Origin of the sequence: Nocardioides daeguensis, assembly GCF_019192965.1 — a bacterium.
Taxonomy (GTDB): domain Bacteria; phylum Actinomycetota; class Actinomycetes; order Propionibacteriales; family Nocardioidaceae; genus Nocardioides; species Nocardioides daeguensis.
The window spans coordinates 1-56,090 of sequence record NZ_JAHTKU010000012.1 but is presented as its reverse complement, the minus strand read 5'-3'; the positions used below and the strand labels follow the sequence as shown (position 1 = coordinate 56,090).

At 73.0% G+C, this 56,090-nt stretch carries 55 protein-coding genes (1 of these 55 running past the window's edge); 15 read left to right on the top strand and 40 right to left on the bottom strand.

Annotated features, from left to right (window positions below; genetic code table 11):
- Positions 1–69 carry the 5' end (the start) of a holo-ACP synthase gene (locus tag KU893_RS11140; protein WP_218234433.1) on the bottom strand. It extends 288 nt beyond the left edge of the window, so the window shows 69 of its 357 coding nt (coding positions 1–69); its start codon is at positions 67–69; the stop codon falls past the left edge of the window.
- 12 nt (positions 70–81) lie between these two features.
- Positions 82–1,926 carry a glutamine--fructose-6-phosphate transaminase (isomerizing) gene (gene glmS, locus KU893_RS11135; RefSeq protein ID WP_218234432.1) on the bottom strand — a complete coding sequence of 615 codons (1,845 nt, stop codon included), beginning with the start codon at positions 1,924–1,926 and terminating at the stop codon, positions 82–84.
- Positions 1,927–2,008: 82 nt separating this feature from the next.
- Here glmS and coaA point away from each other — a divergent pair, with 82 nt between their 5' ends.
- Entirely contained in the window at positions 2,009–3,004 is a 996-nt protein-coding gene (coaA, locus tag KU893_RS11130; RefSeq protein WP_218234431.1) for a type I pantothenate kinase, read from the top strand.
- Between the two features lie 34 nt (positions 3,005–3,038).
- Here coaA and KU893_RS11125 read toward each other — a convergent pair whose 3' ends face one another.
- The 5 genes from KU893_RS11125 to rplM form a co-directional block, all read right to left on the bottom strand.
- Entirely contained in the window at positions 3,039–3,830 is a 792-nt protein-coding gene (locus KU893_RS11125; protein ID WP_218234430.1) for an ABC transporter permease, read from the bottom strand.
- Positions 3,827–4,726 (bottom strand): ABC transporter ATP-binding protein, encoded by a 900-nt coding sequence (locus tag KU893_RS11120; RefSeq protein ID WP_218234429.1) that lies wholly within the window; start codon positions 4,724–4,726, stop codon positions 3,827–3,829. The genes KU893_RS11125 and KU893_RS11120 overlap by 4 nt, the downstream gene beginning before the upstream one ends.
- 269 nt (positions 4,727–4,995) lie before the next feature.
- On the bottom strand, positions 4,996–6,351 hold the full coding sequence (gene glmM / locus KU893_RS11115) for a phosphoglucosamine mutase (RefSeq protein WP_218234428.1): 1,356 nt from the start codon (positions 6,349–6,351) through the stop codon (positions 4,996–4,998).
- A gap of 136 nt (positions 6,352–6,487) precedes the next feature.
- Entirely contained in the window at positions 6,488–7,003 is a 516-nt protein-coding gene (rpsI, locus tag KU893_RS11110) for a 30S ribosomal protein S9 (protein ID WP_246592499.1), read from the bottom strand.
- Between the two features lie 22 nt (positions 7,004–7,025).
- Positions 7,026–7,469 (bottom strand): 50S ribosomal protein L13, encoded by a 444-nt coding sequence (gene rplM, locus KU893_RS11105; RefSeq protein WP_218234426.1) that lies wholly within the window; start codon positions 7,467–7,469, stop codon positions 7,026–7,028.
- Between the two features lie 311 nt (positions 7,470–7,780).
- Between rplM and KU893_RS11100 the strand changes: the two genes are divergently transcribed.
- The gene (locus KU893_RS11100) at positions 7,781–9,070 is read left to right on the top strand and encodes a citrate synthase (RefSeq protein ID WP_218234425.1); all 1,290 of its coding nucleotides are present in this window, start codon (positions 7,781–7,783) and stop codon (positions 9,068–9,070) included.
- Positions 9,071–9,144: 74 nt separating this feature from the next.
- On the opposite strand, the gene KU893_RS11095 is transcribed toward KU893_RS11100, so the two are convergent.
- Entirely contained in the window at positions 9,145–10,446 is a 1,302-nt protein-coding gene (locus KU893_RS11095) for a M1 family metallopeptidase (RefSeq protein WP_218234424.1), read from the bottom strand.
- 9 nt (positions 10,447–10,455) lie between these two features.
- Positions 10,456–14,313 carry a Pls/PosA family non-ribosomal peptide synthetase gene (locus KU893_RS11090; protein ID WP_257441590.1) on the bottom strand — a complete coding sequence of 1,286 codons (3,858 nt, stop codon included), beginning with the start codon at positions 14,311–14,313 and terminating at the stop codon, positions 10,456–10,458.
- Positions 14,314–14,406: 93 nt separating this feature from the next.
- Here KU893_RS11090 and KU893_RS11085 point away from each other — a divergent pair, with 93 nt between their 5' ends.
- Positions 14,407–16,041, top strand: coding sequence for a long-chain-fatty-acid--CoA ligase (locus tag KU893_RS11085; RefSeq protein WP_218234423.1), 1,635 nt, complete (start codon positions 14,407–14,409; stop codon positions 16,039–16,041).
- Between the two features lie 163 nt (positions 16,042–16,204).
- On the opposite strand, the gene KU893_RS11080 is transcribed toward KU893_RS11085, so the two are convergent.
- The gene (locus KU893_RS11080; protein ID WP_218234422.1) at positions 16,205–17,257 is read right to left on the bottom strand and encodes a type IV toxin-antitoxin system AbiEi family antitoxin domain-containing protein; all 1,053 of its coding nucleotides are present in this window, start codon (positions 17,255–17,257) and stop codon (positions 16,205–16,207) included.
- A 379-nt stretch (positions 17,258–17,636) separates the two neighbouring features.
- Between KU893_RS11080 and KU893_RS11075 the strand changes: the two genes are divergently transcribed.
- Positions 17,637–18,821: a S1C family serine protease gene (locus tag KU893_RS11075; protein ID WP_218234421.1), complete on the top strand. Its 1,185-nt coding sequence runs from the start codon at positions 17,637–17,639 to the stop codon at positions 18,819–18,821.
- A 15-nt stretch (positions 18,822–18,836) separates the two neighbouring features.
- Here KU893_RS11075 and KU893_RS11070 read toward each other — a convergent pair whose 3' ends face one another.
- The 8 genes from KU893_RS11070 to KU893_RS11035 all read right to left on the bottom strand — a co-directional run bounded on the left by KU893_RS11070 (position 18,837) and on the right by KU893_RS11035 (position 27,700).
- Positions 18,837–19,019 (bottom strand): DUF5302 domain-containing protein, encoded by a 183-nt coding sequence (locus KU893_RS11070; RefSeq protein ID WP_218234420.1) that lies wholly within the window; start codon positions 19,017–19,019, stop codon positions 18,837–18,839.
- A 68-nt stretch (positions 19,020–19,087) separates the two neighbouring features.
- On the bottom strand, positions 19,088–20,125 hold the full coding sequence (locus tag KU893_RS11065) for a GNAT family N-acetyltransferase (RefSeq protein WP_218234419.1): 1,038 nt from the start codon (positions 20,123–20,125) through the stop codon (positions 19,088–19,090).
- Positions 20,122–21,822 (bottom strand): ABC-F family ATP-binding cassette domain-containing protein, encoded by a 1,701-nt coding sequence (locus tag KU893_RS11060; protein ID WP_218234418.1) that lies wholly within the window; start codon positions 21,820–21,822, stop codon positions 20,122–20,124. The genes KU893_RS11065 and KU893_RS11060 overlap by 4 nt, the downstream gene beginning before the upstream one ends.
- A 54-nt stretch (positions 21,823–21,876) precedes the next feature.
- Positions 21,877–24,594 (bottom strand): FtsX-like permease family protein, encoded by a 2,718-nt coding sequence (locus KU893_RS11055; RefSeq protein ID WP_218234417.1) that lies wholly within the window; start codon positions 24,592–24,594, stop codon positions 21,877–21,879.
- Positions 24,591–25,316: an ABC transporter ATP-binding protein gene (locus KU893_RS11050; protein ID WP_218234416.1), complete on the bottom strand. Its 726-nt coding sequence runs from the start codon at positions 25,314–25,316 to the stop codon at positions 24,591–24,593. The genes KU893_RS11055 and KU893_RS11050 overlap by 4 nt, the downstream gene beginning before the upstream one ends.
- Positions 25,313–25,861 (bottom strand): PadR family transcriptional regulator, encoded by a 549-nt coding sequence (locus tag KU893_RS11045; RefSeq protein WP_218234415.1) that lies wholly within the window; start codon positions 25,859–25,861, stop codon positions 25,313–25,315. Before KU893_RS11045 ends, KU893_RS11050 begins: the two co-directional genes overlap by 4 nt.
- A 176-nt stretch (positions 25,862–26,037) precedes the next feature.
- A complete protein-coding gene (locus tag KU893_RS11040; RefSeq protein WP_218234414.1) occupies positions 26,038–27,165 on the bottom strand; it encodes a hypothetical protein in 1,128 nt (375 codons plus the stop codon).
- The gene (locus KU893_RS11035; RefSeq protein ID WP_218234413.1) at positions 27,158–27,700 is read right to left on the bottom strand and encodes a SigE family RNA polymerase sigma factor; all 543 of its coding nucleotides are present in this window, start codon (positions 27,698–27,700) and stop codon (positions 27,158–27,160) included. Before KU893_RS11035 ends, KU893_RS11040 begins: the two co-directional genes overlap by 8 nt.
- Before the next feature lie 69 nt (positions 27,701–27,769).
- Here KU893_RS11035 and KU893_RS11030 point away from each other — a divergent pair, with 69 nt between their 5' ends.
- Positions 27,770–28,444, top strand: coding sequence for a maleylpyruvate isomerase family mycothiol-dependent enzyme (locus KU893_RS11030; RefSeq protein ID WP_218234412.1), 675 nt, complete (start codon positions 27,770–27,772; stop codon positions 28,442–28,444).
- On the opposite strand, the gene KU893_RS11025 is transcribed toward KU893_RS11030, so the two are convergent.
- Genes KU893_RS11025 through KU893_RS11005 form a run of 5 tightly spaced genes read right to left on the bottom strand, consistent with a single transcriptional unit; the run spans position 28,434 to position 31,792 of the window.
- Positions 28,434–28,688 carry a hypothetical protein gene (locus KU893_RS11025; protein WP_218234411.1) on the bottom strand — a complete coding sequence of 85 codons (255 nt, stop codon included), beginning with the start codon at positions 28,686–28,688 and terminating at the stop codon, positions 28,434–28,436. The two genes, KU893_RS11030 and KU893_RS11025, sit on opposite strands and share 11 nt — an antisense overlap.
- 1 nt (position 28,689) lies before the next feature.
- Complete coding sequence (locus KU893_RS11020; RefSeq protein ID WP_218234410.1) at positions 28,690–29,367, bottom strand: SIMPL domain-containing protein; 678 nt, start codon at positions 29,365–29,367, stop codon at positions 28,690–28,692.
- Between the two features lie 23 nt (positions 29,368–29,390).
- Positions 29,391–29,990 carry a class I SAM-dependent methyltransferase gene (locus KU893_RS11015; RefSeq protein WP_218234409.1) on the bottom strand — a complete coding sequence of 200 codons (600 nt, stop codon included), beginning with the start codon at positions 29,988–29,990 and terminating at the stop codon, positions 29,391–29,393.
- The gene (truA, locus tag KU893_RS11010; protein ID WP_218234408.1) at positions 29,987–30,847 is read right to left on the bottom strand and encodes a tRNA pseudouridine(38-40) synthase TruA; all 861 of its coding nucleotides are present in this window, start codon (positions 30,845–30,847) and stop codon (positions 29,987–29,989) included. The genes KU893_RS11015 and truA overlap by 4 nt, the downstream gene beginning before the upstream one ends.
- Positions 30,848–30,856: 9 nt before the next feature.
- Entirely contained in the window at positions 30,857–31,792 is a 936-nt protein-coding gene (locus KU893_RS11005; protein ID WP_218234407.1) for a PfkB family carbohydrate kinase, read from the bottom strand.
- A gap of 28 nt (positions 31,793–31,820) precedes the next feature.
- On the opposite strand from KU893_RS11005, the gene xseA reads away from it, so the two are divergent.
- Positions 31,821–33,047, top strand: coding sequence for an exodeoxyribonuclease VII large subunit (gene xseA, locus KU893_RS11000; protein WP_218234406.1), 1,227 nt, complete (start codon positions 31,821–31,823; stop codon positions 33,045–33,047).
- Positions 33,040–33,276, top strand: coding sequence for an exodeoxyribonuclease VII small subunit (locus tag KU893_RS10995; RefSeq protein WP_218234405.1), 237 nt, complete (start codon positions 33,040–33,042; stop codon positions 33,274–33,276). The genes xseA and KU893_RS10995 overlap by 8 nt, the downstream gene beginning before the upstream one ends.
- Positions 33,277–33,279: 3 nt before the next feature.
- Here KU893_RS10995 and KU893_RS10990 read toward each other — a convergent pair whose 3' ends face one another.
- On the bottom strand, positions 33,280–33,861 hold the full coding sequence (locus tag KU893_RS10990; protein WP_218234404.1) for a DUF4245 family protein: 582 nt from the start codon (positions 33,859–33,861) through the stop codon (positions 33,280–33,282).
- 110 nt (positions 33,862–33,971) lie between these two features.
- Between KU893_RS10990 and KU893_RS10985 the strand changes: the two genes are divergently transcribed.
- The 5 genes from KU893_RS10985 to glpX are packed head-to-tail and all read left to right on the top strand — an operon-like array spanning position 33,972 to position 38,035.
- Entirely contained in the window at positions 33,972–34,382 is a 411-nt protein-coding gene (locus tag KU893_RS10985) for a TOBE domain-containing protein (RefSeq protein ID WP_218234403.1), read from the top strand.
- Between the two features lie 9 nt (positions 34,383–34,391).
- Positions 34,392–35,177 (top strand): molybdate ABC transporter substrate-binding protein, encoded by a 786-nt coding sequence (modA, locus tag KU893_RS10980; protein ID WP_218234402.1) that lies wholly within the window; start codon positions 34,392–34,394, stop codon positions 35,175–35,177.
- Entirely contained in the window at positions 35,174–35,959 is a 786-nt protein-coding gene (locus KU893_RS10975; RefSeq protein WP_257441589.1) for an ABC transporter permease, read from the top strand. Before modA ends, KU893_RS10975 begins: the two co-directional genes overlap by 4 nt.
- A complete protein-coding gene (locus KU893_RS23590; RefSeq protein WP_218234401.1) occupies positions 35,956–37,011 on the top strand; it encodes a sulfate/molybdate ABC transporter ATP-binding protein in 1,056 nt (351 codons plus the stop codon). Before KU893_RS10975 ends, KU893_RS23590 begins: the two co-directional genes overlap by 4 nt.
- Before the next feature lie 10 nt (positions 37,012–37,021).
- Entirely contained in the window at positions 37,022–38,035 is a 1,014-nt protein-coding gene (glpX, locus tag KU893_RS10965) for a class II fructose-bisphosphatase (protein WP_218234400.1), read from the top strand.
- A gap of 32 nt (positions 38,036–38,067) precedes the next feature.
- Here glpX and KU893_RS22765 read toward each other — a convergent pair whose 3' ends face one another.
- Positions 38,068–38,898 (bottom strand): esterase/lipase family protein, encoded by an 831-nt coding sequence (locus KU893_RS22765; protein WP_218234399.1) that lies wholly within the window; start codon positions 38,896–38,898, stop codon positions 38,068–38,070.
- Positions 38,899–38,955: 57 nt separating this feature from the next.
- On the opposite strand from KU893_RS22765, the gene KU893_RS10955 reads away from it, so the two are divergent.
- Positions 38,956–39,891 (top strand): alpha/beta fold hydrolase, encoded by a 936-nt coding sequence (locus tag KU893_RS10955; RefSeq protein ID WP_246592482.1) that lies wholly within the window; start codon positions 38,956–38,958, stop codon positions 39,889–39,891.
- Here the strand turns inward: KU893_RS10955 and KU893_RS10950 are convergent.
- Genes KU893_RS10950 through KU893_RS10935 form a run of 4 tightly spaced genes read right to left on the bottom strand, consistent with a single transcriptional unit; the run spans position 39,888 to position 44,193 of the window.
- Positions 39,888–41,090 carry an ABC transporter ATP-binding protein gene (locus KU893_RS10950; RefSeq protein ID WP_218234398.1) on the bottom strand — a complete coding sequence of 401 codons (1,203 nt, stop codon included), beginning with the start codon at positions 41,088–41,090 and terminating at the stop codon, positions 39,888–39,890. The two genes, KU893_RS10955 and KU893_RS10950, sit on opposite strands and share 4 nt — an antisense overlap.
- A 7-nt stretch (positions 41,091–41,097) precedes the next feature.
- On the bottom strand, positions 41,098–41,931 hold the full coding sequence (locus KU893_RS10945; protein ID WP_218234397.1) for a carbohydrate ABC transporter permease: 834 nt from the start codon (positions 41,929–41,931) through the stop codon (positions 41,098–41,100).
- A gap of 1 nt (position 41,932) precedes the next feature.
- Positions 41,933–42,850 carry a carbohydrate ABC transporter permease gene (locus KU893_RS10940; protein WP_257441588.1) on the bottom strand — a complete coding sequence of 306 codons (918 nt, stop codon included), beginning with the start codon at positions 42,848–42,850 and terminating at the stop codon, positions 41,933–41,935.
- A gap of 5 nt (positions 42,851–42,855) precedes the next feature.
- Positions 42,856–44,193, bottom strand: coding sequence for an extracellular solute-binding protein (locus KU893_RS10935; RefSeq protein ID WP_218234395.1), 1,338 nt, complete (start codon positions 44,191–44,193; stop codon positions 42,856–42,858).
- A 163-nt stretch (positions 44,194–44,356) separates the two neighbouring features.
- Between KU893_RS10935 and KU893_RS10930 the strand changes: the two genes are divergently transcribed.
- The gene (locus KU893_RS10930) at positions 44,357–45,559 is read left to right on the top strand and encodes a DUF4032 domain-containing protein (protein ID WP_218234394.1); all 1,203 of its coding nucleotides are present in this window, start codon (positions 44,357–44,359) and stop codon (positions 45,557–45,559) included.
- A gap of 27 nt (positions 45,560–45,586) precedes the next feature.
- On the opposite strand, the gene KU893_RS10925 is transcribed toward KU893_RS10930, so the two are convergent.
- Positions 45,587–46,594 carry an asparaginase gene (locus KU893_RS10925; RefSeq protein ID WP_218234393.1) on the bottom strand — a complete coding sequence of 336 codons (1,008 nt, stop codon included), beginning with the start codon at positions 46,592–46,594 and terminating at the stop codon, positions 45,587–45,589.
- 57 nt (positions 46,595–46,651) lie between these two features.
- On the opposite strand from KU893_RS10925, the gene KU893_RS10920 reads away from it, so the two are divergent.
- Positions 46,652–47,320: a YdeI/OmpD-associated family protein gene (locus tag KU893_RS10920; protein ID WP_218234392.1), complete on the top strand. Its 669-nt coding sequence runs from the start codon at positions 46,652–46,654 to the stop codon at positions 47,318–47,320.
- Positions 47,321–47,405: 85 nt separating this feature from the next.
- On the opposite strand, the gene KU893_RS10915 is transcribed toward KU893_RS10920, so the two are convergent.
- The 10 genes from KU893_RS10915 to KU893_RS10870 all read right to left on the bottom strand — a co-directional run bounded on the left by KU893_RS10915 (position 47,406) and on the right by KU893_RS10870 (position 55,931).
- Positions 47,406–48,350, bottom strand: a complete 945-nt coding sequence (locus KU893_RS10915; RefSeq protein ID WP_218234391.1) for an HNH endonuclease signature motif containing protein — start codon at positions 48,348–48,350, stop codon at positions 47,406–47,408.
- A gap of 48 nt (positions 48,351–48,398) precedes the next feature.
- The gene (locus KU893_RS10910) at positions 48,399–48,764 is read right to left on the bottom strand and encodes a hypothetical protein (RefSeq protein WP_218234390.1); all 366 of its coding nucleotides are present in this window, start codon (positions 48,762–48,764) and stop codon (positions 48,399–48,401) included.
- Positions 48,765–49,218: 454 nt separating this feature from the next.
- Complete coding sequence (thiC, locus tag KU893_RS10905) at positions 49,219–50,916, bottom strand: phosphomethylpyrimidine synthase ThiC (RefSeq protein ID WP_218234389.1); 1,698 nt, start codon at positions 50,914–50,916, stop codon at positions 49,219–49,221.
- Positions 50,913–51,599, bottom strand: coding sequence for a bifunctional hydroxymethylpyrimidine kinase/phosphomethylpyrimidine kinase (locus KU893_RS10900; RefSeq protein ID WP_218234388.1), 687 nt, complete (start codon positions 51,597–51,599; stop codon positions 50,913–50,915). Before KU893_RS10900 ends, thiC begins: the two co-directional genes overlap by 4 nt.
- Positions 51,596–52,156, bottom strand: coding sequence for a thiamine phosphate synthase (locus KU893_RS23585; RefSeq protein WP_218234387.1), 561 nt, complete (start codon positions 52,154–52,156; stop codon positions 51,596–51,598). The genes KU893_RS10900 and KU893_RS23585 overlap by 4 nt, the downstream gene beginning before the upstream one ends.
- Positions 52,153–52,941, bottom strand: coding sequence for a thiazole synthase (locus KU893_RS10890; RefSeq protein WP_218234386.1), 789 nt, complete (start codon positions 52,939–52,941; stop codon positions 52,153–52,155). The genes KU893_RS23585 and KU893_RS10890 overlap by 4 nt, the downstream gene beginning before the upstream one ends.
- Positions 52,938–53,141 (bottom strand): sulfur carrier protein ThiS, encoded by a 204-nt coding sequence (gene thiS, locus KU893_RS10885; protein ID WP_218234385.1) that lies wholly within the window; start codon positions 53,139–53,141, stop codon positions 52,938–52,940. Before thiS ends, KU893_RS10890 begins: the two co-directional genes overlap by 4 nt.
- Positions 53,138–54,163, bottom strand: a complete 1,026-nt coding sequence (locus tag KU893_RS10880; RefSeq protein ID WP_218234384.1) for an FAD-dependent oxidoreductase — start codon at positions 54,161–54,163, stop codon at positions 53,138–53,140. The genes thiS and KU893_RS10880 overlap by 4 nt, the downstream gene beginning before the upstream one ends.
- 1 nt (position 54,164) lies before the next feature.
- Positions 54,165–54,755 carry a thiamine phosphate synthase gene (thiE, locus tag KU893_RS10875; protein ID WP_218234383.1) on the bottom strand — a complete coding sequence of 197 codons (591 nt, stop codon included), beginning with the start codon at positions 54,753–54,755 and terminating at the stop codon, positions 54,165–54,167.
- 66 nt (positions 54,756–54,821) lie between these two features.
- On the bottom strand, positions 54,822–55,931 hold the full coding sequence (locus KU893_RS10870) for an NAD(P)-binding domain-containing protein (protein ID WP_218234382.1): 1,110 nt from the start codon (positions 55,929–55,931) through the stop codon (positions 54,822–54,824).
- Positions 55,932–56,090 lie beyond the last annotated feature (159 nt).

Here is a 56,090-nt window from a genome sequence, read left to right as displayed (position 1 = left end):
GGTACGACGGCAGGACTCCGCGAAGCGAGCGATCTCGCACACGTCGATGCCGACGCCGACGACAGGCACCCCTCGCCCCCGTCACTCCACCGTGACGGACTTGGCGAGGTTGCGCGGCTGGTCGACGTCGTGGCCGAGCACGGTCGCCAGCTCGCACGCGAACAGCTGCAGCGGCACGATCGAGACGAGCGGCTGCAGCAGCACGGGCACCTTGGGCAGCCGGATCAGCGCGTCGGCGTACGGCTCGATGGAGTCGTCGCCCTCCTCGGCCAGGCAGATGGTGCGAGCACCGCGCGCGCGGACCTCCTGGATGCCGCTGAGCATCTTGCCGTGGAGCTGGTCGCGGCCCTTGGGCGGCACGACGCACAGGACGGGCAGGCCGTCCTCGACCAGCGCGATCGGGCCGTGCTTGAGCTCGCCCGCGGCGAAGCCCTCGGCGTGGAGGTAGGCCAGCTCCTTGAGCTTGAGCGCGCCCTCGAGCGCGACCGGGTAGCCGGCGTGACGGCCGAGGAACAGCACCGAGCGGGTCGAGGCGTGCTCGGCGGCGAGGCCGTAGACCTGCTCGGCCGTGCCGAGGACGGTCTCGATGTGGTCGGGCATCGCCTCGAGGTGGCGCATGATCTCGTCGATCTCGTCGCCGAACCGGGTGCCCTTGACCTGCGCGATGTAGAGCGCCAGCAGGTAGCAGGCGACCAGCTGGGTCAAGAACCCCTTGGTGGACGCCACGCCGATCTCCGGGCCGGCGTGGGTGTAGATCACCGCGTCGGACTCGCGCGGGATCGAGGAGCCATTGGTGTTGCAGATCGCCAGCACCTTCGCGCGCTGGCTGCGCGCGTGACGGATCGCCTGCAGGGTGTCGGCGGTCTCGCCGGACTGGCTGATCGCGACGATCAGGGTGGTCGCGTCGATGATCGGGTCGCGGTAGCGGAACTCGGAGGCCAGCTCGACCTCGACCGGCGTCCGGGTCCAGTGCTCGATGGCGTACTTCGCGACCATGCCGGCGTAGAACGAGGTCCCGCAGGCGATGATGATGATCTTGTCGACGTCGCGCAGCTCCTCGTCGGCCAGGCGCATCTCGTCGAGCTGCAGTTGCCCCGACGGCGTACGACGCCCGATCAGCGAGTCGGCCACGGCCCGCGGCTGCTCGAGGATCTCCTTGCGCATGAACCAGTCGTGGCCGTCCTTCTCGGCCGCCGACAGGTCCCAGTCGACGTGGAAGCGGCGCGCCTGGACCGGGCGGCCCCAGAAGTCGGTGACCTCGACCGCGTCGCGGGTCATCACGACGATCTGGTCCTGGCCCAGCTCGAGCGCGTCCCGGGTGTGCTCGATGAAGGCGGCGACGTCGGAGCCGAGGAAGTTCTCGCCGTCCCCCAGCCCGACGACCAGGGGCGAGTTGCGCCGGGCGGCGACGACCTTGCCCGGCTCGGCGGCGTCGATCGCGACCAGCGTGAACGCACCGTCGAGGGTCTGGCACACGCGCTGCATCGCGGTGGCGAGGTCCTCGCCCGACTGGACCTGGAGCTCGAGGAGCTGCGCGACGATCTCGGTGTCGGTGTCGGACAGCAGCTCGTGGTCGTCGGCCTCGAGCCGGGCCCGCAGCTCGAGGAAGTTCTCGATGATGCCGTTGTGCACGAGCGCCACCCGACGCTCGGCGCCGGTGTGCGGGTGGGCGTTGACGTCGTTGGGCGGACCGTGGGTCGCCCAGCGGGTGTGCCCGATGCCGACCTCCGCGAGCGGGATCGGCGTCTCGCCGAGCACCTTCTCGAGGTTGGCCAGCTTGCCGGCCCGCTTCTCGACGGTCAGGACGCCGTCGTGGACGACCGCGATGCCCGCCGAGTCGTAGCCGCGGTACTCCAGTCGTCGCAGGCCGTCGATGACCGCGTCCTCGGCCGACCGTGGCCCGACGTACCCGACGATCCCGCACATGATCGGCCAGTCTAGGCGCTGCCGGGTCCGGATCGGGGACGCGCCTGATCCGGCCCCGCACCCGGCTGGAACAATCGGCGCCATGACGACGGGCATCCCCGCGGACACCCACCACGGCGAGGACTCGCCGCGGGAGGCCTCGCCGTACGTCGAGCTGGACCGCGCGACCTGGGCCGACCTGGCCCACGAGTGGCAACAGCAGGGCACCCCGCTCAGCAGCGACGAGGTCGTCCGGCTGCGCGGCATGGGCGACTCGCTGGACCTCGACGAGATCCGCGACGTCTACCTGCCCCTCTCGCGACTGCTGTCGCTGCGGGTCAACGCCGCGACCCGGCTGCACCACGAGCAGGAGCAGTTCCTGCACCGTCGCACTCCCCCGCGCACGCCGTTCGTGATCGGCCTCGCCGGCTCGGTGGCGGTCGGGAAGTCGACCGCCGCGCGGGTGCTGCAGCAGATGCTCGCCCGCTGGCCCGAGCACCCCAACGTCGCACTGGTGACGACCGACGGCTTCCTCTACCCGAACGCCGAGCTCGAGGCGCGCGGCCTGCTCCAGCGCAAGGGCTTCCCGGAGTCCTACGACCGGCGCAAGCTGCTGAAGTTCGTGATCGACATCAAGTCCGGCATCGACGAGGTCGAGGCGCCGGTCTACTCCCACCTCGTCTACGACGTCGTGCCCGACGACAAGGTCGTCGTGAAGCGGCCCGACATCGTCATCGTCGAGGGCCTCAACGTCCTCCAGCCCGCCCGGGTCCGCGAGGACGGCCGCACCGGCCTGGGCCTGTCGGACTTCTTCGACTTCTCCATCTTCGTCGACGCCAACACCAACCACATCCGGGAGTGGTACGTCGACCGCTTCCTCCAGCTGCGCGAGACCGCCTTCCGCGACCCCAACTCCTACTTCGCCCGGTACGCCGCCCTCAGCCACGACTCCGCCGTCGACGAGGCGCGCCGGATCTGGGACTCGATCAACGGGCCGAACCTGGCCGAGAACGTGCTGCCGACCCGGTCCCGGGCGACCCTGGTGCTGCGCAAGGCCGCGAACCACGCGGTGCAGTACGTGCGCCTGCGCAAGATCTGACCGGCCCGCGCCCCTGCGGCGTCCCGAGCCAGGGTCAGCCGATGTCGCGACGCAGCGTCGTCAGCCGCCCGAGGACCGCGAACCCCGCGGCGTACCCCACGAGCACGAGCGCGGCCGCCCAGCGCGGGAGCAGGTCGACCGAGCCGGCCGTGCCGAGGAAGGACGCGCCGATCAGCGAGTCGGCCGCACCGCCGGGCAGGTAGGCCGCGGCGCCGGCGAGCGCGTCGACCTGGGACAGCCCGATCCGCAGGATCGGCTCGACGAACTGGGTGAAGGCCAGGATGACGACGATCGCGGCGACCTGGTTGGACACCAGGGTGCCGAACGCGACGCCCATGACCGCCCACAGCGCGACGACGACCACGCCGTACAGCAGGCCGGCGACCACGTCGGCGTCGCCGAGGAAGCTGCCGTCCCCCTTCGCAGCGAGCAGCGGGGCACCGCCGGCCACGGTCGCGGCCTGGCCGACGACCCCGGCCACCAGGCCGATCGGCACCACGGACAGCAGCTTGGCCAGCAGGAACCGGGTGCGGTTCGGCTCGACGAGCAGGCTCTGGGTGATCGTCTTGTGCCGGAACTCGGTGGTCATCGCGAGGCTGCCGATGACCAGCGGGAAGACGTAGCCGACGCCGTTCACCAGCGAGTACGTCGCCTGCGCGGCGTCCTTGCCCACGAGCGGGGACTGGGTGCCCTCGGGCACGAAGACGAGGGAGGCCGCCACGGCGGCGCCGATGAAGACCAGGTAGCCGAGCATGACGAGCAGCAGCAGCCACCAGATCCGGGTGGAGACGAGCTTGCGGTACTCCGCCAGCAGCGCGGCCCTCATCGACCTGCCTCCGGCCGGGTGAGCTCGAAGAAGAGCGCCTCCAGGTCGACGTCGCGGCGGACCAGCTCGTGCAGCTCGATGCCGGCCGCGTACGCGGCCGCGCCGACCTCGGCGGCACTGACCCGGTCGACGACGATCCCGTCGCCGTCGGCGGTGGTGGCCCAGCCGCGGTCCACGGCCAGCGCGGCGAGCGCGTCGGGCCGGGGTCCGGCGACGTACGTCGCGGGGGTGGCGTGGGCGCGGAGCTCGGCCAGCGAGGAGGCGTGCCGCAGCCGGCCCTGCACGATGATCACCACCTCGTCGACGCTGGCCTCGACCTCGCGCAGCAGGTGGCTGGAGACCAGCACGGTGCGGCCCTCTGCGGCGAACTGGCGCAGCAGCCGCCGGATCCAGACGATGCCCTCCGGGTCGAGCCCGTTGGTCGGCTCGTCGAGGACGACGACCGGCGGGTCGGCCAGCAGGGCGGTGGCCAGGGCCAGCCGCTGGCGCATGCCGAGGGAGTAGCGACCGACCCGCTGCTTGGCGGCGTGGTCGAGCCCGACGGCCTCGAGGACCTGACGGCAGCGGGTCCGGGACACGCCGACCTGCGGCGCGAACACCTCGAGGTGGGCCAGGCCGGTGCGTCCCGGGTGGAAGCTCGACGCCTCCAGCGCGGCCCCGACGACGCGGCCCGGGCGCGGATGTGCGGCGTACTCCCGGTCGCCGACCAGCGCCCGGCCGGCACTGGGCCGGGTCAGGCCGAGCAGCATCCGCAGCGTGGTCGTCTTCCCCGCGCCGTTGGGGCCGAGGAAGGCGGTGACCGCGCCGGGGCGCACGGTGAACGTGAGGTCGTCGACCGCGCGGACCGCACCGAACTGCTTGGTGAGCCCGTCGATCGCCAGCGAGGGGGCGCTCATGGTGACACCTTGCCAGTGCGTCGGGGGCGAGCGCCGCCGACCCCTTGTAACTACGTGTTACGTACGCATTTTCGCCGCCAGAGCACCCGGGCAGTAGCCACAACGCCCGGGTGGATGAGTGCTCGGGCTTCGGCGCCGACTGTCGCGGTGCACCGTCGGCCGTACCGCCCAAACGGGCGACTACCTCGGTGCTGGTGCTACTCCCAGGGCGCTGCGGCACCGGAAATCGCGCTGTAACCCTTAGTTACAAGCGAGCTGGGCGCCGGCGGTCAGAGCGCGAGCCGCTCCCGGACGACGTCGGCGAGCCGCTGGGCGACGCCCTCGGCCTGCTCGGCGGTGGGTGCCTCGACCATGACCCGGACCAGGGGCTCGGTGCCGGAGGGGCGCAGCAGCACCCGGCCCGTCGAGCCGAGCTCCTCCTCGGCGCGGGCGACGGCCTCGAGCAGGGTGGGGTCGTCGGTGCGGGTGCGGTCGACGCCGGCGACGTTGACGAGCACCTGCGGGAGGCGGTTCATCACACCGGCCAGGTCGCGCAGGGAGCGGCCCGTGGTGGCCATCCGGCGGGCGAGGTGGAGCGCGGTGAGGATGCCGTCGCCGGTGGTCGCGTGCTCGCGCATGATGACGTGGCCGGACTGCTCACCGCCGAGGCTGAAGCCACCGCGGCGCATCTCGTCGAGGACGTAGCGGTCGCCCACGGCGGTCTGGACCACCTTGATGCCGGCCTGCTCCATCGCCTGCAGGAGCCCGAGGTTGCTCATCACGGTGGCGACGAGAGTGTCGTCGACCAGGCCGCCGGACTCGCGCAGCGCGAGGGCGAGGATGCCCATGATCTGGTCGCCGTCGACGACCTCGCCGGTGTGGTCGACGGCCAGGCAGCGGTCGGCGTCGCCGTCGACCGCGAAGCCGGCATCGGCGCCGTGCTCGAGGACCGCCTTCTGCAGCACCCCGAGATGGGTGGAGCCGCAGCCCTCGTTGATGTTGAGGCCGTCGGGCGAGGCGCCGATGGTGACGACCTCGGCACCGGCCGCGCTCAGCGCCCGGGGCCCGACCTCGCTCGCCGCGCCGTGGGCGCAGTCGAGGACCAGCTTGAGCCCGGCCAGCGGCTTGCCGGTCGGCGAGTCGAGGGTGCGGACCAGGTGGTCGACGTACTCCTTGACCGTGGGGCCGTACGGCGTCACGCGGCCCACCGCCGCACCGGTCGGCCGGTCCCAGTCCTGGCCGAGCAGCGCCTCGATCTCGCGCTCGAGGGCGTCGTCGAGCTTGAGACCACCGCGGGCCAGGAACTTGATGCCGTTGTCGGGCATCGGGTTGTGGGAGGCGCTGATGACGACGCCGACGTCGGCGCCGAGGGCGTCGGTGAAGTAGGCGACGCCGGGAGTCGGCAGCACCCGCAGGCGCAGCACGTCGACCCCGGCGGAGGCCAGCCCCGCGACGACCGCGTGCTCGAGGAACTGCCCGGAGATCCGGGTGTCCCGGCCCACGACGGCCAGCGGCCGCGGGCGGCTGTAGCCGCCGTGCTCGACGAGCACGCGAGCCGCGGCGCTGCCGAGGTCGAGCGCCAGCTCGGCGGTCAGCTTGGCGTTGGCCAGCCCACGGACCCCGTCGGTCCCGAAGATGCGCGGCACGTGCTCTCCCCCTGACAGGTCTGGTGATGCGGGTGCGAATGACGGTGCGAATGACGGTGCGAATGACGGTGCAAATGACGACAGGGCCACGGACCGCGGCTGCGGTGCGTGGCCCTGTCTGGTGATCCCGGTGGGATCAGCGCTTGCTGTACTGCGGAGCCTTGCGGGCCTTCTTGAGACCGGCCTTCTTGCGCTCGGTCGCACGGGCGTCGCGGGTCAGCAGACCGGCCTTCTTCAGCGTCGGCCGGTAGGCGTCGACGTCGACCCCGTTGAGGGAGCGGGCCACACCGAGGCGCAGGGCGCCGGCCTGGCCGGTGATGCCGCCGCCGTGGATGCGGGCGATCACGTCGAAGCGGCCCTCGAGGCCCAGAGCCGCGAAGGGCTCGTTGACGACCTGCTGGTGCAGCTTGTTCGGGAAGTAGTCGTCGATGGTCCGGCCGTTGATGGTCCAGTTGCCGGTGCCGGGCACGATCCGCACGCGGGCGACGGCCTCCTTGCGGCGGCCGGTGGCCGCGCCGGGGGCGACGGTGACGGGGCGGTCGTCGGCGACGGCCGACGGGGAGGTCTCGCTGGTGTAGGCGACACCCTGCTCGTCGGTCTCGAAGGTCTCCTCGACCTCGGTGGTGTTCTCAGTCACGATGAAAGTCCTCAGTCCGTTCAGATCAGTCGAGAAGTCACTGGGAGATCTGGGAGATCTCGTAGGGCACGGCCTTCTGGGCCTGGTGGGGGTGAGCCGGGCCGCTGTAGACCTTCAGCTTCTTGATCATCTGCCGGCCGAGGCGGTTCTTCGGCAGCATGCCCCACACGGCCTTCTCGACGGCCTTGCGGGCGTCCTTGTCGAGGATCTCGCCGATCGGGGTCGCGGTGAGACCACCCGGGAAGCCGGAGTGGCGGTAGACCATCTTGTCGGCACGCTTGTTGCCGGACAGGGCCACCTTCTCGGCGTTGACGATGATGACGTAGTCACCGGTGTCGGCGTTGGGAGCGAAGATCGCCTTGTGCTTGCCGCGCAGCAGGTTGGCGGCGGTGACAGCCAGGCGACCGAGGACGACGTCGGTCGCGTCGATCACGAGCCAGGCGCGCTCGACGTCGCCGGGCTTCGGAGCGTAGGTGCGCATGATGCGTACCCTTCCTTGCTAGTTCGTTGCCCGTACGGCGGTCGCCGCCCGGGTTGCCGTCGCGGTCCGGGTGGGCCGCTCGGGCGACGCCTCCTGACGAACTCAGCCCGGCCCACGCACGCTCGTCTCTCGACGATCCATGGGCGATCCGGGTCTGCCCCGCGCTGCCCCGGAGGGCGGCGTGCGAAGCGGCAGAAGACGCGACCTGCAAGGCTACGGGGACCTCGTCCGACCAGCAAATCCCGGATCCCGGACTCACGCTTCGGGACACCGCCTTTTGGCGGAGCGTGGGGGGCGACTAGGTTGCAAGGGTGACTGACTCTCTCACCGTACGCGACAACCGCACCGGCGCGGAGTACGAGATCCCGATCACCGACGGCACCATCAAGGCCGCGGACCTCGGGCAGATCAAGCTCAACGACGACGAGCCGGGCCTCGCCACCTACGACCCGGGCTTCGTGAACACGGCCTCCTGTCGAAGCGCCATCACCTTCATCGACGGCGACAAGGGCATCCTCGAGTACCGCGGGTACCCGATCGAGCAGCTCGCCGAGAAGTCGAACTTCCTCGAGGTGGCCTACCTCCTCATCCACGGCGACCTGCCCACCAAGGAGCAGTACGACGCCTGGGTGCACGAGATCACCTACCACACGTTCGTGCACGAGAACGTGAAGGGCTTCATGGAGGGCTTCCGCTACGACGCGCACCCGATGGGGATGCTGATGGCGTCGGTGGGGGCCCTCTCCACGTTCTACCCCGAGTCCGCCCGCATCGAGGACCCGGAGAACCGGCACATCCAGATCGTCCGGATGATCGCCAAGATGCCGACCCTCGGCGCCTGGGCCTTCCGCCACGCGCAGGGCAAGCCGTACGTCTACCCCGACAACGAGCTGTCCTACGCCGAGAACTTCCTCTCGATGCTGTTCAAGATGAGCGAGTCGAAGTACGCCGGCGACCCGCGCATCGTCAAGGCGCTCGACGTGCTGTTCATCCTGCACGCCGACCACGAGCAGAACTGCTCGACCAACGCGGTCCGCTCCGTCGGCTCCTCGCAGGTCGACCCGTACTCGGCCGTCGCCGCCGGCATCGGCGCCCTGTTCGGCCCGCTCCACGGCGGCGCCAACGAGGCCGTGCTGCGGATGCTGCGCCGGATCGGCACCAAGGACAACATCCCCGCCTTCATCGAGGGCGTGAAGAACGGCGAAGAGCGCCTGATGGGCTTCGGCCACCGGGTCTACAAGAACTACGACCCGCGCGCCAAGATCATCAAGAAGGCCTGCGACGACGTCTTCGAGGTCACCGGGGTCAACCCGCTGCTCGAGGTCGCCCAGGAGCTGGAGAAGATCGCGCTGGAGGACGAGTACTTCGTCAAGCGGCGCCTCTACCCCAACGTCGACTTCTACTCGGGCCTCATCTACGAGGCGCTGGAGTTCCCGCCCGAGATGTTCACGGTCCTGTTCGCGATCGGCCGCACCCCCGGCTGGCTCGCGCAGTGGCTGGAGCTGACCGGCGACAAGGAGCAGAAGATCGCCCGCCCGAAGCAGATCTACACCGGCGACCGCGGCCTGACCTTCGTCCCCGCCGAGGAGCGCTGGGCGTAGCACCTGTCGTTCCCCGCTCGACCCCGGTCACCTGGTGACCGGGGTCGTTTCGCGTCCGGGCACGCGCGAGGACCTCAGCCCGCCGGGTACGGCGGCAGCGCGGTGTCGTACAGCCACGGGCGCAGCAGCGCGGCGACGTCGGCGCCGGTGTGGGCCGAGGCGAAGCCGAGGAAGTCGCCGGTGGTGACCGACTCCCCCGCGCGGGCCGCGGCCCACTCGCGCAGCACCGCGAAGAAGGCGTCGTCGCCGACGGCCACGCGCAGGGCGTGGAGGGTGAGCGCGCCGCGCTTGTAGACGCGGTCGTCGAACATCAGCTCCGGGCCGGGGTTGGCGAGCAGCAGGTCCTGGTCGAGGTCGGCGAGCCGCTCGTGGTGGTGGCGGGCCCACTCCTCGCAGGTGCGGGGGCCGCCACTCTCCTGCGACCACAGCCACTCGGCGTAGCAGGCGAAGCCCTCGTGCAGCCAGATGTCCTGCCACTGGCGCAGGGTGACGGCGTTGCCGTACCACTGGTGGGCGAGCTCGTGGGCGATCAGCCGCACGTGCGACCAGTCGGAGGAGCAGAAGTTGCGGCCGAAGGTCGACAGGCCCTGGCTCTCGAGCGGGATCTCGAGGTCGTCGTCGGTGACGACGGCGGCGTAGGCGTCGAAGGGGTAGGGCCCGAAGACCCGCTCGAAGAACGCGAGCATCGCGGGCTGCTGGTCGAAGGAGCCGTCGAGGTCGGCGTCCGGCGGCCCGATCGTGCGGGTGCGGGGGTCGTGCTGGGTGGTCGTGTAGCGGCCGATCTGGACCGTCGCGAGGTAGGTCGCCATCGGCCGGTCCATCACCCAGGTCCAGCTCTCGACGCTCGCGCGGCGCTGGTGGGCGACCAGGTTGCCGTTGGCGACGACCGTGTAGCCCGCCGGGGCGGCCAGGGTGAGCCGGTAGGTCGCCTTGTCGTCGGGCCGGTCGTTGCAGGGGAACCAGGTGGGCGCGCCGTGGGGCTGGGCGGCGACGATGACGCCGTCCTCGAGCTCCTCCCAGCCCGCGTCGCCGTGGTGCTTGTCGATCACCGGCTTGGGCGAGCCGCCGTACACGACGGTGAGCTGCAGCGCGGTGCCGGCGGCGACGGTGCGGTCGAGCTGGAGCACCAGCCGGTGACCGCGGGCCGACCACTTCTTCACCCGGGCGCCGTCCAGGCGCAGCTTTGTGGCGCGCAGGTGGGCGAGGTCGAGGACGAGGCGGGCGGTCTGCTCGCGCACGACGAGGTCGAGGACCGCGGTGCCGTTGAGGCGGTTGCCGTCGGGGACGTAGACGAGGTCGAGGTCGTAGTGCCGCACGGCGTACGACGGGTCGCCGTGGCCGGGCAGGTAAGGGTCAGCGGTGGGCAGGTGCGGCACGACCGGTCCTCAGTCGACCCACGGACCGATGGGGTTGCCGATCCAGCGCGTCTTGTCCGGCACGGACTCACCCCTCATCACCAACGACACCGGGCCGACCGTAGCGTGCTTGCCCAACGACGCGGCAGGGAGCACGACCGAGTTGGGGCCGACGGTGGCGCCGCGGCGCAGCCGGACCGTGTCGGTCGCGAGCAGCCGGTCGTGGAAGAGGTGGGTCTGCACGACGCTGCCCTGGTTGACGGTCGCGCCGTCGCCGAGGTCGACGAGGTCGGGCTCGGGCAGCCAGTACGACTCGCACCACACGCCGCGGCCCACCTGGGCACCCATGGCCCGGAACCAGAGGGCGATGAGGGGCGAGCCGGTCGCGAGCCCGGCGAACCACGGCGTCGCGACGACCTCGACGAAGGTGTCGGCGAGCTCGTTGCGCCACACGAACGAGCTCCACAGCGGGTGCGAGCCGGCGCGGACCCGGCCGACCAGCAGCCACTTGGCGAGGACGGCGACGACCGCGGCGACCAGACCGGCCGCCCACAGCAGGAGCGGTACGGCGAGCAGGCCGGCCAGGGGCCCGTGGCGGTCCCACACGGCGAGGCTGCCCAGCACGACGGCGAGGTGGAGGGACACGGCGAGGGTGACGGGCAGCAGCCGGGCGACCTCCCAGCAGGCCCGGGCGACCTTGAGCCGGGTCGGCGGCGCGTAGGTCCGCTCGTCGGCGGAGCCCTGGGCGGCGCGGCGCAGCGGCGCTGGCGGGCTGCCGAGCCAGGACTCGCCGGCCTTGACCCGCCCGCGGGCGGGAGCAGCGGAGAGCACGGCGACGAGCGAGCGCTTCGGCACCTTGCGACCGGGGGCCGCCATCGCCGAGTTGCCGACGAAGGCACGCTTGCCGACCTTGACCCGTTCGGCGCGCAGCCAGCCGCCGCCGAGCTCGTAGCCGCCGATCAGGGTGTCGTCGGCGAGGAAGGCCTGGTCGCTGACGGTGACGAGCGAGGGGATCATCAGGGCGGTCGAGGCCTCGACGTCCTTGCCGATCCGCGCGCCGAGCAGACGCAGCCACCCGGGCGTCAGCTGGGAGCTGTAGAGCGGGAACAGCCAGGTCCGGGCCTCGTCGAGCACCCGGATCGTCGACCACACGCACAGGGCCGGCCGGCTCTGCAGCGGGTGCGCACCGGCCTTCACGCCGAGCGCCAGCAGCCGGACCGTGCCGAGGATCAGCGCGGCGAGGACCACGAAGCCCGCCAGCACGGCCGGCAGCAGCCAGGGGGCGAGCGCGGCGGCCGCGTCGCCCGCGCTCGTGGTGCCGCCGAGGTCGGCCAGCAACAGGACGGGCGCGGCGACCGCCAACACCGCGATCGCGGGCAGGCAGGACAGCAGGCCGGCCACGGCGCCGTACGTCACCGCCCAGGTGCGCAGCGAGCGACGCGACGCCGGGGGACGCTCGGCCCACGGGCCGCGGGCGACCGGGCTCATCCGCACCGCCGGCGCGCCGGACCAGAACTCGCCCGTCGGGACCTCGCCGAACACGGCCGAGCCGGGCGCGACCTCGGCGTCGTCGCCGACCACCGCGCCGGGGCAGAGCATGGAGCGGGTGCCGACCCGGGCACGACGCCCGATCCGGATGCCGCCGACGTGGAGGGTGTCGCCGTCGATCCAGTAGCCGGTGAGGTCGACCTCGGGCTCGACCGAGGCACCCTTCCCGACGGTCAGGTGCCCGGTCACGGGCGGCAGCGAGTGCAGGTCCGCGCCGCGGGCGACCTTGGCCCCGAGGAGCCGGGCGTACCAGGTGATGTACGGCGCCCCGGCGAGCCGGGTCGCGCCAAGCTCGTCGGCCAGCCGCTCGGCCGCCCAGATCCGCAGGTGCACCTTGCCGCCGCGCGGGTAGTCGCCCGGCCTCACCCCGGCGAGCACGGCCCGGGCGAGCTTGGCGGCCACGAACATCCGACCCGGCGGGCTGACGAAGACCACGAGCAGCAGCGCCAGCACCCACCACGGCACGACCGGCAGCCACGCCACGTCGAGGACGTCGTGGCCGAGCCGCGCGAGGGTGAGGGTCGCGGCGACCCACCGCGGCGCGGCGAGCGCCCGCAGCAGCGGGACCGCCAGCACCTGGCCGACCTGGGTCTTGGGCGGGATCGGCTTCACCTTGCGGCTCTGCTCGGCGCGCACCGACGGCTCGAGGCCGTCGAGGAAGCCGGCCAGGCCGTCGACCGTGGGGTTCTCGTAGAGGTCGGCGACGGTCAGGTCGGCGTGGTCGGCACGCAGCAGGGTGACCACCTGGGCGGCGGTCAGGCTGCCGCCGCCGAGGTCGAAGAAGTCGGAGCGCGGACCGTCGGGCGCCGCGCCGATCACCTTCTGCCAGACCTCGGCGATCCGGGCGGCCGTGCCGTGCAGGCCCGCGTCGGCGGGGTCGGCCGTGGTCAGCGGCCAGGGCAGCGCGTCGCGGTCGACCTTGCCGGAGGTGCGGGTCGGGATGTCGTCGACGACGGCGAGCCGGGGCACGAGAGCGGCGGGCATCGTGGCCCGCAGGTGGGCGGTGGCGGCGGCGCCGTCGTACTCCGCCGTCGTGGCGACGTAGCCGACGAGCAGCTGGTTGCCCGTGCTGGTGCGGCGTACGGCGGCCGCGGCCGCGCTCACCCCGGGCAGCGCCAGCAGCGCGGAGTCGATCTCGCCGAGCTCGATCCGGCGGCCGCCGACCTTGACCTGGTCGTCGGCGCGGCCGGCGAAGAGCAGGCCGGCGGGATCGTTCACGACGATGTCGCCGCTGCGGTAGGCCCGGTCCCAGCCGAGTGTCGGCATGGGTGCGTACTTCTCGGCGTCCTTGGCCGGGTCGAGGTAGCGGGCCAGGCCGACGCCGCCGATGATCAGCTCGCCCCGCTCGCCCTCGGCGACCGGCTCGCCGGTGGCCGGGTCGACGACGACCAGGTCCCAGCCGGCCAGCGGCAGGCCGATCCGGACCGGCCCGTCGGCGTCGACGAGCGCTCCGCACGCGACGACCGTGGCCTCGGTGGGGCCGTAGGTGTTCCACACCTCGCGGCCGTCGCGGACCAGCCGCACCGCGAGCTCGGGCGGGAGCGCCTCGCCGCCGAGGATGAGCAGGCGGACCCGTTCGAGCGCGTCGTCGGGCCACAGGCTGACCAGGGTGGGGACGGTGGAGACGACCGTGATCGCGTTGGCCGTCAGCCAGGGCCCGACGTCGACGCCGCTGCGGACCAGGGCGCGGGGCGCGGGGACCAGACAGGCGCCGTACCGCCACGCCAGCCACATCTCCTCGCAGCTCGCGTCGAACGCGACGCTGAGGCCCGCCATCACCCGGTCGGCCGGACCGACCGGGGCGTCCTGCAGGAACATGTCGGCCTCGGCGTCGACGAAGGCCGCGGCGTTGCGGTGGGTGACGGCGACGCCCTTGGGGGTGCCGGTCGAGCCGGACGTGAAGATCACCCAGGCGTCGTCGTCGGGCGTGGGGGCACGGCGCTCACGCGGTGCGGCCTCGCGGCGGGACTCGATGACCAGGCCGGCGCCGATCAGCGCGGCGACCTGCGCCTCGCCGAACACCAGCCGGGCGCGCTCCTCGGGGTCGTCGGCGTCGACCGGCACGTAGGCCGCGCCGGCGAACAGGATCCCCATGATCGCGACGTACAGGTCGGTGGTGCCGGACGGCAGCCGCACGCCGACCTTGTCGCCCGCCCCGATCCCCAGCTCCGCCAGCTCGATCGCCACGGTCTCGGCCGCCTCCGCGAACTCGGCGTAGGTGACGGTGTCGTTGCCGCTGTCGAGCGCCATCGCGTCCGGGTGGTCTGCCGCCGTACGACGCAGGACGTCGACGAGCGTGCGCGGCGCGGGCGCCTCCGCGCCGCGGAGCAGGGGGTTCACCTCTCGATCCTCCTCGACCGAGGTGAACGGACGGTGGCGGACTCGTGGCGTGGTCCGTTGTGCGGGCTTGTGATGTGGGCCACAATCGGCGAGGTGAGTGCGACGACGGAGTCCCGGTCCCCCGCCCCTGCGAGCCACGGCTGGCCGCCGGCCACCCCGCCCGAGCCGACCTACGTCGAGGACCGGCTCAACTACTGGGCGCAGGCCACCCCGGACGCCGAGGCGATGACCTACCTCGGCCGCACCTGGACGTGGCGGGAGTGGCACGACCGCGTCCACCGCGCGGCCGGCGGGCTGCGCGACCTCGGCATCGCGCGCGGCGACGTCGTCGCCTTCCTCGACAAGAACCACCCCGCCTGCGTGGAGATCAGCCTCGCCGCCGGCTCGATCGGCGCGGCGAACGCGATCGTCAACTGGCGCTCGGCCGGCGACGAGATCGACTACGCCGTCAACGACTCGGGCGCCAAGGTGCTCTTCGTCGGGCGCGAGCTGATGCCCACCGTGGAGGCGATCCGCGACCGGCTGCCCCACGTGCAGCACGTCGTCGAAGTCACCCCCGAGGGCGGCGAGGACGACGCCTACGAGCAGTTCCTGGCCTCGTCCACGCCGTGCGACGACGGGCCCGACGTGCTCGAGGACGACGTCTGCCTGGTCATGTACTCCTCCGGCACGACCGGCCGGCCCAAGGGGGTCATGCTCACCCACCGCAACATGGTCCGGCACACGATCAACGCCCATGACGGCTGGGGATTCGAGCCCGGCGACAAGTCGATGGTGGCCATGCCGCTCTTCCACGTCGGCGGGTCGTCGTACGTCCTGTTCGGCATCCACGACGGCATCCCCAGCGTGATGACCCGCGAGCCCGACGCCGCCTCCCTGGCCGGCGCGATCATGGCCGGCGCCAACCGCACGTTCCTCGTGCCGGCCGTGCTCGCCCAGGTCCTGCAGGCCGGCCCGGACGCGGTCAAGCTGTTCGGGCTGCTCAAGACCTACACGTACGGCGCCGCGCCGATGCCGCCGCCGCTGCTGCGCGCGGCGATGGCGGCCTGGCCCGACACCGACTTCATCCAGGTCTACGGCCTCACCGAGGTCTCCGGCGTCGCCACCCACCTGATGCCCGAGGACCACCGCACCGCCGAGGCCTCCGGCCACCCCGAGCGGCTGGTGTCCGCAGGCAAGCCGGTGCCGGAGTGCGAGGTCCGGATCGTCGACCCGGCCACCCTGTCCGACGTCGGGGTGGGCGAGCACGGCGAGATCTGGCTGAAGACGCCGCAGCTGATGAAGGGCTTCCTCAACAAGCCCGAGGCCACCGCCGAGGTGATCACGCCCGACGGGTGGTTCCGCACCGGCGACATGGGCCACGTCGACGAGGACGGCTACGTGTTCGTGTCCGACCGGCTCAAGGACATGATCATCACCGGCGGCGAGAACGTGTACTCCCCCGAGGTCGAGCGGGTCCTGTCCGAGCACCCGGGGGTGCTCGAGGTCGCCGTGATCGGCGTACCGGACCCGACGTGGGGCGAGTCGGTCAAGGCCGTGGTCGCGCTGCGCGAGGGCTCGGACGCCACCGAGGTCGAGCTGATCGAGTGGACCCGGGAGCGACTGGCCCACTTCAAGGCGCCCAAGTCGGTCGACATCATCACCGCCCTGCCGCGCAACCCCACCGGCAAGATCCTCAAGCGCGAGCTGCGCAAGCCGTACTGGGACGAGCAGGCACGCCAGGTCTGAGCCTTCCGGCCGGCCCCTGGGCGCGGTGCCGCAGCGCGACCCGCTGTAACACGCTGTCCACCCGGCTGCCCGGCGGAAGTCAGCAGAATCGAGCACCCAATCGGGGCGATGCGGCTGAGATTCGCCAGGAAGACGGGTGGACGGCGTGTTACTTCTCCGGCTGTCACGGTGACCAGCGCGGCAGCACCGGCCCTCGCCGTACGACGACCCGCGGCTTGGGATGACGTGGCCGGAACTGCGCCAGGTCGGAGATGTCGGTACCGAACCGGGCGCAGGTGTCGAGGAACTCACGTCGACATCGCTCGAGCGCGACCCGTCGCTGCCCTCCGAAGAAGTCGTCCCAGGTGAGCCGTGACATCCCCGTCTTGAAACCGGTCACGAAGTCCTGGCGCAGCTTCTCGTCCCACAAGGTCTCCTCCGGACTCTTCTCCGAGAACCCGCCGACGTCGACGGGGCGGAACTTCACCCGGCCGTCGATCTCGAAGAAGTGCCGTCCCAGACGCAGGTCGCACCATGCCGTTCGGCCGTCGGCGGTCAGGCCGAACTGGGACTGCGGTACGCCGTAGCCGAGCTCGGTCACGAAGTCCCGACCGAGTGACTCCGCGATGGAGTCCGTGAGCGGCGATGCGGAGGCGACGACCTCGCGCACCACGGTGACCTGAGGCCAGTGGGTCATCGCGGCCGCCGCCCGCTCGAGGTCGGCGCGTGTTGCCCCTGTCCGGAGGGCCGAGTCAGCCGCGACCAGGCCCTGGAGGTAGCCGTGCTCGCGCGCGATGTCCAGACTCGTGCGGGCCGCGTCCAGTGCACGCACGCCATCGACCTCGACGACCTGATCGAGCCCGTACGGCGCCAGGTGGTGCTTCACTCCGTGGCGCAGGTGCGCACCGACGATGCCCGGTCGACCGACGTGGGTGATGGGCTCGCGCTCGTGGAGCACGTCGAGCTGTTGGAGATGAGCCGACGAGTGATGCGACAGGACGTGCGGGTCCGCGATGCGCAAGCTTGCGGCCCGGTCGGCGAGCACCCGGCGCTGCACGGCCGCGGTGAGCGACTCGACGTACGACTTCTCGGCGTAGACACCGCGCCGGACCGCAACCCACGCACCCGATCGGACCAGGCTGTCGACCTGGTGGCCGGCCATCCCCGCTTCCCTCGCCTGGCACCGGGTGACCAGGCCCCACTGCGCGCTCATCTGCGCCGCGACACGAGCGTTCATGGACGCGAGCATCGGCGCTCCCCGAGGCTGTCGGCGTCGTACCTGTCGCGTCCTGTGGAGAATCCTCCGCCCGGCTGTCACTGTGCATGACCAACGGCACGCGGCGGCACGGGTGTGCCTGCGGTGAAGTAACACGCCGTCCACCAGACTGGCGGGCAGTCGTCAGCAGGAATGGGCCGTTTCGCCGGGCTCTTCTGCTGACAGCCGTCAGGTACCCGGGTGGACGGCGTGTTACTGCACTCCCGCCACCGCAGCGGGCGAGCGCGGGGCGGCCGCACCGGCGGCACCGGGCCCGGGCGCACGCTGGGTCCGAGTCACTCATCAGAACTCCTCAACGCGCCCTCAGCGGGCTCACAGGGACGGCTCGCACAGTGGAGGCATGACCCAGCTGCCGCCGCCGCCCCCGTTCCCGCCGGCCCCGTTCGGAGCGATCCCGCCCCCGCCGCGGCGCCCCCGTCGGGCCGGGTTCGCGGCGGCGGTGCTGACCGGCGCCCTGGTGGTCGGCGGCGGCGCCGGGGTCGCCGGCGCCGCCCTGTACGACGGCGCCTCGGGCGGCTCGGACGCGACCGGCTCGTCGTCGCTGCCGGTCGTCGACAACGGCAACCGGCCGGCCGCGTCGGGCAGCGTGGAGGCGGTCGCGGCCGCCGTCCTGCCGTCCGTGGTGGCGCTCGACGTCAGTGGCGGCGGGGCCGCCGGCAGCGGGTCGGGCGTCGTGCTCGACACCGACGGGCTGATCCTCACCAACGACCACGTGGTCACCCTGGGCGGGGAGATCCCGGCCGACCAGGCCGAGGTCACGGTGTCGTTCAACAACGGCAAGAAGGTCCGGGCGAGCGTGGTCGGCACCGACCCGCTCACCGACACCGCGCTGGTCAAGGTCGACGGGGTCGCGGACCTGAAGCCGATCACCATCGGCAAGTCGGGCAACCTGGACGTCGGCGAGCAGGTCGTCGCGATCGGGTCGCCGTTCGGACTCGACGCGACGGTGACCAGCGGCATCGTCAGCGCCCTCGACCGCCCGGTCGAGGTCGCCCGCGACGCCCAGGGCAACGCCACGGCGTACCCCGCGATCCAGACCGACGCCGCGATCAACCCCGGCAACAGCGGCGGCCCGCTGGTCAACATGGACGGTCAGCTGGTCGGCATCAACGCGTCGATCCGATCGACGTCGTCGGGTCAGGGCGCCGAGTCCGGCTCGATCGGGCTGGGGTTCGCGATCCCGATCGACGAGGTGCTGCCGATCATCGACCAGCTCCGCGCCGGCGAGACCGCCACCCACGCCCGGCTCGGCATCCAGGTCGCCGACGTCGCCGGGACGGCGGGCTCGAGCGACACCACCCTCAGCGGCGCGCGGATCGCCGAGATCGAGAAGGGCTCGGCCGCGGCCGACGCCGGCCTGCGGCAGGACGACGTCATCACCGCCATCGACGGGCACCAGATCGAGGGCACCGAGGCGCTGATCGCGACCGTGCGGTCCTACCGCCCCGGGGACACCGTGAAGGTGACCTACCTGCGCGGCGGCAAGCAGAGCACGGCCGAACTCGAGCTGGGCTCGGACTCGTAGGGGCCTGGGGGGCTCCTACGAGCCGCCGCCCCCGGCCTTGCGGCGGTGCATCTTCGGTGCACCGCCCACGACCTCGGAGCCGTGGGCCTTCTCCTTGGCCGGCCCGTCCGCGTGGACGCCCTGCTCCTTGTGGTTCTTGCGGTCGAGGGCCTCGCGCATCTTCGCCTTGAGGTCGTCGTTGGCACCGTTGTCAGCCATGGTCGTCCTTCCGCAGCACGTGGGGTGACTCCCCCACCGTTGCACCCGAAGGCGCCGGAACCAAGCGATTAAGGGCGCGGCGCGACGATCTTCTGCAGCTCCGCGGAACGCGCGGTCGCGACGAAGCCCATGGCCTCGTTGACGGCGATCATCGGGCCGTTGACCTCGGCGTTCCAGGTGACGACCCGGCGGCCGTCGGTGTCGAGCCCGGCCTGCAGGGCCCGCAGGTTGGCCACCTTGAGGGCCAGGCCCAGTCGGTGGCCACGGTGGTCGCGTCGCACCAGGGTCCCCCACTGGTGGACGAAGACCGGCTCGTGGTCCGGAACCATCAGCTGGGTGTAGCCGACGACCTCACCGGCCGCGTCGAGGGCGACGGTGTGCCACGGGCGGCGGCCCTGGCCGGCCTGCAGGGCCTCGGCGGTGCGGTACGCCGCGACGTCGGCGGACTCGTCCTCGCGCGTGGCCTCACCGGCCGGCGCCTCGGTCATCAGCGTGCTGGAGACCGCGAGCCAACCAGCGACCAGGTCGTCGGGGATCGGCCCGGTCCACGACACGATCCGGTACGCCGCGTGGTGCGGCGCCGCGTCGGCGGCGAGCGCGGCGAGCCGGTCGTCGGGGGCGGGCAGCGGCAGCTCGCGCTGCACCTCGCCGATCCCGAACTCGTAGCCGCGGCGGGCCGCGAACGCCATCCCGGCCGTGCCGGCGCCGTCGGCGGGGCCGTCGTACGGCCACTGGGCGCGGGCGTCGAGGCGGGTCCGGCCCTCGGCGGCCGCGAGCTCCTCGAGCCGGTCCAGGACCTGGCTGCCCAGTCCGCGGCGACGGTGGGCGGGCAGCACGTGCACGTCGAGCTGCGCGCCGTCGAGGTTGTCGAGCAGCCGCACGGCCAGCCAGCCCGCGGCGACCGGCTCCCCGTCGAGCATGCCCAGCAGGAAGCTGTCGCGGCGCAGCCGGTCGGGCTCCCGTACGACGACCGCGAGCTCCTCCGCCGCCCACGGCGTCGCGTGCTCGCCGAGCTCGTGGTGCAACGAGGCGGCCACGACCTGCGCCCACGCGGCGATGGGGGCATCGTCCGCCGGCCCGACCTCGACGATCTCCAGCTCGCTCATCGCGCGCGCTCCACCCTTCCCTCGTCCCAGACGGGATCGTCCGCCTCATAGACCGTGCCATCGGCTCCGAAGACGCAGAACCGGTCGAACCCGCGGGCGAACCAGCGGTCGTGCGTGACCGCGACCACCGTGCCCTCGAACGCGGCCAGCCCCTCCTCCAGCGCCTCGGCGGACTGCACGTCGAGGTTGTCGGTCGGCTCGTCGAGCAGCAGCAGCGTCGCCCCCGACAGCTCGAGCAGCAGGATCTGGAAACGGGCCTGCTGGCCGCCCGAGAGCGACTCGAAGGGCTGGTCGGCGCTGGCGGCGAGCTCGTAGCGGTCGAGCACCCGGCTCGCCTGCTCGCGACCCATGCCCTGGCGTCCGGTGGCAACGCCGTCGCCGCGGTGCAGGATCTCGACCAGCGTGCGGCCCACCAGCTCGGGGTGCTCGTGGGTCTGCACGAACCATCCCGGCCGCACCCGCGCGCCCAGGCGGGCGCGGCCGGTGTGCGCCACCGGCGCGATCGGCACCTCGCCCACGGGCCGGTGCTCCACGTCGGGATCGGTGCCGCCCGCCGCGAGCAGCCGCAGGAAGTGGGACTTGCCGGAGCCGTTGGAGCCGAGCACGGCCAGCCGGTCGCCGTACCAGACCTCGAGGTCGAACGGCTTCATCAGGCCGGTCAGCTCGAGGTCCTCGCACACGACCGCGCGCTTGCCGGTGCGCGCGCCGGAGAGACGCATGGTGACCTGCTGCTCGCGCGGCTGCTCGGTCGGCGGCCCGGCCTCCTCGAACTTGCGCAGCCGGGTCTGCGCCGCGCGGTACTGCGACGACATGCCGTCGTTGTACTCCGCCTTGATCTTGAGCCGCAGTACGAGCGCCTTGAGCTTGGCGTGCTCCTCGTCCCAGCGGCGGCGCAGCTCGGCGAAGCGGGCGAACCGGTCCTTGCGCGCCTCGTGGTACGACGCGAAGCCGCCCGGGTGCGTCCAGACGGTGTTGCCCCCGCCGCCCGCGCCGAGCTCGACGGTGACGACGTGCGTGGCGGCGTTGGCGAGCAGCTCGCGGTCGTGGCTGATGAACAGGATCGTCTTGTCCGAGGCGGCGATCCGCTGCTCCAGCCAGACCTTGCCGGGCACGTCGAGGAAGTTGTCGGGCTCGTCGAGGAGCAGCACCTCCTCGGGCCCGGCGAGCAGGTACTCCAGCACCAGCCGCTTCTGCTCGCCGCCCGAGAGGGTGCGCAGCTCGCGGTACTTCGCCCGGTCGTAGGGCACCGCCAGCGCCTTGACCGTGCACACGTCCCAGACCACCTCGACGTCGTACCCGCCGGCATCGGCGTACTCCGCCAGGGCGTGGGCGTAGGCCAGCTGGGTGGCCTCGTCGTCGGTGTCCATCAGGGCCAGCTCGCACCGGTCGACCTCGGCGGCGGCGGCCCGCACCCGCTCAGGCGCGAGGTCGAGCAGCAGGTCGGCGATCGTCGGCTCCTCGCCCAGGCCGCGGTCCACCATCTGCCGCATCACGCCGAGCCCACCCGAGCGGGTCACGGCGCCGGCGTGCGGCGCCAGGTCGCCGGTGATGATCCGGAACAGCGTGGTCTTCCCTGCGCCGTTCGCCCCGACCAGCGCGACCTTGGCACCCTCACCGACCCGGAACGACACGTCGTCGAGCAGCACCCGCCCGTCGGGCAGCTCGTACCGGACGCCGGCGACCTCCACATGACCCACGAGGGGCCATTCTCCGGGAGGAGGCCGCCGACGGCGACCCGATTTATCCCGGTCTCACGCCCGCCGTTCCAGCATCGGCACCGTCGAGCGCGTGCACGCCGCGGTGATCAGCGCCGCCAGCACCGGAACCCCGAGCCCCACGCCCGCGAGGTTCGCCCACGGCACCGTGAACGACGGCGCCCCGAACGTCGCCCGCAGGGCGTAGGACACGAAGCTCCCCAGCACCACCCCGACCAGAGCGCCGACCCCCGAGATGACCAAGGCCTGCGCGCCGGCCAACCGGCGGCGTACGGCGGGGTCGGCCCCCACCGCGGACAGGGTCGCCAGCTCCCGACGGCCCTCGGCCGCGGAGAGGGCGACGGCGATCGCGACGCCGATCAGGGTGGCCAGCGCGGCCACGCCGCCGACCACGAGCAGGACGACGCGGTAGTCGTCGTGGTACGGCTCGCCGATCGACGCGGCCGCCCGGTGTCCCTCCCCCGCGGCGCGCAGCCCGGCCTTCTCCTGCGCCGGCGTGGCGTCGGAGGCGTAGGCGATCAGCCGGGTGGCCTCGGGGTTGAGCACCAGCCCGTTCGCCGCGGCGGTCTCGGCGCTCATGAAGACACCGGGCATCGAGGTGTAGAAGGTCTTCCGTGACGCAGCGAGCGCCGGCAGCGCGAGCTTCGCGATGTCCTCCTCCGAGATCGCCTCGTCCTCGTCGTAGAGGCTCGCCGTGACGTTGCCGTCGGCGTCGATCATCGACGGCGACGTCACGAGCACCTCACCCCGGTCGAGGGCTGCCTGCTCCGCGGCGGTCAGGTCCCTGCCGAGGGTGAGCCGGACCAGCGCCGGGTCGGCGATCGCCGCGGTGCCGGTGCTTCCGTAGCTGACGCAGCTGCTGTCGCAGCCCACGTGGTCGTCGAACCAGATGGACTGGATCGGCGCCATGCCCTGCTCCTGCTCGGACGCCGGGACGGCGTAGCCGAGCTCGGAGGGGGCGAGCACCTGCGCGTCGGGGAGGACGGCCGCCGCCCGCTCGACCGCGGCGCTGGTGATCGCCGCGTTCTCGGCCTGGTCGTTGCCGTACTGCGCGTAGACCCGCATCGTGTTCTCCGGCAGGTCCGGCAGCCAGCGGGCCTCCTCGGCCCGGGCCGACCCGGTCGCCGCGAAGGCGGCCACCACCGAGCCGGCCACGGCCAGCATGATCGCGCTGGTCGCCGGCCCGGTGCGGTGCCGGTGTCGGTCGGCGTCGCGCACCGCGAGACGTCCGGGCAACGGCAGCCGGGCACCGACCCTGCCGAGCAGGCCGAGGAGCGAAGGCATCGCGAGCACCAGGCCGGCGACGCCCAGCAGCGCCCCGGTGAGGACGAGGGCGATCGGCACCGTCGGGCTCGGCGCCTGCAGCGAGACACCGGTCAGCCGGGCGGTGGCCAGAGCCTCGGAGTAGTCCGCGAAGTCGCCGGCCATCAGGCTGCTGCCGGCCAACCCCAAGACGATGCCGCCCCCGATGCCCAGGCCGCCGAGGACAGTGGCCCGGCGGGAGTGCTCCCGCGTGGTCCGGAACCGCCCCGAGAGCGCGTCGAGAGGCTGGCGGCGGGCGGCGCCGACGGCCGGCACGACGGCCGCGAGGACTCCGGACAGCACGCCGACCACGACCGCGATCAGCACCTCCGGACCGATCCGGAAGACCGGCAGCGCCGAACCGTTCAGCCACTCCCACAGGGGCCAGCCGAGCCGCGCGACCAGCACGCCGACGACGACACCACCGACGGTTCCGAGCACACCCAGGGTGGCCCCCTGGACGAGCAGCACCGCCCGCAGCTGGCGCGGCGAGGCGCCGCCGGCACTGATCAGACCCATGTCGCGGACCTGCTTGCGGGCACCGACCGCGAAGGCCGCGCCGGCGAGCAGGATCACCTCGAGCAGGCCCAGGCCCACGATCAGGGTGGTGAGCGCGGCTCCGCGCACCTGGTCGAGGGTGAGCGTCTCGTCCCAGGCCTGGTACTTGTCGCGGTGGACATAGGTGTCGCGCGGGTAGAGCACGACACCCTGCTCGGCGAGCTGGTGGGCGAGAGCCTTCGCGCTGACGCCGGGAGGCAGGTCGACCAAGTAGGTCTGGGTGTGGTCGTCGGGCCCGGCGGCCGGGGGCCTCGGAACGATGTCCTGCCCGGGCTGGGCGTAGACGTCGGTGCAGCGCAGGCACTGCTCGTCGCGGACGATGCCGCTGATCGTGATCTCGGTGCCGGTCAGATCGTCGGTGACGACGTCACCCGGACCGACGCCGAGCTTGTCCGCGGCGCCCTGGGCGATCGCCACCTCACCGGGGCCTGGGTACGTCCCGCCGCGCAGCTGGATGCGGTCGGGCTGGAAGGCCGACGGCATCGTGGCCTCGCTGAGCGACGACTCGGCATACCGCTCGCCCTTGCGGAGCAGCAGGAACGCTCCGCCGTCGGTGGCCGACGCGACCTCGACCCGGGTCCCGGGTGGCAGCAGCCGCTCCACGTCGACCGTGGCCGGATCGCGCTCACCGACGGAGTCGTAGCCACCGTTCCATTCTGAGATGAGCTGGAAGTCATCGATCCGCTCCGCCGGCGTGACCACGAGCTTGGCGTCCGCACTGCCGAGGCGCTGGTGGGCGTACGCCACCGGCGAGTTGGTCGAGCGGTAGAGCACGTCGCTGAACGTCGCGACCGCGACCGGCAGCCCGATGAGCAACGCGATCAGGACGGACCGGGCCAGGTTGCGCCGGATCGACCGGCGGGCCATCCGCTGGGCGGGCTTCCACACGCTCACGTGAGCGCCCCCAGGTCGAGGACGGTCGGCGCGTCGGCGGTGGTCTCGTCGACGATCGCGCCGTCGCTGAGGAAGACCACCCGGTCGGCCCAGGCGGAGTGGCGGGGCTCGTGGGTGACCAGCAGGCAGGCCGCGCCGGCGTCGCAGCGGGCCCGGAGCAGGCGCATCACGCCCTCACCGGTCTCGCTGTCGAGGGCCCCGGTCGGTTCGTCGGCGAGCACCAGACGCCGGGCGCCGATGAGTGCGCGGGCGATCGCGACCCGCTGCTGCTGACCGCCCGACATCTCGTCCGGGAACCGGTCCGCGACCCCCCGCAGGCCGATCTCCTCCAGGGCCGCGAGCGCCTCCGTGCGGGCCTCGCCGGCCGAGGCGCCGTCGAGCTCGCGCGGCAGCGCGATGTTCTCGGCAGCGGTCAGCGACGGCACCAGGTTGAGGTCCTGGAAGACGTAGCCGATCGAACGGCGCCGCAGCCGAGCCAGGTCCTTGCGGGACTGGCTGCCGAGCGACTGGCCCTCGACGAGGACGTCGCCCGAGCTGGGCGCATCGAGACCGCCGGCCAGGTGCAGCAGGGTGCTCTTGCCGGAGCCCGAGGCGCCGCGCACCGCGACCAGCTCACCGGGTGCGACGGCCAGGGTCGCACCGTGCAGCGCGGTCACGAGGGTCTCGCCGCCGCCGTACACCTTGGCGGCGTTGCGAAGTTCCAGGACGGGGTTGGCGGTCACTGGACGGCCTCCTTCTCGGGGGTCTTCTCGGTTCGTGCGTTGCGGAGTCGGGCCTCACACCGGTCGAGCCAGCTGACCTCGGCCTCGGCGGCGAAGATCAGTGAGTCGACCACCATCACCCGCGCGAGGTCCTCGTCGGGGACGGCGGCCTTGGCGCGGGTCAGGGACTGCAGGGAGCTCATCGCCTGGCGGCGCTGCGCCTGGACGACCTCGCGGGCGTCGACGCCGGGGGTGTTCACCGCCATCGCCAGCTTGATCGCCAGCTCGTCGCGTGGCCGCGACTCCTGCGCGATGGGCGTGTGGAACCAGCCGGCCAGCTCCTCGCGGCCCGCCGGGGTGAGCGCGTAGATCACACGCCCGTCGTCGTCCGGCACCCCGTCGGCCTCGATCTGGCCGCCCTTCTCGAGGCGCTGGAGGGTCGAGTAGACCTGCCCGATGTTCAGCGGCCACGCCGACCCGGTCGTGGCCTCGAACTCGGCCTTCAGCTGGTAGCCGTACTTCGGGCCCGGCGCCAGGAGCGCCAGCAGACCGTGCTTGATGGACATGAGTACGGAGTATGCATACGGAGTATGCGTCTGTCCAGCACCGCGCCGCCCGGCGGGGTGTCGGCAGGCCGGGCCGCACGGTGGTTGACCTGCCGCTTCCTCACCGTTGAGTCGCCACTTCCTCGCCGTTGAGTCGCCACTTCCTCGCCGTCGACTTGCCGCCTGAGCGCGGGAGGTCAGCCGACCCGCTCGAGCAGCCGGGTCACGAGCGCCCGGTCCCGGGCAGTCACGAGGACGGCGTACTCGCCACGCCGGACGTACCCGCCCCACAGCGCACCATTGCGGACGACCTCGCCCTCGTCCATCGCCGGCTGGTAGGTCGCGGCGTACAGGAACTGCACCCCCTCGGCCTCGCTCGACGCCCGGCACGTCGTGCCCGGCCCGAACTGCGGGAGGTCGCCGCAGCTGTGGGCGTCCCAGTCCCGAGGGATCTCCAGCTTCACGCCGTCGGCCTCCACCGGCACCAGGCCGGCGTCCTCCCCGGTGCAGCGGTCCATCCGCGAGACCTCCGGGTGGACGGCGACCGTCCCCAGGACCAGGTCTGCGACAGCCCGGGTCGGCGCGGTCACGGTCACGGCGAAGGCGTCGAAGTGCTGGGTCGAGCGGTAGGTGCGGACGTCGACCTGCTGCTCGGAGACCGGGGTCCCCCGCGCGAGGGCGACGCAGGCGGAGTATCCCGACCGGTCGCCTTGCGGGAGGCCCCATCCGACCGGGATCTCGTAGCTGACGACGCCTCCGCTCCGCGGAACCCACCGGCTGCCGTCGACGACGGGTTGGCCGTCGAGCCGGGCACTCGCCAGCACCCGGCGGACCAGGTCCCGGTCGGGGTCGGAGACGGACAGCACCTGCTGGCCGACGTACACGTATCCGGTCCACTCGTCGTCGTCGGCCGGGAAACGGAGGATGACGCCCGGCCCCATCGCGGGGTCGTAGTTGGCCGCCCCCGAGAAGCCCGCGCCCTTCCAGTCCGTGCACGGGTCGCTCGGGGCGTAGACGATCCGGCCGGCGCACTCGGAACGGCGCCAGTCCCCCGGGACCTCGGCCACGGCCTCGCCCTGCCGGATGGTCTGCCAGTCGCCCGCCCGGGACGGAGTCGTGACGTGACCCTCCCGCGGCTCGGGGCGGGCGAGGAGCAGACCGCCGGCGACAACCACCAGGACCGCTGCAACACCGGCGGCGACCACCCGCCGCTGCCGGCGCCGGCGGTACCGGCTCCGGGCCGCATCGGCCAGCCCCGCCCCCCGCGGCGCCGCGTCGGCGATCGCCGCCAACGCCGTGCCCAACCGCTCCTCGACGTCACTCATCGTCCCCACCCCGCCCGTCACCGAGCTCGGTCCGCAGTACGGCGATCCCGCGCGAGACCCGTGAGCGCACCGTGCCCTCGCGGACACCGGTCAGCGCCGCGATCTCGTCGTACTCCAGCTGTTCGTAGTAGCGCAGCACCACCGCGGTCCGCTGCGCCTCCGGCAGCGCCCGGCACGCGGCCCACAGCCGTTGGCGCTCGTCGTGGCCCGGGCCGTCGCCGGGACCGGCGACCACCTCGCCGCCGTCGACGTACGCCGAGGGCGACTCGCGGCGCCGGAACCTGCGCCACCAGGAGGTGTGAGCGTTGACCACCATCCGGCGGACGTAGGCGTCGACGTCGTCGGCGCGGACGATCCGGTCCCAGCGCGGCAGGGCACGGGACAGCGCGTCCTGCACGACGTCCTCGGCGTCGGCGGCATCACCGGCCAGCAGGTGGGCCAGCCGCAGCAGCGCCGGCCCACGCGCTGCGACCCACGCGTCGAACTCGGGCCGGTCGGTCGCGGCATCCTCCGCGCCCGACGGTCCTCCCGTCACCACTGCCTCCACACTCCTCAGACGCACGCTGCGTCGATCCTGTTGCGAGTGTGCTGCAAGGATCTGGCCATGGAGTGGATCGACCTGCTGGAGCGGACGACCGGCGAGCTCGCCGACGTGCTCGCGACCGGCGACCTCGCCGCGGCCGTCCCGGCCTGTCCGGGCTGGACCCTCGCCGGCCTCGGCGAGCACACCCGCTGGGTGCACGCTTGGGCGACCCACGCCGTCACCGAGCGCTCCCCCGACGGCGACACCCCGGCACCGGGCAGGCAGCGCGACGTCCTGGTCGCCGGCTACCGGGACGCCGCCGCCCGGCTCCTCGACGTGCTCCGCGCGACGGCCCCGGACACCCCGGTGTGGACCTTCGGCGCCGACACCCGGGCCGGCTTCTGGCGACGGCGCCAGGTCCACGAGGTCACCATGCACCTGTACGACGCCCTCGACTCCCAGGCGCGCGCCGGCGAGTGGCAGCCGTCCGCCGAGCTCGGCTGGGACGGCGTCGACGAGGTCGCGACGCTCTTCTACCCGCGCCAGGTCCGGCTGGGCCGCACCGAGCCGCTGGCGGCGCCGGTGCGTCTGGTCGCCACCGACCTGGACCGCGCGCTCGTGCTCGAGCCCGCCGCAGCCGGCGACCCGGTGGAGCTGGCCGCCCCGGCGAACGAGCTGTTGCTCATGTTGTGGGGTCGGCTGCCGGCCACCGGTCCGGCCGCCGACGTCCTGGCCCGGGCGCAGATCACGTCCTGACCTGCGGCTCCCTGGCCCACTCCGCCGGGCAGTGCTCGTCCAGCCGGCAGCAGGCGTGCGGGTACATCTCCTCCTCCGGCCACGGGTGCGACCATCCGGCACCGGCGAGCTCGGGGTGCGTGCACTTGTAGCGCTCCGGCCGGTCGGGGGCGGCGGCCCGCTGCAGGACGGCCGCGCGCTCGTGCGTGAGCTCGCCGCGCCGGTCGAGCAGGCGGGCGACGTCGGAGAGGGTCGGCGGGGCCACGTCAGTCCACGAGGAAGCGGGCGTCGACCTGCGCGGAGATCTCGATGTCCTCGGGCGAGAGCTCGAGCTCGGGCCCGCTGCCGCCGGTGTCCTTCGCCGCCAGCCGCATGAAGGCGGCCGGGCCGGCGCCACCCATCGGCGAGATGCCCTGGCTGAGCATGCCCGCGTCGGCCACCGCGACGGGCCGGACCGGTCCCAGGCCGAGCGCGTCGGCGTACTCCTGGGCACGGCGGGCGGCGTCCTTGACCGCGGCGGCGCGCACGGTGCGCTCGAGCTCGACCCGGCGGGCCTCGGTGAGGGCCCAGGTGACACCGTCGAGCCGGAACCCCTCCGCGGCGTCCACGAGTCGGCCGACCCAGCTGGTGAGCCGGGCGAAGTCGCGGAACTTCACCTGCATCCCGACGCTGGCGTGGTGGACGAGGGGCAGCTGCTTGCCGTCCTGGTTCCAGGGGCGCTCGGCCCAGGTCCGCACGTGCTGCGTCGCCCACCAGGTGACCGGCCCGTTCGCCGGGTCGTGGAGCTCCCGCACCGACGCCGTCACGGCCTCGAGGTCACCGACGACCCGGTCGTAGACCGGCTGCATCGCCGGGCCCTGGAAGGCCAGCGTGATCTGCGCGGTGCCGCGCTCGGGCGGCTGGAACGCGGAGTGCGACCCGCGCACCGTGAACTCGGTCGGCATGCGCCCACTCTAGGCAGCAGCCCTCAGCCACGACGGGTCTCGAGCACCCGGAACCCCTTCGCGCTGGCGATCCGCTGGGTCGGGAAGCCCTGCTCGCCCAGCCAGCGCTGCAGCGAGTCGGCGCCGAGGTTCTTGCCGACGACCATCACCGCCCGCCCGTCGGGCGCGAGCCGCGGCAGCCAGGTCAGCAAGAGCTCGTGGAGGGCCGCCTTGCCGATCCGGATGGGCGGGTTGGACCAGATCTCGTCGTACGTCGCCGCCGGGTCGACGTCGTCGGGGACGCTCGCCGTGAAGCGGTCGGCGAGGCCGAGCGAGGCCGCGTTCTCGTTGGCCAGGAGCACCGCGCGCTGGTTGACGTCGACCGCGGTCACCATGCAGTCGGGTGCGGCGACGGCGCAGGCGAGCCCGATCACGCCGTACCCGCAGCCGAGGTCGAGGATCCGGCCACCCGCCGGCGGTTCGGTCTCGCGGAACAGCACCGACGTGCCGATGTCGAGGCGGCCCTGCGCGAACACGCCGGAACCGCTGACCAGCCGCAGCTCGTGCCCCCAGACCTCGGCCTCGACCTCTGCCCGCTGGAACGCGACGGACGGGTCGGCGGAGAAGTAGTGCTCGTCGCTCATCCCTCGGCCCCGTCCGTCTCCGCGTGGGTACGGCGCGCCGCGGTCTGCTCCACCCGCGCCGCGAGCCCGGCCGCGTCGGGATAGGCGACCTCCTCGAGCGTCAGCCCGTGGGCCGGGACGACGACCACGCCCTGGTCTCGGCGCCGCCCGGTGAGGATCTCGACCGCCCACGCGGGGTCCTGCCGGCCCTCGCCGATCGCGATCATGCAGCCGACGAGCGCGCGCACCATCGAGTGGCAGAACGCGTCGGCCTTCACGTGCCCGACGACCAGCTCGTCGTCGGTGCGGGTCCAGCCGAACTCCAGCAGCGTGCGGATGGTCGTCGCGCCCTCGCGGTGCTTGCAGAACGCGGCGAAGTCATGGAGCCCGACCAGCGAGCGCGCGGCCTCGTCCATCGCGGCCACGTCGAGCCGGCGGGGCCAGAAGAGCACGTGGTTGCGGGTCAGCGGGTCGACGCGCGCCGGGTCGTCGACGATCCGGTAGGCGTAGCGCCGCCACAGCGCCGCGAACCGCGCGTCGAACCCCTCGGGCGCCTCGCTGATCCGGTGGACGCGCACGGTCTTGTCGAGCACGCCGTTGACCCGGCGGGCCAGCACGTCGAGCTGGGTGACCTGGCGAGCCGCCGTCGGCGAGCCCTCCTCCGGGTCCTCGGGTACGTCGACGTGCACGACCTGGCCGCGCGCGTGCACCCCCGAGTCGGTGCGGCCGGCGCAGGTCACCCGCAGCGAGCCGACGGGGAGGCGCAGCACCGTGGTCAGCGCGGCGGTCAGCTCCGCCTGGACGGTGCGCAGCCCGGGCTGGGACGCCCAGCCGCGGAAGTCACCGCCGTCGTAGGCGAGGTCGATCCGCAGGCGCACCGGGCAAGCCTAGGGCGTGCCCCCGGCGTCGAGGTCGGCGCGGGTCGGCGGGTCCGCCCCGACCCGACCGACGGTGTACGCCGCGGCCCGCGCGGCCCAGGTGAGCGCGGCACCCCAGTCCTCGGGCCCGAGCGCGGCGAGCCGGTCGCGGGCGCCGGGGCCGAGGAGCGGCCACAGGTGGTCGAGCAGAGCGGCCGCGAAGGTGTCGCCGGCGCCGATGGTGTCGACCACCGCGACCGGCTCGGCGTGCACGCCACCGGTCGACCAGTCCGGTCCGGAGCAGGCGTGCCACGAGGCGCCCTCCGCGCCGTGGGTGACGACGACCGCCACCGGCCCGCCGGGCAGGGCGAGCAGCGCCGAGGCCGACTCCCCCGCCGACCGGTCCGGCCAGAGCGCGAGCAGGTCCTCGTCGGACGCCTTCACGAGGGTCGCGGACGACGCCGTCCGCAGCACCCGATCGAGCACCTGGGCGCGGGTCCCGGTGATCGCGGGACGCAGGTTGACGTCGTAGGTGACGCACGTGGTCGGCGCGACCCGCTCGACCAGGGCGAGCACGTCGGCGGCGCCGGGGTCGAGCAGCGGAGCCAGCGAGGTGAGGTGGACGACGTGCGCCGGCTCGTCGGGCCGGGCGGGCAGGCGCCACCCGATGTCGAAGGTGTACGACGCCGCGCCGGTCGCGTCGACGACCGCGTCCGCGCGCGGGGTGGCGGCCAGCACGTGCGGGTCGCCGGCGGTCTCGACGCCGGCTGCCCGCAGGTGGCCGGCGACCAGCGCACCGGCCCGGTCGTCGGCGTACGCCGTGGCGAGGCGGACCGGTCGTCCCAGCCGGGCCAGCGCGACCGCCACGTTGACGGCCGAGCCGCCGGGGCGCTCGTCGGGCGGCACCCCGTCGGCGTGAACGACGTCGAGCACCGCCTCCCCGATCACCAGCGCCCTCGCCGTCATGTCGCCACCCTGCCATAGGCTCGCGGCCGTGGCCCTCGAGACGTCGCTGGAGAAACCGGCTCCGGTCCGGGCGATCGCGAACGCGCTCGCCGGCTGGATCGACCGGCTCGGCGCGGTGTGGGTCGAGGGCCAGGTGACCCAGATCAGCCGGCGCCCCGGCCTGGCGACGGTGTTCATGACCCTGCGCGACTCGGTCGCCGACATCTCGGTGCCGGTGACCTGCTCCCGCGTCCTGTTCGACGGCCTGCCGACGCCGGTGACCGAGGGCGCGAGCGTCGTCATCCACGCGCGGCCCTCCTACTACGCCAACCGCGGCAGCCTCTCGCTCAACGCCCGGGAGATCCGGATGGTCGGCCTGGGCGAGCTGCTCGCCCGCCTCGAGCGCCGACGCCAGCTGCTCGCCGCCGAGGGACTGTTCGCGCAGGAGCGCAAGCGCCGCCTGCCCGCCGTACCCCGCCGGATCGGTCTGGTCACCGCCCCCCACTCGGCCGCCGAGCACGACGTCCTCGAGCACGCCACGCGGCGCTGGCCGGCGGTGGCCTTCACCCCCGCGTACGCCGCCATGCAGGGCCAGCGCTCGGCCGAGGAGGTGATCGAGGCCGTACGCCGCCTCGACGCGGACCCCGAGGTCGACGTCATCGTCATCGCCCGGGGCGGCGGCTCGGTCGAGGACCTGCTGCCGTTCTCCGACGAGGGCCTGATCCGCGTGGTCGCCGCCGCCCGCACCCCGGTCGTGTCCGCGATCGGCCACGAGCCCGACTCCCCGCTGCTCGACCTGGTCGCCGACGTCCGCGCCTCCACGCCCACCGACGCGGCCAAGCTGGTCGTGCCCGACATGGCGCAGGAGCGGGTCATGGTCGAGCGCGCGCGCGACGCCCTGCGCCGCGCCGTACGCCATCGCCTCGACCGCGAGCAGGCCCAGCTGGACGCGCTGCGCGCCCGCCCCGCGCTCGCCCACCCGGGCAGCATGATCGACGCCCGCCTCGACGAGGTCGCCGACTGGCGCTCGCGGATCCGCCGCCAGCTCGAGTGGCAGCTCGACCGCGCCGCCGACGACCTCGACCACCGCCGCGCCCGGGTCCGGGCCCTGTCCCCGCTGGCCACGCTGCGCCGCGGGTACGCCGTGGTCCAGGACGCCGAGGGCCACGTCGTCAGCTCGGTCGCCGACATCGCCCCCGACGCCCCGCTGTCGGTCCGGGTCGCCGACGGCCGCATCCACGTCACCGCCACCACGACCGAGGAGATCCATGACTGACAGCACGGCCCCGGACCCCAGCGAGGACCTGTCCTACGAGGACGCCCGCGCCGAGCTGGTCGAGGTGGTCCGTCAGCTCGAGGCCGGCGGCACCACGCTCGAGGAGTCGCTCACGCTCTGGGAGCGCGGCGAGGCGCTCGCCACCACCTGCCAGGGCTGGCTCGACGGAGCCCGGGCGCGGCTGGAGTCCGTGCTGGGCGAGGACGCCGACGAGGACGCCGACGACTGAGCGCTAGTCGATCGGCGTCGTGACCAGCGAGTCGACGACCGCCCGCAGGTCCTCGGCCGGCGCGGAGCCGAACACCAGCACGGTCTGGCCGTCGACCTCGGCGGCGTAGGCGGAGTCGCCGCCCGCGTCGGCGTACCCCTTCCAGTCCCGCGCCACCGGCGTGGGTACGGCGGCCGGGACCGTGTAGCCGTCGCGGGTCTCGGTGTCCTCGTCGACCCACCGCGCGAGCATCGCGGTGACCGAGGAGTCCTCCTGGCGGACCGCGACGAACTTCTCCTCGTCGGTGAGCAGCCGGACCATGAACACCGGCCGGTCGCCGGGGGTGACGTCGACGCCGGTGGAGATCCAGCCCTTCGGCAGGTCGTCGGGGTAGACGGGGGTGAGGCCGGCCTGCTGCGCGGACTGCACCGTCTCGCGGTAGTCGACCGCCTCGGGCTTGACCTCGAAGTCGGGGCGGAAGGCGCCCATGAAGTACAGGAGCCCCCCGATGGCGACGACGGTGACGACCAGGGAGGTCACCAGGCCCACCGCCGATCGCTGGTAGCGGCCCGGGCGCTCTGACGGCTGCGACTGCTGGGTGCTCATGACGCTCCTAGTGTCCCAGTCCGCCCCCAGCCGCCCTCCCCCACCCATCGGTGGACGCATTCGCGGCAGGAGCCCTGGCAAAACCGACGCAAGTGCGACAAAGTGATCCCATGACCGACTACCGCGTCGCCGAGGCGGCCGAGCTGCTCGGCGTCTCGACCGACACCGTCCGCCGGTGGATCGAGGCCGGGCGGGTGCCGAGCGGCACCCGCGACGGGCGCACCGTGGTCGCGGGGGCCGACCTCGCCGCGCTGGCGTCCTCGCTGGTCGACGAGGCCGACCGGGGGCGCACCCGCGCCGGCGAGGTCAGCGCCCGTAACCGGATGACCGGGATCGTCACCCGGGTCCTCGCCGACACGGTGATGGCCCAGGTCGAGATGGTCTGCGGGCCCTACCGGGTCGTGTCCCTCATGAGCGCCGAGGCGGCCACCGAGCTGGGCCTCGAGCCCGGGGTCCGGGCGATCGCGTCGGTCAAGTCCACCACGGTCGTCGTCGAGCGACCCGTCCCGAGGAAGTCCTGAGGCCCCGCGATGAACCAGACCCGTCTCCGGCTCGGCGCGAGCAGTGCCGCCGTCCTGCTCGCCCTCCCCCTCGCCGCGTGCAGCGACGACTCCTCCGGCGAGGACGGCAAGGACCGCGAGCGGACCCTCACCGTCTTCGCCGCCGCGTCGCTCACGAAGACCTTCGAGGAGCTCGAGCGGCAGTTCGAGGACGCCCACCCGGACGTCGACGTGAAGCTCTCCTTCGGCGGCTCCTCCGACCTCGCCGCCCAGATCGCCGAGGGCGCCGAGGCCGACGTGTTCGCCTCAGCCGACACGGCCACCATGGACACGCTCGTCGCTGCGCAGCTCACCGTCGGCGAGCCGGCCGAGTTCGCGACCAACACCTTGATGATCGCCGTCCCCCCGGGCAACCCGGCCGGCATCGAGCAGCTCGCCGACCTCACCAAGAAGGCCGTCCGGCTGGTGCTGTGCCAGCCCGAGGTCCCGTGCGGCCGGGCGGCGCTCCAGGTCGCCGACGTCGCCGCGCTCGAGCTCACGCCGGTCAGCGAGGAGGAGTCCGTCTCCGGCGTGCTGACCAAGGTGGAGAACGGCGAGGCCGACGCCGGGCTGGTCTACGTCACCGACGTCGCCGCCGCGGGCGACGACCTCGAGGGGGTCGACTTCCCGGAGGCCGCCGACGTCGTCAACCACTACCCGATCGTCGCCGTGCAGGACGCGGAGCACGCCGAGCTCGCCCGGCAGTGGATCGACCTGGTCCTCGGCAAGGGCCAGCAGGTGCTGCGCAAGGCCGGCTTCGGCGCGCCCACGTCGTGAGCCGCGCCCGGCACGTCGGCCTGCCCCGCTGGCTCTTCGGGCCCGCCCTGCTGGCCGGCGCGTTCGTGGTGCTGCCGGTCGCCTCGATGACGACCCGGATCGCCCTCGGCGACTTCTGGTCCCTCGTCACGTCGCGGGCCGCCCGCTCCGCGCTGGTCCTCAGCCTCGAGACGTCGAGCGCCAGCACGGCGCTCTGCCTGCTGCTCGGGGTACCGCTCGCGACCGTCCTCGCCCGCGGCGAGGGCCGCTGGCTGGGCCCCCTCCGCTCGCTCGTGCTGCTCCCCCTCGTCCTGCCGCCCGTCGTCGGCGGCATCGCCCTGCTGTCGACGTTCGGCCGCCAGGGCCTGCTCGGCGGCGAGCTCGAGGCCCTCGGCATCCGGATCGCGTTCACCTCGGTCGCGGTCGTCCTCGCCCAGACCTTCGTCTCGCTGCCGTTCCTCGTGATCAGCCTCGAGGGCGCGCTGCGCACCGCCGGGGAGCGGTACGACGTCGTCGCGGCCTCCCTCGGCGCGCGGCCGACCACGGTGCTGCGCCGGGTCACCCTGCCGCTCGTGCTGCCGGGCCTGGCCTCGGGCGCGGTCCTCGCGTTCGCCCGCTCCCTCGGCGAGTTCGGCGCCACCATCACCTTCGCCGGCAGCCTCGAGGGCACCACCCGCACCCTGCCGCTGCTGATCTACAACCTGCGGGTCACCGACGCCGACGCGGCCGTCGCGATGTCCCTGGTCCTCGTGGCGGTCGCCGTGCTCGTGATCGGCCTGGTCCGCCCCAGGGGCGCGCTGTGAGCGCGCAGGTCGAGGTGGTCCTCGCCGAGCGCGGCGTCGACGTCGCCTTCGAGGTCGCCGACGGCGAGACCGTCGCGCTGCTCGGCCCCAACGGTGCCGGCAAGTCCACGACCCTCTCCGTCCTCGGCGGCCTGCTGCGACCCGATGCGGGCCGGGTCGTCCTCGACGGCGAGGAGCTGACCGGCCCCGGCCGCTGGGTCGCGCCGCACGCCCGTCGTACCGCCCTCCTCGCGCAGGACCCGCTCCTGTTCCCCCACCTGTCGGTGCTGGAGAACGTCGCCTTCGGTCCCCGCAGCCGCGGCTCCGGCCGGCGCGACGCCCGCGCCACCGCGGAGCACTGGCTGGCCGAGGTCGACGCCGCCGACCTCGCCGAGCGCCGCCCGACCCAGCTCTCCGGCGGCCAGGCCCAGCGGGTCGCGGTCGCCCGCGCGCTCGCCGCCGAGCCCCGGCTGCTGCTGCTCGACGAGCCGATGGCGGCCCTCGACGTCGCGGTGGCGCCCGCGCTGCGCACCCTGTTGCGCCGGGTGCTGGCCGAGCGCACCACCGTGATCGTCACCCACCACGTCCTCGACGCACTGCTGCTCGCCGACCGTGTCGTCGTCCTCGACGGCGGCCGCGTGGTGGAGCAGGGCACCACCGCCGACGTGCTCTCCCGCCCCCGCAGCGCCTTCGCCGCGCGGTTCGCCGGGCTCAACCTCGTCGCGGGCACCGCCACCCCCGACGGCGTACGACGCCCCGACGGCCTCGTCCTCCACGGCACGCCCGGCGATCCCCCGCCGGTCGCGGGAGCCGCGGCGGTGGCGGTGTTCCGGCCCTCGGCGGTCGCCGTGCACCGCGAGCCGCCTGGCGGGAGCCCGCGCAACGCGCTGCCCGTCGTGGTCAGCGAGCTGGAGCCGCTGGGCGACCTGGTCCGGGTGCGTGCCGGCGAGCTGGCCGCCGACGTCACGGTCGCCTCGGTCACCGAGCTCGGGCTGGCCCCCGGGGCGTCGGTCACCTTCGTCGTGAAGACCACGGAGGTCGACGTGTACGCCCGGCCGTTCGAACACCGATAAGGTTCGCCCTATGAACGACGCCCTCATCGTGGAGCCGCCCGCCCCCGACCGCAACCTCGCCCTCGAGCTGGTGCGTGTCACCGAGGCGGCCGCGATGGCAGCCGGCCGCTGGGTCGGCCGGGGCGACAAGAACGGCGCCGACGGCGTGGCCGTGCAGGCGATGCGCGTGATGATCTCGACCGTCAGCATGAACGGCACGGTGGTGATCGGCGAGGGCGAGAAGGACAACGCCCCGATGCTCTACAACGGCGAGACCGTCGGCGACGGCACCGGCCCCGAGTGCGACGTCGCGGTCGACCCGATCGACGGCACCACCCTGACCGCGAAGGGCATGGCCAACGCGGTCGCCGTCCTCGCCGTCGCCCCGCGCGGCACCATGTACGACCCGTCCGCCGTGTTCTACATGGAGAAGCTCGTCACCGGCCCCGAGGCCGCCGAGGTCGTCGACATCCGCTACCCCGTCGCCGAGAACATCCACCAGGTCGCCAAGGCCAAGGGCTCCAACCCCTCCGACGTCACCGTCGTCCTCCTCGACCGGCCGCGCCACGCGCAGCTCGTCGACGAGATCCGCGCCACCGGCGCCCGGATCAAGTTCATCACCGACGGCGACGTCGCCGGCGCGATCATGGCCGCCCGCGCCGACACCGGCATCGACCTGCTGCTCGGCATCGGCGGCACCCCCGAGGGCATCATCGCCGCCTGCGCGATGAAGGCCATGGGCGGCACGATCCAGGGCCGGCTCTGGCCGACCGACGACGAGGAGCGCCAGCGCGCGATCGACGCGGGCCACGACCTCGACCCCGACCACATCCTCACCACCGACACGCTGGTCACCGGCGACGACTGCTTCTTCGTCGCCACCGGCATCACCGACGGCGAGCTGGTCCGCGGCGTCCGCTACCGCGGCGGCGGTGCAGTCACCCAGTCGCTGGTGATGCGCTCGCGCAGCGGCACCATCCGCACCATCACCTCCGAGCACCAGCTCGCGAAGCTGCGCAGCTTCTCCGCGATCGACTTCGACTAGCTCGACCAGTTCGGCTGGTTCGACCAGTTCGGCTAGGCCGTCTCGACGGCCGCCGGCGACGCGGCGTACGCCGTGCTCTGCTGCAGCAGCGACGTGGTGACCACGTCGATGACCCGCGGGTCGAGGGGCATGCCGATGTGGGAGGCGCGGACCTCGACAGCGCGGCCGGCAGGATCGATGCACGCCTTCCAGTCCACGATGCCGTCGCGGCGCGAGTAGACGTTGGTCATCGCGACGTCGGCGCGCAGCGGCTCCTGGGACTCGGTGAAGCTGAGGTGGGCGCACTCGCCGGCGACGCAGTCGGTGCTCATCAGGCCGGGGACGCCGACGTCGGCGAGCCGGTTGAGCACCCGCACGCCGCGGGTCAGCAGGGCGTGGTGGGCGGCGGGGGCGCGCATCGGGCTGCCCATCGTGACGATGCCGGCCACGAGGTCCGGGCGGCGGGCGGCGAGGCCACGGGCGATCATCCCGCCGAGGCTGTGCCCGACGATCTGGACCCGTGCGTCGCGCCGCTCGGCGATCTGCTCCAGACGGTTCTCCAGCGCGAGGGCGGAGCCGACGGTGCAGCCGATGTTGGCGTGGATCTGGGAGCGGTAGGTGCGGAACCCGCGCCCGCGCAGCTCGGCGGCCATCGCGGTGAGCGTCCAGTCGCCGGCGAGGAAGCCCGGGATCAGCAGGACGGGCTCGGCGACGCGACTCGCCGACCGGCCCGCGACCGGCGCACGACGCAGCCGCCGGGTCGTTCCACGGCGGGCCGCGAACCGACCCGCCTCGGTCACCAGACTGCCCTCGCGCAGCAGCGCGGCCAGCGCCGGACGGCCGTAGCCGTCGGGCAGCAGCCAGGGCGCCAACGTGTTGTTCACGTCACAGACGCTACCCAGTTGAATCGACAACTAGAAGCATTTTGTCAAACTGGTCCCATGTCCGGACCTTCGTACAGCGCGGTACCACCCGACATGACCATGTCCGAGGAGCTGCTCGCTCCGGTGTCGGCGCAGGTCGAGCTGTGCTACCAGACCTTCGGTGATCCGCAGGGCGAACCACTGCTGCTCGTGATGGGCCTCGGCGGTCCGATGACCTGGTGGCCGCGCGAGCTCTGCGTGCAGCTCGCGGAGGCGGGATTCCACGTCGTCCGCTACGACAACCGCGACACCGGCCGCTCCTCGCGGCTGGCGGGCCGGGTCACGACCGCGCGGCTGGCCCGCGCCTTCGTCGGCGCGCCCGCCCCGGCGCCGTACTCGATCACCGACCTCGCGAACGACGCCCTCGGGCTGATGGCGCACCTGGGCTGGGGCTCCGCGCACGTCGCGGGGGTCTCGATGGGCGGCATGATCGCCCAGACGATGGCGCTCGCGGCGCCCGAACGGGTGCGCAGCCTGACCAGCATCATGTCGACGACCGGCCGCCGCGCGGTCGGCTGGCAGAGCCCGGCCCTGCTGCCGACGCTCGTGGCGCCCCGGGGCCCCGGTCGGGAGGCCTACATCCGGCGAGCGCTCCTGGTCTGGGGCATCATCGGCTCACCCGGCTTCCCCCAGGACGAGGCGGAGCTGCGGCGCCGGGCCGGCGAGACGTGGGACCGCGGCATCGACGAGGCGGGCGTGCTGCGCCAGATGATGGCCGTGGTCACCCAGACCGACCGCACCCGCCGGCTCGCCGAGCTGCGCATGCCCACCCTGGTCATGCACGGTCTCGCGGACCGGATGGTGCACGTGTCGGGCGGCCGGGCGACGGCCGCGGCGATCCGCGGGGCGGAGCTCGTCGTGGTCCCCGGTTGGGGACACGACCTGCCGGCCGCGCTGTTCCCGACCTTCACCCGCGGGATCCGGCGCACCGCCGACCGAGCCGCTAGCCGCTAGCCCGCGGCCACCTCCGCGCCGGGGATCCGGCCGGCCCGGGCCCGGTCGACGGTGAGGTTCTCGCCACTGGCCGGGTCGAACAGGTGGATCCGGCGGCCGTCGACCCAGATCTCGGCGTCGTGTCCCTCGGTGATCCGGCTGGCGCCGTCGAGCGAGACGACGAGCTGGGTGCGCATCGCCTCGCCGTCGAGGTCCTTCTCCAGCTGCTGGAGCTGCTGCTTGACCTCGGCGGGAGCCTCGAACGGGATGTAGGCGTAGGTCTCGTTGCCCAACCACTCCACCGCGTCCACCGTGGCCGAGAACGTCGACCCGCGGCGCCCCTCAGCGGCGGCGACCGAGGCGTCCTCGAAGTGCTCGGGACGGATGCCGGCGATGAGCAGTCCGCGGCCCGCAGCACGGGCGGCGTTCTCAGCCGGGATCTCGACGCTGCCGAAGGGCAGCTTCACCTGGTTGCCCTCGACGGTCGCGGGGAGGAAGTTCATCGGCGGCGACCCGATGAAGCCGGCGACGAAGAGGTTGCCGGGGTTCTCGTAGAGCTCGCGCGGCGTCGCGAGCTGCTGGAGCACACCCCGCTTCAGCACGGCGACCCGGTCGCCGAGCGTCATCGCCTCGGTCTGGTCGTGGGTGACGTAGACCGTGGTGATGCCCAGGCGCCTCTGCAGCCGCGCGATCTCGGTACGCATCTGCCCGCGCAGCTTGGCGTCCAGGTTGGACAGCGGCTCGTCGAAGAGGAAGGCGTCGGCCTGCCGGACGATCGCGCGCCCCATGGCGACGCGCTGGCGCTGGCCACCGGACAGGTTGCCCGGCTTGCGCTGGAGGTGCTCGTCGAGCTCCAGGGTCGCCGACGCCTCGCGCACCAGCTTGTCGACCTCGGCGTCCGGCTTCTTGGCCAGGCGTAGCGGGAAGGCGATGTTCTCGTAGACCGTGAGGTGCGGGTAGAGGGCGTAGTTCTGGAACACCATCGCGAGGTTCCGCTCACGCGGCGCGAGGTCGTTGACCCGCTTCTCGCCGATCATCATGTCGCCCGAGGTGATGTCCTCCAGGCCCACGATCATCCGCAACAGCGTGGACTTCCCGCACCCCGAGGGCCCGACGAGGATCATGAACTCCCCGTCCGCGACGTCGATCGAGACGTCGTTGACGGCCGGGAAGCCGTCGCCGTACTGCTTGACGATGTGGTTCATCGTGATGGCAGCCATCAGTGGTTCACCCCTTCACGGCGCCGGAGGTCAGGCCGGCGACGATCTTGCGCTGGAAGATCAGGACGATGACGACGATCGGGATGGTCGCGATGACCGCACCCGCGGCGAGCAGCGAGGCCGGCCGGTTGAACGGGTCGGAACCGACGAAGAACGACAGGGACGCCGGGATCGGCCGGGCGTTCTCGGTCGAGGTGAGCGAGATGCCGAACACGAAGTCGTTCCAGGCGAAGAAGAAGGTGAGGATCGCCGCGGTGAAGACGCCGGGCGCGGCCAGCGGCACGATCACCTTGCGGAACGCCTGCCACGACGTGGCGCCGTCGACCTGAGCGGCCTGCTCCATCTCCCACGGGATCTCGCGGAAGAACGCCGACAGGGTCCAGATCGCCAGCGGCAGGGTGAAGGACATGTACGGGATGATCAGGCCCGGCCAGGTGTCGTAGAGGCCCACCGCGCGCCACATGTCGAACAGCGGGCCGACCAGCGAGACGACCGGGAACATGGCGATCGCCAGCGCGATGGTGAGCACCGCCTTCTTGCCGCGGAACTCGAGCCGCGCGATGGCGTACGCCGCGAGCGTCGCGACGATCACCGACAGCATGGTCGCGATCAGGCTGATCCCGATCGAGTTGAGAATGGCGCGCCGGAACTGGTCGTTCTCCCACACGGCCCGGTAGTTGTCCCAGCCCGCTCCCGCGCCGTCGGCGGGGAAGAAGCCCGGGCTGCCATTGGTGATCGCGGCCTCGGACTTGAAGGACAGCGAGATCACCCAGGCCACGGGCAGCAGGCACCAGAGCATGATCAGGATGCAGCCGACGACGATGCCGATCCGGTTCCTCATCTCATGCCTCCTGCCGGGCCTGCGCCAGGTCGACGCGGAAGAGCTTGACGATCGCGAACGCCACCACCAGCACCGAGAGGAAGAGCAGCACCGACAGGGCCGATCCCATCCCGAGCTGGAACTGCTCGATCGTCTGGCGGTAGGTGAGGAAGCTGATCGACTCCGTCTTCTGCGCGCCCGCGGTCATCACGAAGATGTTGTCGAAGATCCGGTAGGCATCGAGTGCACGGAACAGGACGGCGACCATGATCGCTGCCCGCATGTTCGGCAGGATCACCTTGGTCAGCCGTTGGGTCCAGGTGGCGCCGTCGACCTTGGCCGCCTCGATCATGTCCTCGCTGACCTGGGCGAGCCCCGCCAGCAGGAGGAGCGACATGAACGGCGTCGTCTTCCAGATCTCGGAGACCATGATCGCGGCCACGGCCGACCCGGTCTGGCCGAACCAGTTGAAGTCGTCGGCGACGAACGGGAGCCAGCCGTTGACGAAGCCGTTCTGGAACGAGAAGGCGAACTGCCACGCGAAGCCCGAGACGACGGTGATGATGCCGTAGGGGATCAGGATCGAGGTCCGGATCACCCCGCGAGCGAAGACCACGCGGTGCATCACCAGGGCGAACGCGAAGCCGATGACCAGCTCGATCGCCACCGTCACCACCATGTAGAGCACCGTGATGCCGGTCGTCTGCCAGAACAGCGGATCGGTCAGCGCGGTGAGGTAGTTGCGCACCCCCACGAAGTCGCGCTCGTCGGGCGCGGTCAGCGCGTAGTCGAAGGTCGACAGGTAGAGGGCGCGCAGCATCGGGAACGCCGTCACCAGCAGCATCAGCACGATGGCCGGCGCCACCAGCTTCTGGCCGAGGCGGGTCTCCGCCCTCGAGCGATCGCTGACGACAGCCTTGGGCTTCACGGGTGCGGTCACGGTGCTCACAGCAGCGACTTCCCTTCCAGCACGTCCTCGAGGTACGTCGCCGAGTCCTTCGGCGTACTGCCAGGATCGACGGACGTGGGCGAGTGCCACTTGGCCTGGAGGGCGCCGGAGATCATCGCGTAGAACGCGCTCTTGGGCCGCGGACCACCCTCGTCGACGCTGGTGCGGAACAGCTCGATCAGGTCCGCGGGGTAGTCGCCGCTGGCGACGACCTTGTCGTAGGCCGCGTTCGTCGACGGCATCAGGCCGTTGTCGAGCGCCAGGTCGACCTGGGCCTGCTCGGAGGTGATGCAGCGCGCCGCCTCCATCGCGAAGTCGGGGTGGTCGCTGTAGGCGCCGACCCCGATGTCGATCCCGCCGATCGGCGGCTTCGAGGTCTCGCCCGCCACGGTCGCGGGGTACCGCGCCCAGCCGAGATCGGCGAACTGCTGCTCGGTGATGTCTCCCCCGACCAGACCCTCGTAGTTCTTGTAGACGAACGTCCAGTTGACCATGAACTCGCCGGCACCGTCGGCCGGGAACATCTGCCCGAGGCTGGTGCCCTCGTTGGACACGGTGAGGTCCGGCTGGGCCGCCTTCGAGTCGGCCAGCTCCTTGATCACCTCAGCAGCCTTGCGACCGGCTTCGGAGTCGATGTCGACCTTGGCGTCGCGTCCGGCCTCGGTGTCGGAGACGATGTCGCCGCCGGCGCCTTGGACGAGCGCGTTGATCCACACGACGTACGCCTCGTACTTGTTGGCCTGGACGCCCACCGTGCCGCCGTTGTCGGCCGCCGCCTGGATCACCTGGTCCCAGGTGACCGGCTTCGTCATGTCGAGACCAGCGGCCTGCGCCAGCGACTTGCGGTACCAGAGCACCTGGGTGTTGGCCCACAGCGGGATCGCGTAGACCTTGTCGTCCCAGGTCACCGTCTCCGCGGCGCCCTTGAGATAGTCGCCATCGCCCTGGACGCTGCCGGTGATCGTGTCGGCGAGATCGCCCTCGACCTGCTGCAGCCAGCCGGCGTTGGCGAACTCCGCGACGAAGACGGGGTCGAGGTTCATCAGGTCGGTGGAGGAGTCCTCGGCCGCCAGCCGGCGCGCGAGCTGGGTGCGCTGGTCGGTGGCTCCGTTCGGGAGCAGCTGGACCTCGATGTCGTAGTCGCCGGTGCTGCACTGCTTCGCGTACTTCTCGAAGGTGTCGACGCCGTCCGGGTTCACGTACCAGTTGAGGACCGGCTTCCCGGACTCACCGCACGCCGACAGGCTGCCGGCGGCGAGGGCCGCGAGGGCCGCGAGAACCGCGCGCCGTCGCCGCCGGACCCTGCGTCCGGCCAGGCCGTTGGTCGATCTCATCGCCCTGATCACCCCTCCCGAGAGTGTGGCGCGCGTCACTCAGTCCTACCCTGATGACGCGGACTTTGTCCACGGCGAGGTGTGCCCCGATACCCGCCCCGCACCGAACCAGTGCCCGCGAAGGGCGAGTTCAGACGCCCCGGGGGTGGCGTAGGTTTTCGCCATGGCGCTGCACGTCGTCGCCGCCCGCACCGACCCGGCGCTGTTCCGCCTGCCGTGGTCGCGGCCGCTGGCGGAGTGGGAGGACTGGTACGTCGTGCCGCTGCCACTGGGCCTGTCCCGGCACGTCGTGCGCGTGGTCCAGGTGAACCGGCAGTTCCTCGCGGTGAAGGAGACCGAGGAGACGATCGCGCTGCGGGAGTACGACCTGCTGCGCGACCTGCAGCGGCTCGACCAGCCGGCCGTCGTACCCCGGGGCGTGGTGACGGGACGCACCGGCGCGGGCGGCGCGCCGTTGCCCGCGGCGCTGCTCACCGAGCACCTCCACTACTCGCTCCCCTACCGCACGGTCTTCCAGCACGGGCTGCGCGCCGAGCAGGTCCCGGCGCTCGTCGACGCCCTCGTCGTGCTGCTCGTGCGGCTGCACCTGGCGGGCTTCTTCTGGGGCGACGTGTCGCTCTCCAACGCCCTCTTCCGGCGCAGCGCCGGGGGATTCGCGGCCTTCCTCGTCGACGCCGAGACCGGCGAGCTGCGCCCGAGCGTGTCCGACGCGATGCGCGAGCAGGACGTCACGGTCGGGGTCGAGAACATCTTCGCCGAGCTGATGGACCTGCAGGCCAGCGGCGACACCGACATCGAGGTCGACGGGTTCGCGATCGTTGCTCAGCTGGCCGATCGCTACCACGCACTGTGGGAGGAGCTGACCGCCGCCGAGGAGTTCGGAGTCGACGAGTGGTACCGCGTCGAGCAGCGGATCGCCCGCCTCAACGACCTCGGCTTCGACGTCGACGAGCTCGACGTACGCACCGAGTCCGACCGGGTCCGGATCCAGCCCAAGGTCGTCGAGGCTGGGCACCATCGGCGCGAGCTGCGCGAGCTGACCGGGCTGGTCGCCGAGGACAGCCAGGCCCGCAAGCTGCTCAACGACCTCGCGGCGTTCACCGTCCACGGCGGCTACGGGGACCAGGACCGCGAGGCCGTCGCCCGGCGGTGGCTCGCGACCGTCTACACGCCGATCGTCGACCTGCTGCCGGCCGAGCTGCGGCGCGCCATCTCCGCGCCGGAGTACTTCCACGAGGTGATGGAGCACCGCTGGGCGCTGTCGGACGAGGCCGGGCACGAGGTCGATATCCACGACGCAGCGCGGGACTACGTCGCGCACGTGCTCCCCCACCGGCCGCCGGACACGCCGGCAGGGTTGGGCTGATGCCTTGGTCCTCCCGCGGTCGGTGGGTCAGGGCCGGCCGCGGACCTCGAACTCGCGTACGACGTCCGCGCGGGTGACCGGGCCGCGCAGCGCCATCGCCCAGAGCAGCAGCCGGGCCTTGACGGGCAGGAGCCAGCCGGCGCCGACCGCGCCGCGGGCGAGCAGGTCGATCTCGGAGCCCGGGTAGCCGTACATCGCCCGTCCCGTCGGGCCGGAGCCGGTGCGGGAGGCGAAGACGACCGGGACCTGACCGGCCAGCCGGCCCACCGCCTCCGCCATCCGGGCCGACACGTGGCCCGCGCCGAAGCCGGCGATGACGACGCCGTCGACGTCCTCGGCCCGGATCGCCTCGAGCACGTAGCCGTCGTCTCCGAGGTAGGTCGCCACCAACGGCACCCGCGGGTCCCCGGCCTCCTGGCCCGCGGACAGGCTCAGCGCCGGCACCCGGTCTGCCGGCACGCCGTACACGACCTCGCCCTCGACACAGCGCCCGATCGGGCCGAACCCGGCCGAGCGGAAGGCACTGGTCGACATCGAGTCGGTCTTCGCGACCCAGCGCGCCTGGTGCAGCTCGTCGTCGAAGGCGACCAGCACGCCCCGCCCCCGCGAGTCGGGCTCGAGGACGCACCGGACAGCGGTCAACAGGTTGGCCGGGCCATCGGCGCCGGCGGCCTGCGGCGAACGCATGGCGCCGGTGACGACGAGCGGCTCCGGACGGTCCCAGAACAGGTCGAGCAGGTAGGACGACTCCTCGAGCGTGTCGGTTCCCTGGGTGATGACGACACCCTGCGCGCCGGCGTCGACCGCGGCCTGCGCCCAGGCGAGGGTGCGCACGATCGTCGGCTCGTCCAGCGACGGGCTCGGCAGCTGGGCGAGGGTCTCCGCACGGACGGACGCGAGCTCCCCCAGCCCTGGTACGGCGGCCGCGAGCCGTTCCGCCGACAGGGTCGGCACGATCTCGCTGCCGTCGGTCGCGCTGGACGTCGAGGCGATGGTGCCGCCGAGGGCGCCGATCGCGACGGTGGGCAGACTCATGGGCCCCATCATCCCTGGCGGGGCCCTGCTGTCGGTCGCCGGTGGTTGACTCTGCCCATGCCGAAGGACACGACCCCGGGCCGGCAGGGCGGAAGCGCGGAACGCCCGGCCCGCTTCTTCGCCGACACCGGCGAGTTCGACGCGTGGCTCGCCGCCCACCACGCCACCGAGACCGAGCTGTGGATGGGCCTCTACAAGAAGCACGTCTCCGAGCGCGGGCTCACCTGGGACCAGGCCGTGCCCGTCGCCCTGTGCTGGGGCTGGATCGACTCGGTCGTCCAGCGCATCGACGAGGACACCACCCGCCAGCGCTGGACGCCGCGCAAGAGGACGAGCAACTGGAGCAGGGTCAACCTCGAGCTCGTCGAGCAGCTGCGTACGGAGGGCCGGATGCAGCCCGCCGGACTGGCGATCTGGGAGCAGCGCAAGCTCGAGCCGGCGCCGTACACCCACGAGGCCGACGGCGAGCTCGTCCTGCCCGCGGCGTACGCCGCCCAGCTGGCCGCCTCCCCGGAGGCCACCGCGTTCCTGGAGGCCGCCACCAAGACCTACCGCCGGATCTGCGTCAACTGGGTGGTGAGTGCCAAGCAGGAGGCCACCCGCGACCGGCGGATGGCCCAGCTGGTCGAGGACTCCGCTGCCGGACGCCTCATCCCGAGCCAGCGCTACGGCGAGATCCCGAAGTGGATCGAGCGCGCCGCCGCCGCTGCCGCCGCTGCCCGCTGACCTCCGCGGTCGGGCGGGTACGGGAGCGGCCGGGCGCGGCGATGCCCCGCAGCCTGTTGGTTCTGCGGGGTGCGGAGCGGGGTGACTACTCGTCGGGCGGGTGGACCGCATGGGTGCCGCGGTGGTCGACGCGGAACCGGAACCCGTTCGGGCTGGTCCACACGTACGACCCGGGCATCACGATGTCGTAGCGCCAGGCCGAGTGGGTCTTGGCGCGGTGATGGCGCCGACAGAGCGGCACTTCGTTGCACGGACACGTCGGGCCACCTTGGGCATGCGGCTGGTGGTGGTCGAGGTCGCAGCGTTGCGCGGGTCGGGTGCAGTGCGGGAACCGGCAGCTGTGGTCGCGCAGGATCACGCGGGTCCTGTGCCGGTCGGGGATCTCGTAGGAGTCGACGGGGACGTGGTCGGCCAGGTCGATGACCGGTCGCACGATGATCGTGGTGTCCTTCGCGCGCAGCCACTCGCGGATCTGGGCGGTGCTGACCGGGCAGCGACCTTCCTCCCACCGGCCCACGGGGTTCACGAACGGGTTCTCGTCGTCTGCCATGAGGCTGGTGTCGGTGAGGTGGACGTTCAGGATCACCTTGCGCCCCGGCACCGTGCTCCCGGTGGTTGAGCTGTCTCCGGTGGTTGAGGTGCGAGCGCCAGCGAGCCTCGAAACCTCCGGGCCCTCCGGGCTCCCCGGGTCCGGGATGAGCAGGTCCAGGGCGAGGTCCTGACGCGCGAGCTCGGCAGCGGCCTTGGACCGCCGTACGTCGAGGGACGAGTCGTCGCCCAGCTTCCCGAGGACCTCGGCACGACGAGACACCGCGAGGTTGAGGTCGTGCCCGTCCGCGGCATCCAGCAGCCCGTCGAGGTGCACCAGGCCGTGCTCGTCGACCTCACCGATGTCGAAGTGCCGCTGGTCGGCCGCGTTCTTGCGGTCGGTCTCGGCCTGCTCCGGGTCGAAGCGAAGGACGGCTTCGGCCACGAGGCGTTCGAGCTGGGCCCACCCGACGCCGGAGGCGTTGAACAGCTGCCGGTCCACGAACGCAGCTGCTTCGGCGGACAGGGGGTGGGTGAGGTCGGCGATGCGTTAGGCCCGCCACGGCGCCAACCGCCCGGCGGTCACCGCGGCGTAGACGTTGGGCAGGCGCCAGCCGCATTCGACGACCCGTCCGATGTAGGCCTTCCCGCCGTCGGGGGTGCGGCCGAGGACCGCGACGAGCCCCATGACCGCGAACTCGGAGATCAGGGGTGCGCCGGGACCGGCGATGGGGACGCCGGTGTCGAGGTAGCCCTCGGTGATCGTCGCGGCGCCTTCGGGCCCGGTGACGATGTGGTCACCGGCCCATTCCACGATCCCGGCCCATTCCTCGACGAGGAGCTGGTTGCGGGCCTGGATCCCGCCGCGCAGCCGCGACAGCAGTGCTGTCGAGCGGTGCTGGGTTCCGAGATCCATGACTGGATGCTCCCACCCACCCCCGACACAACCGGACGCCGCAAACCCGCCTGTGGACTGGGGAAACTCAATCACGGGGGTGTGGAGAACCGACGTCACGATCGGTGAGCACAGGGACTCGTGCTCCGGTGGTTGAGGTGCGACGAGCGCCAGCGAGGAGCCTGCCCCGGTGGTTGAGGTGCGACGAGCGCCAGCGAGGAGCCTCGAAACCACCGGGCCTCCGGACGTGAACTGTGCCCGAGCGGGTTCCGGCAGCACGGCCGGAGGTTTCGAGGCTCGCTGGCGCTCGCACCTCAACCACCGGCGGCTGCTCGCTGGCGCTCGCACCTCAACCACCGGTGAGGTTCGCTCCGGTGGTTGAGGTGCGACGAGCGCCAGCGAGGAGCCTCGAAACCACCGGGCCTCCGGACGTGAACTGTGCCCGGGCCGCTTTCCGGCAGCGCGGCCACCCGGCTCACGGCTCGACGTACACCGATGCCCCGAGCTCGAGGAACTCCGCGGACTTCTCCTTCATCCCGAGCGCCGCGTCCTCGGTCGAGAGGTCGGAGCCGAACCGTTCGCGGACGTCCTGGCTGATCCGCATCGAGCAGAACTTCGGGCCGCACATCGAGCAGAAGTGCGCGGTCTTGGCGTTCTCGGCCGGCAACGTCTCGTCGTGGAAGGACTCGGCGGTGACGGGGTCCAGCGAGAGCGCGAACTGGTCGCGCCAACGGAACTCGAAGCGCGCCTTCGACAGCGCGTCGTCCCAGTCGCGGGCGCCGGGGTGACCCTTGGCGACATCGGCGGCGTGGGCGGCGAGCTTGTAGGTGATGACGCCGGTCTTCACGTCGTCGCGGTTCGGGAGGCCGAGGTGCTCCTTCGGCGTGACGTAGCAGAGCATCGCGGTGCCGTGCATCGCGATGGTGGCCGCGCCGATGGCCGAGGTGATGTGGTCGTATCCGGGCGCGATGTCGGTCGCCAGCGGGCCGAGCGTGTAGAACGGCGCGCCGTGGCACCACTCCTGCTGCAGCCGGACGTTCTCCTCGACCAGGTTCAGCGGGACGTGGCCCGGTCCCTCCACCATCACCTGCACGTCGTGCTCCCAGGCCCGTGACGTCAGCTCGGCGAGCGTGCGCAGCTCGGAGAGCTGGGCCTCGTCGTTGGCGTCGGCGGTCGCGCCGGGGCGCAGGCCGTCGCCGAGCGAGAACGCGACGTCGTAGCGCGCGAAGATCTCGCACAGCTCGTCGAAGTGGGTGTAGAGGAAGTTCTCCTCGTGGTGGGCCAGGCACCAGCCGGCCATGATCGACCCGCCGCGGCTGACGATCCCGGTGACCCGGCCGGCCGTGAGCGGGACGTAGCGCAACAGCACCCCGGCGTGGATCGTCATGTAGTCGACGCCCTGCTCGCACTGCTCGATGACGGTGTCGCGGAACACCTCCCAGGTGAGCTTGTCCGCCTCGCCGTTGACCTTCTCCAGGGCCTGGTAGATGGGGACGGTGCCGATCGGGACCGGCGAGTTGCGGATGATCCACTCGCGCGTCGTGTGGATGTCCTCGCCGGTCGAGAGGTCCATCACCGTGTCGGCGCCCCAGGTGATCGCGTGGGTGAGCTTGTCGACCTCCTCCGCGATCGACGAGGTGACCGCGGAGTTGCCGATGTTGGCGTTGACCTTCACCAGGAACCGGCGGCCGATGATCATCGGCTCCGACTCGGAGTGGTTGACGTTGACCGGGATGATGGCGCGGCCGGCAGCCACCTCGCTGCGCACCAGCTCCACGTCGCAGCCCTCGCGGACGGCGACGTAGCGCATCTCCTCGGTCACGATCCCCGCACGCGCATAGGCCATCTGCGTCACGGGGGCGGTGCCCGACGCCCGCAGCGGAGCACGGCGCGCGCCTCGCCACTCCCCCTGGGCCGCACCGCGGCGGACGGCCGAGCGGCCGTTGTCCAGCAGCTGGGTCTCCCGGCCGTCGTACGACGTCACGTCGCCGCGGCCCTCGATCCAGGCGGCCCGCAGCGGCGGGAGGCCGACCTCGGGGTCGGAGCCGGGGCCCTCGGTGCAGTAGCGGTCGAAGGTCTCGCCGTTGGTCAGCGCGACCCGGGTGAACGGAACGGCGAGATCGCCGGCCTCGTCCGGCCTGAGGACGCGGGTGTGGGCGGGGTGGACGGTCATGCGGGCGCTCCTTGGGTGGGGATGGCGTGGACGTGTGCGACCGGTCCCCGGCCACGGCCGAGGGTCCAGTCCTTGCCGAGACGCAGCTGTCCGGCGACGAAGGCGTCGGCACGGGCGGCGGCGGTGGGGAGGTCGAGACCGTGGGCGAGGTACGCCGCCAGGGCGCTGCTGTGCGTGCAGCCGGTGCCGTGGTCGTTGGTGGTGGGGATGTCGCCACCGCGGGTGACGAGCAGGTTCGTCGAGACCGGCCGGCCGAGCGCGACGAGCTCGTCCTCGTTGGGGGTGGCGACCGTGGCGACGGGCAGCAGCGCGTCGCGATAGGCCTGCCGCACGGCGTCGCTGGCGAGGACCGCGCCGGACGTCGCGACCAGCACGGGATCGACGACGAGGATCCGGTCGGCGCACCGCTCGGCGACCAGCCGGACCACCTCCGGCGTGGCCAGCATCCCGGTCTTGACGGCCACCGGGTCGAGGTCGTCGAGGACGGCGTCGAGCTGGGCGGCGACCACCTCGTGCGGAACCGGGTGGATGGCGTGCACCCCGCCGGTGTCCTGGGCGGTGACGGCGGTGACGACGCACGCGCCGTGCACGCCGAGCGCGGCGAAGGTCGCGAGGTCCGCAGCGATGCCGGCCCCGCCGCCGGAGTCGGTGGCGGCGATGGTGACGACCACGGGCGGGGTCATCCGGCTGCCGCCAGGAGCGCAGCGACGACCGCCGCCGGGTCCGCCGCGCGCATCACGGCACCCATCACCGCGACGCCCCAGGCGCCCGCGGACCGGGCGGCCGCGGCGTTCTCAGGCGTGATCCCACCGAGCGCGAACACCGGCAGCGGCGGCTGTGCGAACGCGGACACCGGAAGCGGAGGACCGTAGCCGGGCTTGCTCGCCGTCACCGTGTACGGCGACAGCGTGGCCCACCACGCCCCGTCGGCCGCGGCGCGGGCTAGGTCCGCCCGGTCGTGGCAGGAGCGTCCCCACCGCATGGCGACGTCGGGGAGCGCCGTGCCGGCGGGCAGGTGCACGCCGCTGCAGCCGGGAACCGGGCGGTGCGCGGCGACCACCTCCAGCCCGCGGCTGCGGGCATGGTCGGCGATCTCGGCGCGCTCGTCGTCGGGCAGGTCCACCTCGCGCAGCAGCACGGTGGTCAGTCCGCCGTCGGCCGCCGCGTCGAGCACATCGCGCAGCGACCGGCCGTCCGGGACCTGGGTGCGGTCGGTCAGCACCACGACCCGGCGGCTCACGTGGTGGTTCCCGAGACCAGCCCCAGCAGCGGGCTGGACGCGCGGGCCTCCGTCCGACGCGGCACCCGGCCGGCGCCGTACGCCAGGCGACCGGACTCGACCGCCAGCCGCAGTGCGGCGGCCATCGCGACCGGGTCGTCGGCGCGGGTCACCGCGGTGGCGGCGAGCACCGCGTCGCAGCCGAGCTCCATCGCCAGGGCGGCGTCGCTCGCCGTACCCACCCCGGCGTCGAGGACCACGGGCACCTCGACGGCGGCGCGCACCGCCGCGATCGCGTGCGGGTTGAGGACGCCGAGGCCGGAGCCGATCGGCGACCCGAGCGGCATCACGGCCGCGCAGCCGGCGTCGACCAGCCGTCGGGCGAGGACGGGGTCGTCCGTCGTGTAGGGCAGCACCACGAACCCGCGGCGGACCAGCTGCTCCGCCGCGTCCAGGAGCTCGACGGCGTCGGGCAGCAGCGAACGCTCGTCGCCGACCACCTCGAGCTTCACCCAGTCGGTGCCGAGGGCCTCGCGGGCCAGCTCGGCGGTGAGCACCGCCTCGCGGGCGGACAGGCATCCGGCGGTGTTGGGCAGCAGCCGGGCGCCGGCCGCGCGCAGGGCGGCGAGCAGACCGCCCTGCGCGAGCGTGGAGGTCCGGCGGATCGAGACCGTCACCAGGCCGGGCCGCGCGGCGTCGAGGACCGGCGTGACCAGCGAGGTCCGAGGCAGGCCGCCGGTGCCGAGGAAGAGCCGGGACGACAGGGTCTCCCCCGCGATCACCAGGTCGGGCGCTAGGGAGCTCATCCGCCCTGCACCGCCGTCACGACCTCGACGACGTCGCCGTCCGTCAGCCGCCAGGAGGCCCACTCGCCCCGCGGCACGACCTCCTCGTTGACCGCCACCGCGACCCCGTGGGGACGGGCGTCGCCGAGCCGGCGCTCCAGCAGCTCCGCGACCGTCACCGCCTCGGCGGCGTACGTCTCTCCGTTGCAGGTGATCGTCATCGCGCTGCTCCTTCCGGTACGGCGCCGGCGAACCGGCGCGGATCGACGGCGGCCTCGACGGCGCCGGTGGCGAGGTGGTCCGCGACGAGCTGGGCGGTGAGCGGCGCCAGCAGCACGCCGTGCCGGTAGTGGCCGGCGGCGAGGACGACGCCGGCGACGCCGCTCGGCCCGACGAGCGGCAGCCCGTCGACGGTGGCCGGGCGGTCGCGGGCGGTGGCCTCGACCAGCTCGGCCCGGTCGAGCGCGGGCCACAGCGTCCGCGCGGCCGCGAGCAGTCGCAGTGCGCCGCCGGCGGTCACCACGGGGGGCGCCGCGTGCGCCTCCGAGGTGGCGCCGAGCACCACGCGGTCGTCGCCGCGCGGCACCAGGTAGACGGCCTCGCCGCCCACCCAGCCGCGGACGGTGCGTCGGGGCGGGTCGTCGGAGCGCAGTCGCAGGATCTCCCCGCGGACACCGGACACCAGTCCCGTCCAGGGCTCCGGCAACGAGGAACCGGTCGCGACGACCCGCACCTCCGCGTCGGGTCGCGGGGTCTCCCGCAGCACCACGCGCTGCAGCAGCGCGCGGCAGACCGCCCGCGGGTCGACGCTCGCCTCCGCGGGCAGCAGCGCACCTCCCGCGGCCCGGGCCAGGCTGGGCTCGGCGGACCGCACCCCCGCACGGCCGAGCAGCTCGGCGGCGTGTCCGTGCCGGTGCAGCAGCGCGACCTGCCGCTCGACCTGCTGGAGGTCGCCGGCGTCGTGGCCGACGAGGAGGGTGCCGGTCGCGCGCAGGGCCACCCCGAGCCGCGCCGCCAGCTCCGGCCACCGCGCCAACGAGGCCAGCCCGAGCCGCAGGACCTCCTCCTCGCCGTGCCACACCTCCGCAGCCGGGCTCAACATCCCGGCCGCGGCGTACGACGCCCCGCCGGCGGGCCGCGGATCGACGACGACCACGTCGTGACCGCGCCGGCCCAGCTCCTCGGCGACCGTCAACCCGACGATGCCGGCGCCGAGCACGTCGACGCGCGTCCCGCCCGCCATCTCACGCCACCGCCGCGACGAGCTCCTTCGCTGCGACCAGGGGATCGGGATGTCGCCAGATCGCGCCGATCACGGCCACGCCGTGGGCGCCAGCCATGCGCACGTCGCCGGCGGTCTCGGCGCAGATGCCGCCGATGGCGACCAGGGGCAGCACCCCGGCCGCCTCGGTCACCGCCGCCACGCCCACCGGTGCCGGCAGTCCGGCCTTCGAGCCCGAGGCGAAGACCGGGCCGAAGCCGGCGTAGTCCGCTCCGTGCGACGCCGCCGCGAGGACCTCGGCCCGCGACCGGCAGGTGGCCCCGACCAGCAGGCCCGCGGCCAGGCGACGTGCGTCAGCGACGGCGAGGTCGTCCGCGCCCAGGTGCACGCCGTCGGCGCCGGCCGCCAGGGCGACGTCGAGCCGGTCGTTGACCACGACCAGCGCGCCGGCCGGACGGACGGCGGCGACGACCCTGCGGGCCAACGCGACCAGCGCGCCGGTGGCCAGGGACTTGGCCCGGACCTGGAAGCCGTCGACGCCGGCATCGGCCAGCGCAGGCAGCAGGGAGAGGTCGTCGCGTTCGGAGACCAGGCAGAAAAGTCGAGGGGTCATCGCTTCCGTTCCTTCGCCGGCATGATCCGGATCAGGTGTGACGGTCGGAGCGGCTCCAGCTCCCTCTCAGCCCGCTGCCGCGGACTCCCGTGGGTTGTCGGCGGCGACGTTAGCACCCTCGTGCCCGGCGAGGTAGCGCCGGACCGCAACCGCGGCCGCGCGCCCCGCGCGGTTGCCGCCGATCGTGCTCGCCGACGGGCCGTAGCCGACCAGCTGCACCCGCGGGTCGCGGACGGCGGTCGTCGCGGTCTGCACGTCCGCGCCGCTCTGGAGCAGCGCGATCCCCCCGTGCTCGCTGCGCAGGTGCAGCGGTGCGAGGTGCCCGACGGCGGGCCGGAAGCCGGTCGCCCACAAGATCACGTCGGCGCGCTCGAAGGAGCCGTCGGCCCAGCGCACCCCGTCCGGCTCGATCCGCGCGAACATGTCGCGGCGCCGCTCGTAGACGCCGAGCCGGGCCGCCTCCCGCTCCTGCGGGCGCAGCGCCAGACCGGTGACACTGACCACGCTCGCGGGCGGCAGGCCCTGACGGACCCGCTCCTGGACCAGCCCGATCGCGTGCCGGCCGACGTTCTCGTCGAAGTCGTCGCGCCAGACCGGGGGCCGCCGGGTCACCCACACGACATCGGTGCGCGGCGCGAGCTCGCCGAGGAACTGCACGGCCGAGGCGCCGCCGCCGACCACGACGACCCGCTTCCCGGTGAAGTGCTCCGGCCCCGGGTAGTCGGCGGTGTGCAGCTGCTCGCCGAGGAAGGTCTCCGCGCCGGGGTAGTACGGCACGAAGGGCTGGGTCCAGGTGCCGGTGGCGTTGACCAGGGTCCGCGCGGTCCAGGTCCGCTGCCCCGCGTGGACGACGAGCAGCGCGCCGTCCTCGGTGACCCGGTCGACCCGCACCGGCCGGATGACGGGCAGCCGGTGGTCGGCCTCGTAGCGGCCGAACCAACCCGGCACCACGACGTTGGCGCGTTCGCGGGAGTCGCCGGGAGCCGGAGCGTCCGGCAGGTCGGCGACCCCGTGGACGTCGTGCATCGACAACGAGTCCCACCGGTGCTGCCAGGCGCCGCCGGGGCCGGCGTTGGCGTCGAGCACCACGTGGTCGACACCGAGCCGGGTCAGGTGGAAGGACGCCGACAGGCCGGCCTGGCCGGCCCCGATCACCACCGCGTCGTACACGTGCACGGGGAGCAGAACAGCGGTTTCGCACCGCCTATGAGCTTGTCAAGATTCCTGTGTAAGCGATCGGTCCCTCGTGGTTGGTTTCTTGCTTACAGGTAGGGGTTGATGCGGTCGGGATAGGCGATCGCGAGCTGGCCCAGGGCCTGCTTCCAGTTCGTCACG

Coding starts and splice junctions, on each gene's coding strand:
- glmS (WP_218234432.1), bottom strand. CDS start 1,926: ATGTGCGGGATCGTCGGGTACGTCGGGCCACGGTCGGCCGAGGACGCG.
- coaA (WP_218234431.1), top strand. CDS start 2,009: ATGACGACGGGCATCCCCGCGGACACCCACCACGGCGAGGACTCGCCG.
- KU893_RS11125 (WP_218234430.1), bottom strand. CDS start 3,830: ATGAGGGCCGCGCTGCTGGCGGAGTACCGCAAGCTCGTCTCCACCCGG.
- KU893_RS11120 (WP_218234429.1), bottom strand. CDS start 4,726: ATGAGCGCCCCCTCGCTGGCGATCGACGGGCTCACCAAGCAGTTCGGT.
- rplM (WP_218234426.1), bottom strand. CDS start 7,469: ATGCGCACCTACGCTCCGAAGCCCGGCGACGTCGAGCGCGCCTGGCTC.
- KU893_RS11080 (WP_218234422.1), bottom strand. CDS start 17,257: ATGAACGCTCGTGTCGCGGCGCAGATGAGCGCGCAGTGGGGCCTGGTC.
- KU893_RS11075 (WP_218234421.1), top strand. CDS start 17,637: ATGACCCAGCTGCCGCCGCCGCCCCCGTTCCCGCCGGCCCCGTTCGGA.
- KU893_RS11070 (WP_218234420.1), bottom strand. CDS start 19,019: ATGGCTGACAACGGTGCCAACGACGACCTCAAGGCGAAGATGCGCGAG.
- KU893_RS11065 (WP_218234419.1), bottom strand. CDS start 20,125: ATGAGCGAGCTGGAGATCGTCGAGGTCGGGCCGGCGGACGATGCCCCC.
- KU893_RS11045 (WP_218234415.1), bottom strand. CDS start 25,861: ATGTCCATCAAGCACGGTCTGCTGGCGCTCCTGGCGCCGGGCCCGAAG.
- KU893_RS11040 (WP_218234414.1), bottom strand. CDS start 27,165: ATGAGTGACGTCGAGGAGCGGTTGGGCACGGCGTTGGCGGCGATCGCC.
- KU893_RS11030 (WP_218234412.1), top strand. CDS start 27,770: ATGGAGTGGATCGACCTGCTGGAGCGGACGACCGGCGAGCTCGCCGAC.
- KU893_RS11020 (WP_218234410.1), bottom strand. CDS start 29,367: ATGCCGACCGAGTTCACGGTGCGCGGGTCGCACTCCGCGTTCCAGCCG.
- KU893_RS11015 (WP_218234409.1), bottom strand. CDS start 29,990: ATGAGCGACGAGCACTACTTCTCCGCCGACCCGTCCGTCGCGTTCCAG.
- KU893_RS11005 (WP_218234407.1), bottom strand. CDS start 31,792: ATGACGGCGAGGGCGCTGGTGATCGGGGAGGCGGTGCTCGACGTCGTT.
- KU893_RS10995 (WP_218234405.1), top strand. CDS start 33,040: ATGACTGACAGCACGGCCCCGGACCCCAGCGAGGACCTGTCCTACGAG.
- KU893_RS10990 (WP_218234404.1), bottom strand. CDS start 33,861: ATGAGCACCCAGCAGTCGCAGCCGTCAGAGCGCCCGGGCCGCTACCAG.
- KU893_RS10985 (WP_218234403.1), top strand. CDS start 33,972: ATGACCGACTACCGCGTCGCCGAGGCGGCCGAGCTGCTCGGCGTCTCG.
- modA (WP_218234402.1), top strand. CDS start 34,392: ATGAACCAGACCCGTCTCCGGCTCGGCGCGAGCAGTGCCGCCGTCCTG.
- glpX (WP_218234400.1), top strand. CDS start 37,022: ATGAACGACGCCCTCATCGTGGAGCCGCCCGCCCCCGACCGCAACCTC.
- KU893_RS10955 (WP_246592482.1), top strand. CDS start 38,956: ATGTCCGGACCTTCGTACAGCGCGGTACCACCCGACATGACCATGTCC.
- KU893_RS10950 (WP_218234398.1), bottom strand. CDS start 41,090: ATGGCTGCCATCACGATGAACCACATCGTCAAGCAGTACGGCGACGGC.
- KU893_RS10945 (WP_218234397.1), bottom strand. CDS start 41,931: ATGAGGAACCGGATCGGCATCGTCGTCGGCTGCATCCTGATCATGCTC.
- KU893_RS10935 (WP_218234395.1), bottom strand. CDS start 44,193: ATGAGATCGACCAACGGCCTGGCCGGACGCAGGGTCCGGCGGCGACGG.
- KU893_RS10930 (WP_218234394.1), top strand. CDS start 44,357: ATGGCGCTGCACGTCGTCGCCGCCCGCACCGACCCGGCGCTGTTCCGC.
- KU893_RS10925 (WP_218234393.1), bottom strand. CDS start 46,594: ATGAGTCTGCCCACCGTCGCGATCGGCGCCCTCGGCGGCACCATCGCC.
- KU893_RS10920 (WP_218234392.1), top strand. CDS start 46,652: ATGCCGAAGGACACGACCCCGGGCCGGCAGGGCGGAAGCGCGGAACGC.
- KU893_RS10910 (WP_218234390.1), bottom strand. CDS start 48,764: ATGGATCTCGGAACCCAGCACCGCTCGACAGCACTGCTGTCGCGGCTG.
- thiC (WP_218234389.1), bottom strand. CDS start 50,916: ATGACCGTCCACCCCGCCCACACCCGCGTCCTCAGGCCGGACGAGGCC.
- KU893_RS10900 (WP_218234388.1), bottom strand. CDS start 51,599: ATGACCCCGCCCGTGGTCGTCACCATCGCCGCCACCGACTCCGGCGGC.
- KU893_RS10890 (WP_218234386.1), bottom strand. CDS start 52,941: ATGAGCTCCCTAGCGCCCGACCTGGTGATCGCGGGGGAGACCCTGTCG.
- thiS (WP_218234385.1), bottom strand. CDS start 53,141: ATGACGATCACCTGCAACGGAGAGACGTACGCCGCCGAGGCGGTGACG.
- KU893_RS10880 (WP_218234384.1), bottom strand. CDS start 54,163: ATGGCGGGCGGGACGCGCGTCGACGTGCTCGGCGCCGGCATCGTCGGG.
- thiE (WP_218234383.1), bottom strand. CDS start 54,755: ATGACCCCTCGACTTTTCTGCCTGGTCTCCGAACGCGACGACCTCTCC.